50 protein-coding genes, 13 tRNA genes, 1 rRNA gene, 3 CRISPR repeat arrays and 1 riboswitch (1 of these 68 running past the window's edge) are annotated in these 57,671 nt (G+C 49.9%); of the genes, 51 read left to right on the forward strand and 13 right to left on the reverse strand.

What is annotated here, in order from left to right; all coding sequences use genetic code 11:
• The 20 genes from NST23_RS05285 to NST23_RS05380 form a co-directional block, all read left to right on the forward strand.
• Nucleotides 1-531 (forward strand): 23S ribosomal RNA (locus NST23_RS05285); it begins 2,397 nt to the left of the window's first position.
• A 53-nt stretch (nt 532-584) separates the two neighbouring features.
• Nucleotides 585-660: transfer RNA gene (locus NST23_RS05290), tRNA-Asn, on the forward strand.
• Between the two features lie 3 nt (nt 661-663).
• Nucleotides 664-756: transfer RNA gene (locus NST23_RS05295), tRNA-Ser, on the forward strand.
• A gap of 4 nt (nt 757-760) precedes the next feature.
• Nucleotides 761-834 (forward strand) — tRNA-Glu (locus tag NST23_RS05300).
• 50 nt (nt 835-884) lie between these two features.
• Nucleotides 885-960 (forward strand) — tRNA-Val (locus tag NST23_RS05305).
• A 77-nt stretch (nt 961-1,037) separates the two neighbouring features.
• Nucleotides 1,038-1,114 (forward strand) — tRNA-Met (locus NST23_RS05310).
• Between the two features lie 36 nt (nt 1,115-1,150).
• Nucleotides 1,151-1,227, forward strand: a tRNA-Asp gene (locus NST23_RS05315).
• Between the two features lie 36 nt (nt 1,228-1,263).
• Nucleotides 1,264-1,339: transfer RNA gene (locus tag NST23_RS05320), tRNA-Phe, on the forward strand.
• 5 nt (nt 1,340-1,344) lie between these two features.
• Nucleotides 1,345-1,418, forward strand: a tRNA-Trp gene (locus NST23_RS05325).
• 25 nt (nt 1,419-1,443) lie between these two features.
• A tRNA-His gene (locus NST23_RS05330) sits at nt 1,444-1,519 on the forward strand.
• A gap of 29 nt (nt 1,520-1,548) precedes the next feature.
• Nucleotides 1,549-1,623: transfer RNA gene (locus tag NST23_RS05335), tRNA-Gln, on the forward strand.
• A 7-nt stretch (nt 1,624-1,630) separates the two neighbouring features.
• Nucleotides 1,631-1,706: transfer RNA gene (locus NST23_RS05340), tRNA-Gly, on the forward strand.
• Nucleotides 1,707-1,727: 21 nt separating this feature from the next.
• A tRNA-Cys gene (locus NST23_RS05345) sits at nt 1,728-1,801 on the forward strand.
• Between the two features lie 8 nt (nt 1,802-1,809).
• Nucleotides 1,810-1,891: transfer RNA gene (locus NST23_RS05350), tRNA-Leu, on the forward strand.
• Between the two features lie 255 nt (nt 1,892-2,146).
• Nucleotides 2,147-2,974 carry a helix-turn-helix transcriptional regulator gene (locus NST23_RS05355; protein ID WP_217021830.1) on the forward strand — a complete coding sequence of 276 codons (828 nt, stop codon included), beginning with the start codon at nt 2,147-2,149 and terminating at the stop codon, nt 2,972-2,974.
• A 175-nt stretch (nt 2,975-3,149) separates the two neighbouring features.
• Entirely contained in the window at nt 3,150-4,895 is a 1,746-nt protein-coding gene (locus NST23_RS05360; protein WP_122962663.1) for an ABC transporter ATP-binding protein, read from the forward strand.
• A gap of 262 nt (nt 4,896-5,157) precedes the next feature.
• On the forward strand, nt 5,158-6,003 hold the full coding sequence (locus NST23_RS05365) for a helix-turn-helix domain-containing protein (protein WP_173598232.1): 846 nt from the start codon (nt 5,158-5,160) through the stop codon (nt 6,001-6,003).
• A gap of 70 nt (nt 6,004-6,073) precedes the next feature.
• Nucleotides 6,074-7,063 (forward strand): ABC transporter substrate-binding protein, encoded by a 990-nt coding sequence (locus NST23_RS05370; RefSeq protein ID WP_173598233.1) that lies wholly within the window; start codon nt 6,074-6,076, stop codon nt 7,061-7,063.
• Nucleotides 7,064-7,121: 58 nt separating this feature from the next.
• Complete coding sequence (locus tag NST23_RS05375; protein ID WP_122962666.1) at nt 7,122-8,171, forward strand: NAD(P)/FAD-dependent oxidoreductase; 1,050 nt, start codon at nt 7,122-7,124, stop codon at nt 8,169-8,171.
• Nucleotides 8,172-8,313: 142 nt separating this feature from the next.
• Nucleotides 8,314-9,645 carry a purine/pyrimidine permease gene (locus NST23_RS05380; RefSeq protein WP_173598234.1) on the forward strand — a complete coding sequence of 444 codons (1,332 nt, stop codon included), beginning with the start codon at nt 8,314-8,316 and terminating at the stop codon, nt 9,643-9,645.
• A gap of 15 nt (nt 9,646-9,660) precedes the next feature.
• Here the strand turns inward: NST23_RS05380 and NST23_RS05385 are convergent, their stop codons facing one another.
• Nucleotides 9,661-10,332, reverse strand: coding sequence for a B3/B4 domain-containing protein (locus NST23_RS05385; protein ID WP_280649351.1), 672 nt, complete (start codon nt 10,330-10,332; stop codon nt 9,661-9,663).
• Between the two features lie 157 nt (nt 10,333-10,489).
• On the opposite strand from NST23_RS05385, the gene rnhA reads away from it, so the two are divergent.
• From rnhA to NST23_RS05405, 4 genes are all read left to right on the forward strand, one after another.
• The gene (rnhA, locus tag NST23_RS05390; RefSeq protein WP_173600078.1) at nt 10,490-10,930 is read left to right on the forward strand and encodes a ribonuclease HI; all 441 of its coding nucleotides are present in this window, start codon (nt 10,490-10,492) and stop codon (nt 10,928-10,930) included.
• Nucleotides 10,927-12,123, forward strand: coding sequence for a tRNA epoxyqueuosine(34) reductase QueG (gene queG / locus NST23_RS05395; protein ID WP_173600077.1), 1,197 nt, complete (start codon nt 10,927-10,929; stop codon nt 12,121-12,123). Before rnhA ends, queG begins: the two co-directional genes overlap by 4 nt.
• Nucleotides 12,124-12,267: 144 nt before the next feature.
• Nucleotides 12,268-12,816, forward strand: coding sequence for a methylated-DNA--[protein]-cysteine S-methyltransferase (locus NST23_RS05400; RefSeq protein WP_173598237.1), 549 nt, complete (start codon nt 12,268-12,270; stop codon nt 12,814-12,816).
• 114 nt (nt 12,817-12,930) lie between these two features.
• On the forward strand, nt 12,931-13,905 hold the full coding sequence (locus tag NST23_RS05405; RefSeq protein ID WP_173600076.1) for an amidase domain-containing protein: 975 nt from the start codon (nt 12,931-12,933) through the stop codon (nt 13,903-13,905).
• A 7-nt stretch (nt 13,906-13,912) separates the two neighbouring features.
• Here NST23_RS05405 and NST23_RS05410 read toward each other — a convergent pair whose 3' ends face one another.
• Nucleotides 13,913-14,620 (reverse strand): ferric reductase-like transmembrane domain-containing protein, encoded by a 708-nt coding sequence (locus tag NST23_RS05410; protein WP_309538918.1) that lies wholly within the window; start codon nt 14,618-14,620, stop codon nt 13,913-13,915.
• A gap of 166 nt (nt 14,621-14,786) precedes the next feature.
• On the opposite strand from NST23_RS05410, the gene trmL reads away from it, so the two are divergent.
• The 3 genes from trmL to NST23_RS05425 all read left to right on the forward strand — a co-directional run bounded on the left by trmL (nt 14,787) and on the right by NST23_RS05425 (nt 16,769).
• Nucleotides 14,787-15,257: a tRNA (uridine(34)/cytosine(34)/5-carboxymethylaminomethyluridine(34)-2'-O)-methyltransferase TrmL gene (gene trmL / locus NST23_RS05415; protein WP_122962673.1), complete on the forward strand. Its 471-nt coding sequence runs from the start codon at nt 14,787-14,789 to the stop codon at nt 15,255-15,257.
• 71 nt (nt 15,258-15,328) lie between these two features.
• Complete coding sequence (locus tag NST23_RS05420) at nt 15,329-16,057, forward strand: HAD family hydrolase (protein WP_217021836.1); 729 nt, start codon at nt 15,329-15,331, stop codon at nt 16,055-16,057.
• A gap of 151 nt (nt 16,058-16,208) precedes the next feature.
• The gene (locus tag NST23_RS05425; protein ID WP_340963277.1) at nt 16,209-16,769 is read left to right on the forward strand and encodes a hypothetical protein; all 561 of its coding nucleotides are present in this window, start codon (nt 16,209-16,211) and stop codon (nt 16,767-16,769) included.
• Nucleotides 16,770-17,041: 272 nt separating this feature from the next.
• On the opposite strand, the gene NST23_RS05430 is transcribed toward NST23_RS05425, so the two are convergent.
• Entirely contained in the window at nt 17,042-17,245 is a 204-nt protein-coding gene (locus NST23_RS05430) for a hypothetical protein (protein WP_122962676.1), read from the reverse strand.
• Nucleotides 17,246-17,611: 366 nt separating this feature from the next.
• Between NST23_RS05430 and NST23_RS05435 the strand changes: the two genes are divergently transcribed.
• The 3 genes from NST23_RS05435 to NST23_RS05445 all read left to right on the forward strand — a co-directional run bounded on the left by NST23_RS05435 (nt 17,612) and on the right by NST23_RS05445 (nt 21,475).
• On the forward strand, nt 17,612-19,510 hold the full coding sequence (locus NST23_RS05435) for a PrkA family serine protein kinase (protein WP_063229640.1): 1,899 nt from the start codon (nt 17,612-17,614) through the stop codon (nt 19,508-19,510).
• Nucleotides 19,511-19,609: 99 nt separating this feature from the next.
• On the forward strand, nt 19,610-20,767 hold the full coding sequence (yhbH, locus tag NST23_RS05440) for a sporulation protein YhbH (protein WP_122962677.1): 1,158 nt from the start codon (nt 19,610-19,612) through the stop codon (nt 20,765-20,767).
• A 174-nt stretch (nt 20,768-20,941) separates the two neighbouring features.
• The gene (locus NST23_RS05445; RefSeq protein ID WP_340963280.1) at nt 20,942-21,475 is read left to right on the forward strand and encodes an NAD(P)H-dependent oxidoreductase; all 534 of its coding nucleotides are present in this window, start codon (nt 20,942-20,944) and stop codon (nt 21,473-21,475) included.
• 486 nt (nt 21,476-21,961) lie between these two features.
• Nucleotides 21,962-22,441: a CRISPR direct-repeat array (repeat unit 36 nt).
• Between the two features lie 243 nt (nt 22,442-22,684).
• Here the strand turns inward: NST23_RS05445 and NST23_RS05450 are convergent.
• Nucleotides 22,685-22,804, reverse strand: coding sequence for a putative holin-like toxin (locus NST23_RS05450; protein ID WP_229049831.1), 120 nt, complete (start codon nt 22,802-22,804; stop codon nt 22,685-22,687).
• A 562-nt stretch (nt 22,805-23,366) separates the two neighbouring features.
• A CRISPR array of direct repeats spans nt 23,367-23,986; the repeat unit is 36 nt; unit sequence GTTCGAAAGCTTAGTGGAAAGCTTCGAGGTTAGCAC.
• A 253-nt stretch (nt 23,987-24,239) separates the two neighbouring features.
• Between NST23_RS05450 and cas12b the strand changes: the two genes are divergently transcribed.
• The 3 genes from cas12b to cas2 are packed head-to-tail and all read left to right on the forward strand — an operon-like array spanning nt 24,240 to nt 29,554.
• Nucleotides 24,240-27,566, forward strand: a complete 3,327-nt coding sequence (cas12b, locus tag NST23_RS05455; RefSeq protein ID WP_340963283.1) for a type V CRISPR-associated protein Cas12b — start codon at nt 24,240-24,242, stop codon at nt 27,564-27,566.
• Nucleotides 27,567-27,611: 45 nt separating this feature from the next.
• On the forward strand, nt 27,612-29,258 hold the full coding sequence (cas4g/cas1g, locus tag NST23_RS05460) for a CRISPR-associated endonuclease Cas4g/Cas1g (RefSeq protein WP_340963286.1): 1,647 nt from the start codon (nt 27,612-27,614) through the stop codon (nt 29,256-29,258).
• Nucleotides 29,259-29,260: 2 nt separating this feature from the next.
• Nucleotides 29,261-29,554 carry a CRISPR-associated endonuclease Cas2 gene (gene cas2 / locus NST23_RS05465; protein ID WP_122962683.1) on the forward strand — a complete coding sequence of 98 codons (294 nt, stop codon included), beginning with the start codon at nt 29,261-29,263 and terminating at the stop codon, nt 29,552-29,554.
• Nucleotides 29,555-29,905: 351 nt separating this feature from the next.
• Nucleotides 29,906-30,600: a CRISPR direct-repeat array (repeat unit 37 nt; unit sequence AGTTCGAAAGCTTAGTGGAAAGCTTCGGGATTAGCAC).
• Nucleotides 30,601-30,758: 158 nt separating this feature from the next.
• Here cas2 and NST23_RS05470 read toward each other — a convergent pair.
• Both NST23_RS05470 and gvpC read right to left on the reverse strand, forming a co-directional pair.
• On the reverse strand, nt 30,759-32,720 hold the full coding sequence (locus tag NST23_RS05470; protein WP_340963288.1) for an AraC family transcriptional regulator: 1,962 nt from the start codon (nt 32,718-32,720) through the stop codon (nt 30,759-30,761).
• A gap of 247 nt (nt 32,721-32,967) precedes the next feature.
• The gene (gene gvpC / locus NST23_RS28405) at nt 32,968-33,060 is read right to left on the reverse strand and encodes a gas vesicle protein GvpC (protein WP_173598131.1); all 93 of its coding nucleotides are present in this window, start codon (nt 33,058-33,060) and stop codon (nt 32,968-32,970) included.
• Between the two features lie 92 nt (nt 33,061-33,152).
• On the opposite strand from gvpC, the gene NST23_RS05475 reads away from it, so the two are divergent.
• Nucleotides 33,153-33,842 carry a response regulator gene (locus tag NST23_RS05475; RefSeq protein ID WP_173600155.1) on the forward strand — a complete coding sequence of 230 codons (690 nt, stop codon included), beginning with the start codon at nt 33,153-33,155 and terminating at the stop codon, nt 33,840-33,842.
• A 190-nt stretch (nt 33,843-34,032) separates the two neighbouring features.
• Here NST23_RS05475 and NST23_RS05480 read toward each other — a convergent pair whose 3' ends face one another.
• From NST23_RS05480 to NST23_RS05500, 5 genes are all read right to left on the reverse strand, one after another.
• On the reverse strand, nt 34,033-35,229 hold the full coding sequence (locus tag NST23_RS05480; protein ID WP_445662486.1) for an MFS transporter: 1,197 nt from the start codon (nt 35,227-35,229) through the stop codon (nt 34,033-34,035).
• Nucleotides 35,230-35,290: 61 nt separating this feature from the next.
• Entirely contained in the window at nt 35,291-35,746 is a 456-nt protein-coding gene (locus NST23_RS05485) for a MarR family winged helix-turn-helix transcriptional regulator (RefSeq protein WP_122962687.1), read from the reverse strand.
• A gap of 245 nt (nt 35,747-35,991) precedes the next feature.
• Entirely contained in the window at nt 35,992-37,611 is a 1,620-nt protein-coding gene (locus tag NST23_RS05490) for a sensor domain-containing diguanylate cyclase (protein ID WP_122962688.1), read from the reverse strand.
• Nucleotides 37,612-37,845: 234 nt separating this feature from the next.
• Complete coding sequence (locus NST23_RS05495; RefSeq protein WP_122962689.1) at nt 37,846-39,309, reverse strand: methyl-accepting chemotaxis protein; 1,464 nt, start codon at nt 39,307-39,309, stop codon at nt 37,846-37,848.
• Nucleotide 39,310: 1 nt separating this feature from the next.
• The gene (locus NST23_RS05500; RefSeq protein ID WP_254223218.1) at nt 39,311-39,787 is read right to left on the reverse strand and encodes a GNAT family N-acetyltransferase; all 477 of its coding nucleotides are present in this window, start codon (nt 39,785-39,787) and stop codon (nt 39,311-39,313) included.
• A gap of 312 nt (nt 39,788-40,099) precedes the next feature.
• Nucleotides 40,100-40,183, reverse strand: a riboswitch (cyclic di-GMP riboswitch).
• 194 nt (nt 40,184-40,377) lie between these two features.
• Here NST23_RS05500 and NST23_RS05505 point away from each other — a divergent pair.
• From NST23_RS05505 to NST23_RS05555, 11 genes are all read left to right on the forward strand, one after another.
• Nucleotides 40,378-40,560 carry a hypothetical protein gene (locus NST23_RS05505; protein ID WP_122962691.1) on the forward strand — a complete coding sequence of 61 codons (183 nt, stop codon included), beginning with the start codon at nt 40,378-40,380 and terminating at the stop codon, nt 40,558-40,560.
• A 105-nt stretch (nt 40,561-40,665) separates the two neighbouring features.
• Nucleotides 40,666-41,484, forward strand: a complete 819-nt coding sequence (locus tag NST23_RS05510) for a TrmB family transcriptional regulator (RefSeq protein WP_122962692.1) — start codon at nt 40,666-40,668, stop codon at nt 41,482-41,484.
• A gap of 81 nt (nt 41,485-41,565) precedes the next feature.
• Nucleotides 41,566-42,240, forward strand: a complete 675-nt coding sequence (locus tag NST23_RS05515) for an AzlC family ABC transporter permease (protein ID WP_173600158.1) — start codon at nt 41,566-41,568, stop codon at nt 42,238-42,240.
• Entirely contained in the window at nt 42,231-42,566 is a 336-nt protein-coding gene (locus NST23_RS05520) for an AzlD domain-containing protein (RefSeq protein WP_122962693.1), read from the forward strand. Before NST23_RS05515 ends, NST23_RS05520 begins: the two co-directional genes overlap by 10 nt.
• 54 nt (nt 42,567-42,620) lie before the next feature.
• Complete coding sequence (locus NST23_RS05525; protein WP_122962694.1) at nt 42,621-43,328, forward strand: DNA alkylation repair protein; 708 nt, start codon at nt 42,621-42,623, stop codon at nt 43,326-43,328.
• A 213-nt stretch (nt 43,329-43,541) separates the two neighbouring features.
• Entirely contained in the window at nt 43,542-44,318 is a 777-nt protein-coding gene (locus NST23_RS05530) for an amino acid ABC transporter substrate-binding protein (protein WP_122962695.1), read from the forward strand.
• A 99-nt stretch (nt 44,319-44,417) separates the two neighbouring features.
• A complete protein-coding gene (locus NST23_RS05535) occupies nt 44,418-45,077 on the forward strand; it encodes an amino acid ABC transporter permease (protein ID WP_122962696.1) in 660 nt (219 codons plus the stop codon).
• A gap of 14 nt (nt 45,078-45,091) precedes the next feature.
• Nucleotides 45,092-45,838: an amino acid ABC transporter ATP-binding protein gene (locus tag NST23_RS05540; RefSeq protein ID WP_274874936.1), complete on the forward strand. Its 747-nt coding sequence runs from the start codon at nt 45,092-45,094 to the stop codon at nt 45,836-45,838.
• A 243-nt stretch (nt 45,839-46,081) separates the two neighbouring features.
• Nucleotides 46,082-46,687, forward strand: coding sequence for a hypothetical protein (locus NST23_RS05545; RefSeq protein ID WP_340963293.1), 606 nt, complete (start codon nt 46,082-46,084; stop codon nt 46,685-46,687).
• Nucleotides 46,688-46,706: 19 nt separating this feature from the next.
• A complete protein-coding gene (locus NST23_RS05550) occupies nt 46,707-47,312 on the forward strand; it encodes a hypothetical protein (protein WP_280649318.1) in 606 nt (201 codons plus the stop codon).
• A 117-nt stretch (nt 47,313-47,429) separates the two neighbouring features.
• Nucleotides 47,430-48,188, forward strand: coding sequence for a hypothetical protein (locus NST23_RS05555; RefSeq protein WP_122962700.1), 759 nt, complete (start codon nt 47,430-47,432; stop codon nt 48,186-48,188).
• Nucleotides 48,189-48,419: 231 nt separating this feature from the next.
• Here NST23_RS05555 and NST23_RS05560 read toward each other — a convergent pair whose 3' ends face one another.
• The gene (locus tag NST23_RS05560; protein ID WP_063229664.1) at nt 48,420-48,686 is read right to left on the reverse strand and encodes a KTSC domain-containing protein; all 267 of its coding nucleotides are present in this window, start codon (nt 48,684-48,686) and stop codon (nt 48,420-48,422) included.
• Between the two features lie 491 nt (nt 48,687-49,177).
• Here NST23_RS05560 and NST23_RS05565 point away from each other — a divergent pair, with 491 nt between their 5' ends.
• The 3 genes from NST23_RS05565 (at nt 49,178) to NST23_RS05575 (ending at nt 52,745) form a co-directional block, all read left to right on the forward strand.
• Nucleotides 49,178-49,504, forward strand: a complete 327-nt coding sequence (locus NST23_RS05565) for a PadR family transcriptional regulator (RefSeq protein ID WP_122962701.1) — start codon at nt 49,178-49,180, stop codon at nt 49,502-49,504.
• A gap of 4 nt (nt 49,505-49,508) precedes the next feature.
• The gene (locus NST23_RS05570) at nt 49,509-50,264 is read left to right on the forward strand and encodes a VanZ family protein (protein ID WP_122962702.1); all 756 of its coding nucleotides are present in this window, start codon (nt 49,509-49,511) and stop codon (nt 50,262-50,264) included.
• Nucleotides 50,265-50,387: 123 nt separating this feature from the next.
• Nucleotides 50,388-52,745, forward strand: coding sequence for a glycoside hydrolase (locus NST23_RS05575; RefSeq protein ID WP_340963295.1), 2,358 nt, complete (start codon nt 50,388-50,390; stop codon nt 52,743-52,745).
• Nucleotides 52,746-52,832: 87 nt separating this feature from the next.
• Here NST23_RS05575 and NST23_RS05580 read toward each other — a convergent pair whose 3' ends face one another.
• Complete coding sequence (locus tag NST23_RS05580) at nt 52,833-53,759, reverse strand: LysR family transcriptional regulator (RefSeq protein ID WP_122962704.1); 927 nt, start codon at nt 53,757-53,759, stop codon at nt 52,833-52,835.
• A gap of 227 nt (nt 53,760-53,986) precedes the next feature.
• On the opposite strand from NST23_RS05580, the gene NST23_RS05585 reads away from it, so the two are divergent.
• From NST23_RS05585 to NST23_RS05595, 3 genes are all read left to right on the forward strand, one after another.
• The gene (locus NST23_RS05585) at nt 53,987-54,730 is read left to right on the forward strand and encodes an SDR family NAD(P)-dependent oxidoreductase (RefSeq protein ID WP_122962705.1); all 744 of its coding nucleotides are present in this window, start codon (nt 53,987-53,989) and stop codon (nt 54,728-54,730) included.
• Nucleotides 54,731-54,889: 159 nt separating this feature from the next.
• A complete protein-coding gene (locus NST23_RS05590; RefSeq protein WP_173598122.1) occupies nt 54,890-55,183 on the forward strand; it encodes a spore germination protein in 294 nt (97 codons plus the stop codon).
• Between the two features lie 319 nt (nt 55,184-55,502).
• Entirely contained in the window at nt 55,503-57,617 is a 2,115-nt protein-coding gene (locus NST23_RS05595; RefSeq protein ID WP_371736969.1) for an EAL domain-containing protein, read from the forward strand.
• Nucleotides 57,618-57,671: the final 54 nt, after the last annotated feature.

The raw sequence follows: 57,671 nt of genomic DNA on the forward strand, positions 1-57,671 counted from the left end.
AGGGACGAAAGTCGGGCTTAGTGATCCGGTGGTTCCGCATGGAAGGGCCATCGCTCAACGGATAAAAGCTACCCTGGGGATAACAGGCTTATCTCCCCCAAGAGTCCACATCGACGGGGAGGTTTGGCACCTCGATGTCGGCTCATCGCATCCTGGGGCTGAAGTAGGTCCCAAGGGTTGGGCTGTTCGCCCATTAAAGCGGTACGCGAGCTGGGTTCAGAACGTCGTGAGACAGTTCGGTCCCTATCTGTCGCGGGCGTAGGAAGTTTGAGGAGAGCTGTCCTTAGTACGAGAGGACCGGGATGGACGCACCGCTGGTGCACCAGTTGTCACGCCAGTGGCACAGCTGGGTAGCTATGTGCGGACGGGATAAGCGCTGAAAGCATCTAAGCGTGAAGCCCCCTCCAAGATGAGACTTCCCACAGCGCAAGCTGGTAAGACCCCTCATAGACGATGAGGTTGATAGGTTCGGTGTGGAAGCGCGGTAACGCGTGGAGCTGACGAATACTAATCGGTCGAGGACTTATCCACACACTCTTAGCAATCATGCGTATTCAGTTTTGAAGGAATAAATCCTTCAACGTTCCTCGGTAGCTCAGTTGGTAGAGCAATCGGCTGTTAACCGATCGGTCGGCGGTTCGAGTCCGTCCCGAGGAGCCATATGGATGGATGTCCGAGCGGCCGAAGGAGCACGATTGGAAATCGTGTAGGCGGGGTTGACCCGTCTCGTGGGTTCAAATCCCACTCCATCCGCCATCTTGGCCCGTTGGTGAAGCGGTTTAACACAGCAGCCTTTCACGCTGTCATACAGGGGTTCGAATCCCCTACGGGTCACCTATGAATCCCAACTATTTGTTGGGTCCCTGACAAAAGTCGGGGAGTATGGAGGCTTAGCTCAGCTGGGAGAGCATCTGCCTTACAAGCAGAGGGTCGGCGGTTCGATCCCGTCAGCCTCCACCATTTAATATTTAGAAGAATAGTCAGCAAAAAAGCGCTGCACGATGCGGCAACGCTGACAATTGCTTCTATAAAATCGTCGCGGGATGGAGCAGCTCGGTAGCTCGTCGGGCTCATAACCCGAAGGTCGCAGGTTCAAATCCTGCTCCCGCAACCAAATTTTCCTTAACGGGAATTGGCTGCAACCAAATATGGAGCTGTGGTGAAGTTGGAGTTCACGCCGGTCTGTCACACCGGAGGTCGCGGGTTCGAGTCCCGTCAGCTCCGCCATTTCTTGACAAAAAGAATGGCGTATGCAATAATTATGGCTCGGTAGCTCAGTCGGTAGAGCAGAGGACTGAAAATCCTCGTGTCGGCGGTTCGATTCCGTCCCGAGCCACCATGTGTAGGGGCATAGTTTAACGGTAGAACGAAGGTCTCCAAAACCTTTGGTGTGGGTTCGATTCCTACTGCCCCTGCCATTTTTAAAAAGCAATAGTGAATATGGCGGTCGTGGCGAAGGGGTTAACGCACCGGATTGTGGCTCCGGCACTCGTGGGTTCAAGTCCCATCGATCGCCCCATATGATTTTCAAAGTTGGGGATTACTTATTGGGGTATAGCCAAGCGGTAAGGCAACGGACTTTGACTCCGTCATTCCTAGGTTCAAATCCTAGTACCCCAGCCATTTATATGCGGACGTAGCTCAATTGGTAGAGCGTCGCCTTGCCAAGGCGAAGGTCGCGGGTTCGAGACCCGTCGTCCGCTCCATTTTTCATCAACTCTATACGTGGAGGCATAGCCAAGGGGTAAGGCACGGGTCTGCAAAACCCTTATCCCCGGTTCAAATCCGGGTGCCTCCTCCAACTTAATTGCCGGTGTGGCGGAATGGCAGACGCGCGCGACTCAAAATCGTGAGGGAAACCGTGGGGGTTCAAGTCCCTTCACCGGCACCATCTATGTAATCAAGCTCTAAGGAAGCACTTCCTTAGGGTTTTTTGTTATGGATAAGCTTGATTCAGAAAAAGAGATCAACTAACGGAGGAGGCTACACTTTGCATATCCTCAATAATTGAAAATGATTATCATTATCTATTATAATATACGAGAACTGAAATTTTCACAAGGGGTAAATTTAAAAATGTGCTAGGCAGGATGCTACTGAATAAAGGCGGGCCTCCTCAGCCTCATTTATAGCAGGTGGGTTGGAAATGGATAAAAGAGAAGTTGGACGGTTAATCGATTACTATGCAAAAGAGTCGATGACGATCATGAGTGTGTCACTGGAAGAGCGCCAGCCGGGTATGAAGTATTTTGGCGGGCGGACAGGCTTGCACTCCGGTTTTATTTTTCCGCTATCTGGGAACGCAAAGATGTGGTTTGACGGTATGGAATACGACATGGAGCCAGGAATGGTCGTGCATGCCGGCCCGAATATGCGATTGGATCGCAAGGTGATCGGAGACAAGAAGTGGTCATATATTCTCGTGCTTTATCAGGTTGATCATCAGAAAACAGCAGACCAGTACAACTTTGCTGAGAAGCATTACATGCTGCGCCTCGTTGAGCAGAGTGTGCCATTGCAGGAAAAGCTCAGACATTTGGAACGATTTTGGAGCAGCCCGGGAGACTTGTACAAGCTGCGTGTCAAAGAGCTGTGGTACGGAATCCTCAACGAGTTGTTTGCGCTTGTCCAGCACAGTGAAAAAGACGAAGGACGCCTGCTTTTGGAACGGTTGCTTGATTACATTCATGATCATTACATGGAGAATCTGAGTATCAATCGGCTTGCTGAGCTGCACCAGATCAATGTCAACAGACTGGCTTATTTGTTTCAAAAGCATTTGAAAATCAGTCCAGGCGAGTATTTGAACAGGTACAGACTCAACCAGGCGAAAAATTTACTGAATATATTTCAAAATCAGATGAGCATCAAGGAAGTTGCACAAAGGACGGGTTTTGCTGATCCACTGTATTTCAGCAAGCGCTTCAAAAAATATACGGGGCTATCTCCGAGCGAGTTTCAGCGCGATTCATGAATATTCCATGCGCATTCATGAATGTGCCATTTTCTTTCAGTGGACTCGTTGCTATACTATGTGTGCGATTGATTATCATTATTAGCTTACAGTGACTTATCCCATCTGCCACTCGCATTGGCTTGCACAAGTGATAATCAAATAGCATGGAAATACCAAGGAGGGGGTACAGCTTTTGATTCGACGATTTTTCTCCTATTATCGACCATACAAATGGTTGTTCATGCTTGATTTTGGCTGCGCCATTATCGCCGGGCTTCTGGAGCTGGCGTTCCCGGTAGCCGTGAATGCCTTCATTGATGACCTGTTGCCAGGCGGCAAATGGGGACTGATTGTGTGGGCATCGCTCGGATTGCTTGCCCTGTACGTAGTGAATACCCTGTTGATGTACATCGTCAACTATTGGGGGCATATGCTGGGGATTAACATTGAGACGGATATGCGGCGAAAGTTGTTTGCACACATCCAGAAGCTCTCGTTCCGTTTCTTTGACAATTCGAAGACAGGGCACCTGATCGGACGCTTGACCAACGATATGAATATGATTGGCGAGATGGCGCACCACGGACCGGAAGATTTGTTTATCGCGATCATGACTCTTGTCGGTTCATTTGCGTTGATGCTGTCTATCAACTGGAAGCTTGCTGTGCTGACCTTTGTCGTCGTGCCAGTTATTATTTGGGTCGTCGTTCATTTCAACAAAAAGATGACGCAGGCAATTCATCAGCTTTTCCGTGACGTTGGAGACTTTAACGCCCGTATCGAGGACAGTGTAGGCGGCATTCGGGTCGTCAAGGCATTTTCCAACGAGGCGCATGAAGAAAAGCAGTTTGCCGTCAACAACGGACGTTTCCGCCTGACCAAGCTAAGCTCGTACAAACTGATTGCCAAAAACGGATCGATCAGCTATATGATGATGCGTTTTGTCACTTTGTTCGTCATGGTCTGCGGAACGTGGTTTGTCATTCAGCAAGAGCTTTCCTATGGAGAGTTTGTCGGATTTTTGCTGCTGACCAACGTGTTTTTCCGCCCGATCGAGAAAATCAATGCGATCGTGGAAAATTATCCGCAAGGCTTTGCCGGGTTCAAGCGCTATACGGAGCTATTGGATACAGAACCGGATGTAGCGGACGCCGCAGATGCAGTGGAAATGCAGCCATTCCAGCATGAAATCCGCTTTGATCGCGTTTCTTTTGGCTACGATGGCGAAAAAAGAGTGCTCAACGGCGTAAATCTGGTGATTCACAAAGGGGAAACCGTCGCATTCGTCGGCCCGTCTGGCGCGGGGAAAACGACTCTTTGCAGCTTAGTGCCGCGTTTTTACGAAGTCGAGGAAGGCTCCATTTCTGTCGATGGCATCGATATTCGTCAGGTGACACAAGAATCGTTGCGCAGACAAATCGGGATTGTGCAGCAGGATGTGTTCCTGTTTACAGGTACGATTCGCGAAAACATTTTGTACGGCAAGCTTGATGCGAGCGAAGAGGAAGTGTGGGAAGCAGCGCGCCGAGCGCGACTGGACGAATTTATTCGCGCTCAGGAGCAAGGAATGGACACTGTCATTGGCGAGCGGGGCGTGAAGCTGTCTGGGGGGCAAAAGCAGCGGCTGGCGATTGCCCGCATGTTCTTGAAAAACCCGCCGATTCTGATTTTGGACGAGGCCACTTCCGCACTGGATACGGAGACAGAGCTGGCGATTCAGCAATCGCTGTCCGAGCTGTCCAAAGGCCGCACGACACTGGTAATCGCCCACAGGCTGGCAACTATTAAAGATGCCGATCGGATTGTCGTGGTGACAGAGCAAGGCATCGTCGAGCAGGGACATCATCGGGATCTGGTCGACGCAGGCGGTGTATACAGCCGCTTGTACCAGGCACAGTTTGGGGTATTGAAAGACTTGGAAGTCGCGAGCCAACAGTAAAAGAGCAGCCGTGTCGTCTGAAACCGTGCTCGATGCGATTGTCTGTCAATGGGCAAGATCGAAGCGATGAAGCGGACACTTTTTACGGAATGGAAAAGAATGAAGTTGAAACCGATAATAAGATTGATTATCAATTTCAATAAAAGTATGATTAATTAGTGTGTCTTTAGCAGGATGAATGCGATTGCTTGTCCCAAAAAAGCGGAGTAGACGCGCACATTGAGCAGTAGCACTTGATTGCAAAAGGTGTGTGAAAGGAAAGATGGACATCAACAAGCTTGCCGAGCATTTTGCGCGTACCTCATTTCGAGTGGAGCAAGTATGTCGTTATGTGCGCGGGCCAGGGAAGAGCTGTGATGATTATACGGAGCCTTTTCCGGGATTTGTTTTTCCGCTGCGGGGCAAAGCCAATTTTGATTTCAGCGGCAAAGTGTACACGCTGACTCCGGGGAACGTGCTTCACGGTGGCGCGCGAATGCCGCTGAATCGAAGCGTCCTCGGCGATACGAAATGGGAATATTTACTCGTTTTATACCGGATCGTTGCACCGGAGCCGTCTGGCTTTTGCCTGCCGAACATGCATTTTCAGCTACACCCGGGGCAAAGCCCCCGCCTCCTGGAATTGCTGGAGCTATTGTGGCGCTCATCGAGAGAACCGGGCGGAATCCAGGCTTTTCAGACAGAAACGCTCTTCCGCTGCGTTCTGGAGGAACTGTTTGTCTGTGTCCGCAACCAAAGCAATGACGGAGAACAAGCGCTGTTTGAGCAAGTATCGAAGTACATACACGAACACTATATGGATGGGCTGAGCGTACGTGCTTTGGCTGAACTGAATGATATTAATGAAAACCGTTTGTTTTATGTGTTCAAAAAATACACGGGGTTGGGACCCGGCAAATATTTGATGGCCTACCGTCTCAATCGGGCGAAGGAGAGCCTGCTTGCGAATGACGCACCGATCGGCGAGGTGGCGAAAAGCGTGGGCTATGCCGATGCCTTGTACTTCAGCCGGATCTTCAAAAAGCAGGTGGGCCTCTCTCCAGCCGAATTTCGCGGAAGGTTCAGGAATAATCCATATGGATTTCAGGATGGCTCCATTCCTATCTAAAATGCGTTTTGCTACACTGACCGTAGTTTGATCGGTCAAGCAAAACTCACGTTATATCGGAGGAGACAGAATGAAAATACTCACAAGATTATTCGTATCGCTTGTCCTTTTGGCAGGTATTTTAGCGGGGTGCGCTGGAACGCCAGAGCCTGGCAATAATCAAGCAGGAGCAGGAACACCACCGGCAAAGGCGGATGAAGCCAAGCAAGAAACGGGCCAATGGCCGAGAACATACGTAGACGCACTTGGCCGCGAAATCGTGTTGGAAAAGAAACCAGAGAAAGTCGCGCTCTTATTCTTCCGTAACTTCGAGCATATGTTTTTGCTGGAGGAAACTCCTGTAGCCGCTACAGATTTGAATGTTCTGGATGATTGGGAGTCACTCGCTCCCTACAGATCGAGCAAAATCACAGATATCGGTTCCATGACGAGTCCGAACCTGGAAAAGCTGCTCGAAGTCGGGCCAGACCTGATTATTATGGTGTCCGGCCGCTATGGCAGCTATGGCGATAAATTGGAGAAGATCGCTCCGGTTATTACGGTAGACAGCAATGAAAACAACTGGCAGAAAGCTTTGCGGGAATACGGCAAAATCTTCGGCAAAGAGCAAAAGGCAGAAACAGAAATTACCCGGATCGAGACATTGATCGCGGATTCCAAAGAGCAATTGAAGAAATTCAGCGACAAGACGTTTGGTGTCATCATGCTGGGAGAAAAGCAATTTTGGGGCTTTACGACGCAATTTATTTTCAACAAGGAAACCGGCCTTGGCTTGCAGCCGCCAAGCAAATACGTCGACATGTCGTCCAAAGGGGAGCAGATTTCCCTGGAAGGATTGGCGGCGATGAACCCTGACTATATGTTCGTGTCTGATATCGGAGGCTCTTCGAAAAAATTGCAAGGCTATCTGAAAAATTTGGAAGGCGACTCCGCATGGAACTCGCTGAATGCAATCAAAAACGGACATATGTACGCGTTAGACAGTTCGATCGCAGCAGGCGGGCCGCTGGGAATCGAGTTGGGAGTCAAGACCATTGTGAAAAATATGCTGGCACAATAGAAAACGCTACTGCCTCTTTTGGCAGCGCAAGAAGTGCCAAAAAGGAGAGAAACGAACTATGAATCAAGCAGAATTGTTTGACGTTACGATTATCGGCGGAGGGCCAGCAGGACTTTTCGCTTCCTTTTACAGCGGCTTGCGGGAAATGAAAACAAAGGTCATTGAATATCAGCCAAGACTGGGCGGAAAAGTCCACGTCTATCCGGAAAAAATGATTTGGGATGTCGGCGGCCTGACGCCTACGCTGGGCGAAAAGCTGATCGAGCAGTTGATTCAGCAAGGCTTAACTTTCGATCCAACCGTCGTGTTGGGGCAAAAGGTGGAGCGGATTGCCCGGGATGAGAACGGCGTGTTCATCCTGCACACTTCGGCTGGGGAGCAGCATTATAGCAAAACCGTCATTTTGGCGATCGGCGGGGGAATTTTGGAGCCGCAACGGATCGACTTGGAAGGTGCGGAGAAATTCGAAGTATCCAACCTGAGCTATACCGTCAAATCATTGCGCCGCTTCAAGGACAAAACCGTGATCATTTCCGGGGGCGGCAACTCCGCAGTCGACTGGGCGAACGAGCTGGAGCCAATCGCTAAAAAAGTGTACCTGACCTATCGCAAAGAAGCGCTGTCCGGCCATGAGGCACAAGTGACGCAGTTGTTGAACAGCTCGGCAACATGCTTTTTCAACACGACGATTACCAAGCTGATCGCGTGCTCCAACCAGGAAAAAGTCGAGCGGGTGGAATTGACTAACCACTTGACCGGAGAAGTAGAGGAGCTGGCGATTGACGAAGTGATTATCAATCACGGCTATGAGCGCGACAGATCGCTTTTGCAAAACAGTCACGTGAATCTGGAAATGGCGAATGAATACTTCCTTGCCGGAACGACAACAGGCGCTACTTCCGAGCCGGGGATTTTTGCGGCGGGAGATGTGATTTCCTACGACGGAAAAGTGCATTTGATTGCCGGAGCTTTCCACGACGCAGCAAATGCGGTCAACCAGGCGAAGCTGTACATTCAGCCGGAAGCACATGAAAGCGGAATGGTTTCGTCTCACAATGAAATTTTCCAGAGCCGCAATCGCGAACTGATCAAGCAAATGATGAAATAGAGTGTCAAAACAGGGGCAGGAAATTCTCTCGGAGAGTTTCCTGCCCTTTGCATGTTTGCCAGGAAAGCAGATGATGATATTCTTAACAGTGGGCTTTTGGCATAAGCTCAGGAGCGTCGGTAAGAAAACGAGGTGAAAGGTTTTGAAGTACGGATTGTATGACAGGCCGCCCGCAGGCACGAGCATTTTGTCTGCGTTGCAGTGGATGATTGTCGCTGTCTCCAGCAGTGTTGCCGTTCCATTGATGATCGGAGACGTTTACGGCCTGAGGGCAGATGAGATTGGCAACCTGATGCAGCAGACGATGTTTTTCGTCGGTTTGGCTTCGCTGTTGCAAGTGTGGATTGGACACCGTTATCCGATGCTGGAAGGGCCGGCAGGATTGTGGTGGGGAATCTTTATCATTTTGGCTCAGTTGGGAACAAGCGTAGGACTGGCGCCGCGTGAAATCGGGCAGTCGTTTCAACTGGGGATGTGTCTGGCTGGTTTATTGTTTGTCGCATTCGGGGTGATGGGCTGGATCGGCAAACTGCAAAGATGGTTTACTCCGCTCGTATCGGGAACTTATATGATTTTGCTTGCTATTTCTTTATGCAGCAACATTTTAACCGGGATGCTGGGCATCGGCTTTCAGCATTCAAAAGAAGTGCAGCCTGGCGTAGCGCTTGTCTCTATCGGCATCGTCGCTTTGGTTGTGTGGGTGATGAGGACGAAACGCTTTTCCAGCTTTGCCGTCCTGTTCGGGATGGTAGGAGGCTGGGTGCTTTACGCGGCAATGGGCTGGACGGACCCTGTACGCCCGGCTGACCAGCTAATTTCCTGGCCGACATTCTTCTTCTGGGGAGCGCCGCGCTGGGATTGGGGCGTTGTGCTGACCAGCATGCTGACGGGATTTGTCCTTTTGACGAACCTGGTAACGAGTATGGTCGTTATGGGAAAAGCGACGGAGACGGTGCCGACTGATTCGCAGTACAATCGCGGCGGGATTTTTACGGGCGTGTCTCATCTGCTTTCCGGGGTGAGCGGTGTCGTCGGGATGATTCCTCTGTCGCTTGCTGCTGCGGTGATTCAAACGACCAAGATGGCGGCCCGCCTGCCTTTTATGCTGGCTATGATCGGGATGATGCTGATCGGTTTGCTCCCGGCTGTCGCTCATTTTCTGGCGGCATTGCCGACCCCGGTCGCTTATGCGGCGATGTTCATCTCGTATACGCAGCTTCTCGGATTCGGATTGAAAGATTACGCAACGGTGAAAATGGATGAGCGAACGATCACAGTCGGCGGAAGCTCGCTTTTGATCGGGATTGGCGTGATGTTCGTTCCGGCAACGGCCTGGCAAAAGCTGCCCGCTCTGGTCAGCTTCCTGTTCGGGAACGGTCTGCTGCTCGGTGTTATCGTTTGCTTGCTGCTGGAGCACGTTGTGTTCCGCAAGCAAAAGGGCAATCAGACAGAAAAAGACGGCCACGCTGCATGACGGGCCGTCTTTTTGCTAAGAAGCGACGATCGCGGTGTGAGTCAGCTCGCCGCCGTTGATTTCGGTAAACATGCGACCGACTGATCCGAGTATCTCGGCTTTTTTCTCGGCAGCAACTTGCTCGTGGAAGAAGATGACTTGCAGCAAGTTCCGGCTATGCTCGGTCACGCAAGTGCGTTTGGAATCGACAATCGGACTGCCGAAGGCTCCTTGTTCGTCCGCAAGCAGCAGCTTGCCTTCCATATGTACTTCGCGGCCGTTCAATCCTTCGTACACATCTGTTTCTTGTCCCAGACGGCAAGTTACATCGCCCGTAAGATGATCGATGTCATAAATGCCAAAGGGAAGTGCATGCAAGACGGAGAAGAAGTTATTGACGTCTACGGCACTGTTGATCCAGAAAAACGGATTGCCTTGCAACAGACGGCGAAGCAGCGCCTCGGATGACGGGCGATAGCGCGACGGGTCTATTCCCGCTTTTTTAAAAGCGCTGCGCCATTCCCGTACTCCTTCGATATCGGCAAGGCGGGACAGCTCATGTTCGAGCCGCAAGCTTTCTACAAAATAGTTGATACGACTTTGCAACATTTTGGGTGAATCGCTGACAGAAGCGCCACTGTATTGCAAAACGCCGAGGGAAAAGGCGGGAATGCGCTCGGTCACGGAAGCATCTAGCTGCACTTTCATCGTGAATCACTCCTTTTATAAAAAAATTCGCACGCGATCCGCTTTTTTTGTCAATGCTTGGAACGAAGAACAATTCTAAAGTAGTATAGCAAAATATTTTTGTGGAAGCGACTAAGCTTCGATACAATAGAAACAACAGAGGAGGTTTCCAAAGACGATGACGATGCGTGAAGTTGAGATTTATACAGACGGCGCCTGCTCTGGCAATCCCGGTCCTGGCGGCTGGGGAGCTGTGCTGATGTACGGGCAGCATATCAAGGAGATGTCAGGTGCCGAACCACATACAACGAATAACCGCATGGAGCTGCTTGCGCCGATCAAGGCGTTGGGCACGCTGAAAGAGCCTTGCAAGGTGACCTTGTACAGCGATAGCGCCTATTTGGTCAATTGTTTCCTGCAGGGATGGTACAAGGGCTGGCTGAAAAACGGCTGGAAAAACAGCAAGGGCCAGCAGGTCGAAAATCAGGATTTATGGAAAGAACTGCTTCGTCTGATGGATATCCATCAAGTAGAGTATGTGAAAGTAAAAGGACACGCCGACAACAAGTGGAACAACCGCTGTGACGAGTTGGCGACGGGAGCGATCAAACAACTGTGATTGACGAGCAAGACGTGCGCTACTGGCAACAGACGAAGCAGTCCATCATTGATTATGCCAAGGAAATCGGCATCGACAAGATTGGTTTTGCCAGCGCTGACCCTTTTTTGACACTCAAGGAACGACTGATGGAGCATAGGGAAAAAGGCTACGAATCCGGCTTTGAAGAGCCGGACCTGGAAAAGCGCACCCATCCTGACTTGCTGCTGGATGGGGCGCGATCCTTGATTTCGATCGCGCTGGCGTATCCGTCCAAGCTGGAGAATCCGCCCAAGTCCGAGCCAGGTGCTTATCGCGGAATACTGTGCCGGGCCGCTTGGGGCACGGATTACCACCACGTGCTGCGCGACAAGCTGGACAAGCTTGCCAAGTTCATAGCGGAGCTGGAGCCGGGGGCTAAAATCGAGTCGATGGTGGATACGGGCGCGCTGTCTGATCGCGCGGTCGCAGAACGGGCTGGCGTCGGCTTTGTCGGGAAAAACTGCGCGGTGATTACGCCCGAGTTTGGCTCGTGGGTTTATTTGGGCGAGTTGTTGACGAATTTGCCGTTGCCGACGGATCAACCGATCGAGGAAGGCTGCGGCGACTGCAATATATGTGTCGACGCCTGTCCGACCGGAGCGCTTGTGCAGGGTGGACAGCTCAATGCGCAGCGGTGCATCGCATTTTTGACTCAGGTAAAAAACTTCATTCCGGACGAATTTCGCGGAAAGATCGGGAACCGCTTGTACGGCTGTGATACGTGCCAGACAGTCTGCCCGAAAAATCGCCGGATCAACAGCAACCATCATCCGGAATTTCAGCCTGATCCCGAGACAGCCAAGCCGCTCCTGATTCCGCTTTTGGAGATGAGCAACAAGGAGTTCAAGGAAAAATTCGGCCTGTCGTCATCTTCATGGCGCGGCAAAAAGCCGATCCAGCGCAATGCGATTTTGGCATTGGCGCATTTCAAGGATCGCACGGCTGTTCCTCATCTGTCGCGCCTGCTGGCCAACGATCCGCGTCCGGTCATTCGCGGTACGGCAGCCTGGGCGCTGGGGAAAATCGGGGGAGCCGAAGCGGAAGCCGCACTCTTGCGGGCGCAGGAGCTGGAGCAAGATGCAGAGGTGCAGGATGAGATTGCAAAAGGAATGAGCCTGCTGGCGAAGCAAGAAAAGCAGGAGAAGCAAGATCGGCAGCAGGAAGCGAAATAAAGCGAGTTGCCGAGCTTCACCGTAAAGCAATTTGCCAAGCTTGCTTGTCACGCTGATTTTCTATCCGATCTGGTTGCATCCGAGCAGCCAAAAAGATGCTTGTTTGCATGGGAAGGCACAGGAAAGAAAGGGAGAGGATGTACGATGGCAAAAGAATTGGGCTATACCACGATGGAATCGCCGATTGGGCCGCTACTGCTCGCTTCGACTGAGGAAGGCTTGTGCTATATCGACTTTGCGAATGAAGAGGAAGGATTGCCACGTCTCGTCAGCTGGTGCAAAAAGACGTTTATCGGAATCACTCCGACGAAGAACGAAGCGAGCAACGAGCAAGCCAGGCTGCAACTGGAGCAGTATTTTGCTGGCGAGCGTACATCATTTGAGCTTCCTATCGTTCTGTACGGCACGCCTTTTCAAAAAACGGTGTGGAATGAGCTTGTGAACATCCCGTACGGGGAGACGCGCTCCTACAAGGATATTGCCGTCGCCATCGGTGCCGCCAAAGCGGTGCGGGCGATCGGGGGAGCGAACAACCGTAACCCGATCCCTGTCATTGTTCCTTGCCATCGGGTTGTCGGGGCGAATGGCGCGCTGGTCGGATACGGAGGCGGGTTATCCATCAAAGAATATTTGCTGTCGCATGAAGAAGGCCCGCTTTTCGCCCATTCGACTTCCAATCCAGCTGTCCGCTAGTACGGATGGCTTTTCTTTTCTTCTGAATGCCGTGTCCTTGACATATTCTGTTCGTGAGATGCCAGACGAAGCAGAATGCGGAGGGCAAAAGCGCGGGAAGAGGGGGAGCGGCAGATGGAATGGCGAACGTTTGTTAAGGAATACTTCGATGCGGTTCACCATGCCTGGTTGGACGGTCAGCTTGAGCGGCTGCGGCCTTTTTATATGGGAAAAGAGCATTTGCAAGCGGAAGAATGCGGCTGGGTGAACCGCGCATATGAGCAAATGCACAAGCGGGGGGCGAAGTTGTTGCAGGTAAAAGGCCGTGTAGCCCCGACCTGTTGGCTGGAGACGGCAGGTGCTGTGGACATAACCGTTTTCTGGACGGGAAAGCGCTGGTATCTGCTCCAAGGTCGCCTGCATGAAGAAGCGAGCAATCGGCTGCTTCAGCTTCGCCTGGACAAAGCAACAGGACAGTGGGAGATTGTCGGTACGAGGGAGCGGAGAGGCGATCCAAAGAGCGAGCGGGCAGAAGAGATCATGCTGCGCCGATCCGAATCTGCATCTGCCTACGAAGACGCTATGGCACAACCGCTGCTCGTCGTGCACGGGGCGGGAGGCTACCAGCCGGAAAAGGCAGTCGCGTACGCCGAGCGGTACTGGAATACGACGAATCCCGCTTACCCTCGCTTTACAGACGACTGCACGAATTTTATTTCGCAATGCCTGTATGCCGGGGGCATTCCCATGCTAATGTCCAAGGAAAAAGGCAAGGGCTGGTGGATTCGCACCGGAAAAAGCGCCGACTGGAGCTACAGCTGGACGGTGGCTCACAGCTTGTATTTGCTGCTGAAATCAGGAGGCCCGCCGATGCGTGCCGTCGCCAAGCCATCGGCTGCCGACCTCGTTCCGGGCGATATCATTTGCTACGATTTCAACGGAGATGGGCGCTTTCAGCACAATACGATTGTCGTCGCCAAGGACGCCAATCAAATGCCGCTGGTCAACGCCCACACGACAGACAGCCGAATGCGTTACTGGGCTTATGAAGACTCGACCGCCTATACGCCGCAGATGCGTTATGCCTTTTTTCACATCAGGGGCGTGTAAACAAGCTTTAGCGTCGGCGTTTGCGCACAGTTTGCATAAAAGAAACGCTGCGGGCGAGCCAGATGATGGCGGCGAAGACGAGCAAGTCGGAGAAGCTATGCGGCTCTCCTTTGATGGATTGCACATAGATCAGGCTGTGGAACAACACGAGAAGAAACAGCCATGGATTGGACAGATGCAACCTTTTCCATGAGGAGCCGCCCAACCATTTTTCTGCGCGATTGGACGATGTACACATGAGGGCCAGCAACAGGCCAAAAGCGATCGCCCCCAAATAGTTGGCGACACCGGAAAAGCTCCAGTTTGGCAGGGGCCACATGCCAGGATCGGGAGGTGTCAGCAGAAACAAGCCAAGCCATCCGCTTGCCTTGTCAGCCGGATTGCCCGTGACGATGAATAAATTTGGCTCGCCATCAAATAAGATGAGAACGAGGGCTACGTGCAAAAGTCCGGTCAGCCCAGCCCAGATGCCGACATCTCTGCGAATGGACAAGCAAGCCGTTGTCAGGCGTCCAGGCAGCCACGATTTGATCGGGCCAATCAGCAAGCTAAGACCAATGAACACAAACGAGAGATAACCAGCGATCATGCTGCACGTCTCCATGGCGGGGAAAGCGGCGAAATTCGGCCACATCCAAGCCGAAGCGATCCCGACAAAGCAAAGGGTTGCTCCGTGCGTGGCGAGGCGAAGCTGCACACGATTGGTCTTGTTCATTTTCAAGCGACACTCCTTTTGCATGTAATGGATGGGTTCCAGGTTAGATGCAGGAGCCTCGCTGTTCGTTACAGGTGTCGGCCAAGTGGTCATGACGCTGACACTTTATGTATAATAGAAGAGGTTTGGATTACCCAGTTCGTCATATACAAGGAGTTTTGCCGATATGCCGTTACATATTGTTTTGCATGAGCCGCTCATTCCTGCCAACACGGGAAATATTGCCCGCTCTTGTGCAGCGACGGGCGCTCATTTGCATTTGATTCATCCGCTTGGTTTTTCGACGGAGGACCGTTACTTGAAGCGGGCCGGCCTCGACTACTGGCACGCGGTGAACATTCATCACCACGAAAGCTTTGAGCATTTTGCCGCCGCGCAGGGAGAGGGAGCCGGTACGTTTTACTTTGTGGAGACGTGGGGCGAGAAGCTGTATACGGACGTTACTTTTCGCGATGGCGACTACATTATTTTGGGCAAGGAAACGACCGGGTTGCCGGAAGAGCTGACACAAAAATACCGGGAGCAAACGATTCGCATCCCGATGAGCGGAGCTACGCGTTCCGTCAACTTGTCCAACTGTGCGGCGATTGTTTTGTTTGAAGGCTTGCGGCAGATCGGTTTTCCGGGGCTTAGCTAGAGTCAGTTCATGGCAAAGCAGCTTTTCGCTCGTTGCCAAGGGCAGGTCTATGAAAAAGGGAGAGAACGCAAATGACTACGAATACGATCCTGTTTGATCTGGACGGTACGCTTCTGGAAATGCAGACCGAGCCGTTTGTCAAAAGCTATTTGGTGGAAGTGGGCAGGCACATTGGCGACAAGTACGATACCGAGAAGATGCTCAAGCTGATTTGGGACGCGACGAAGGCGATGATTGTAAACCAGGATGCGGACAAGACGAACGAGCAAGTATTTATCGAGTATTTTACGGCGAACAGCGAGTGGGAGCGCGAGGAAGTTTGGCCGCTGTTCGATTCCTTTTACCGCGATGTATTCCCGACACTGTCCCATCTGACTTATCCATCGCCGTGGGCCAAAAAAATTGTGGAGACAGCGAAAGCACAAGGTTACCGCGTCGCTGTCGCCACTAACCCGGTTTTTCCACGCGAAGCGATTTTCCATCGACTCGCCTGGATCGGAATGAGCGCAGACGATTTCGAGCTGGTGACGGTTTATGAAGAGTCTCATTTTACGAAGCCAAATCCAGGCTACTTCGCGGAGATTTGTCAAAAGCTCGGGGTACAGCCGACCGAGTGCATCATGATCGGCAACCATATGCAAGAAGACATGGTCGCGTCGACATTGGGCATGAAGACGTACCTGGTCACCAACTGGATGGAAGATCGCGGCGAACCGCAGTATCCGGTCGATCAGCGGGGGTCTTTGGAGGAGTTGTACCAGGCATTAACCGAGCGCACCGGAGTTTTTGCCCAAGCATAAAGACGCTGATGTCACGGTCAGCGATACGAAAAGCAGGCTGTCAGTCGCAAAAGCGGGACAAGCCTGCTTTTTCACATACTTTTCCCAAACACGTGCGGTAGGCTAGTCTATGTACCGATCATGCTTTGCCCATCAAAAGGAGGAAGTAAACGTGAAAAAATTCGTCTCGTCGATTGCTATGGCAGCATTGTTGTTCAGCGGAGTTTCAGTCGTGAGTGCGCAGGATAAACCAGCAGATACAACCGTTACGTACAGCAAGGAAGAAAAAGCGCAGCATCGCCTGGAAAAATGGCAAGCGTTGGCGACCAAGCTAGGCATTGCGGTGGAAGGAAAAACGGTTGAAGAACTGAAAACGGCTGTCGAGGCTGCGAAAGCGGCGAAAAAAGCTGAAAATCAGGAAAAGTGGGCAGAAAAGGCTGCCAAGTGGAGTGTGGAGACGGCAGGAAAAACTACCAAAGAAGTAAAAGCTGCTGTCCAAGAAGCAAAAGTAGCGAAGCAAGCAGAAAAAGCGGCGAAAAAAGCAGCCAAAGAAGCGAAAAAACAGGAGCAGCTCGCCAAGCTGACCGAAAAAGCAGCGAAGTGGGGCGTCGATCCTGCGGATAAGACGGCAAAACAAATCAAGGAAGAGATTGCTGCGAAAAAGGCTGCGAAAAAGGCAGAAAAAGCAGCGGAGAAGGCACAAAAGAAAGCGGACAAAAAGCCGCAGGCATAGGATGCGAAATACAATGAAAAAAGCAGGCTGCCTGTAATCGGCAACCTGCTTTTTTTCGCCTGGGAGCAACGTGCTGAAAACAGCAAATGGCTCGTTAGCTTGTCCTTACAGATTCCAGGTTTTGTCCTCGTTGTAGCCCGCTGTCAAGATGAAGAGCAGAAAAGCTGCGAAGACCAACGCTACGATAAACGTACCCATGTTGGACAGCTCCTTTCGTAAACAAACTACTCCCATTATAGCGTAGCCTGCCCACTTTGCAAACGGATTAACGATCAGGTAAGAGACAGCTTCCGGCGCTCGCTCGCAAGCTTCAGGAAAGCGCCCAAAGCAATCGGAACGCTGAGGATTTCACCTGTGTCCAGTTGCATCCCGTACACCCATTGGTACATCACGACAGCGAGGATGATCAATGTTGCGATTCCAGTCAAGTACAGTCCTTTTGTAATTTGAACAGCATGATCTTTTTGTGTGTGCATGTGTGTGGCCTCCATGGTTGTTCTATCAATAAAGTTTTTGTGTATGATTTCGGATCGATGAGTTTATTGTACAAAACAGACTAGCTTACAAACTATTGATTTAGCTTACAAAGCAATCAATCGTACCTTACATTTCCGTAATATTCCATGCGGTCAAAATGAATTTGCCTTCGTGCAAAATTTTTGTGGCAAGATTGCCGAAACTTGTGCTCATGTCTCGCATACACATATGAAAAGGCTTGATGAGCCTGTTGGCAACTGAAGAAAACGGGTTCCGCGCGAATGCGTGACCGCAGGCAGACATATACATGAGAGTACATTGTCGTTATGGAAGAGAGAGGGGCTTATGAGGGAGGAGTGTCGAACATGGACATTTTAAAACGGATCGCTGAGCACCGGGCCCGAGAAGAAAACCTGATGTGGAGAGGGACTTTCGCCGAGTATTTGCAGTTGGTACGCAAAAATCCGCAAATTGCCCAGACGGCTCATTCACGCGTCTACAACATGATTAAAAGTGCTGGTGTCGAAGAAAATGAGGATGGCACACGTTCGTACCAATTTTTCAGCCGGGAAATTTTCGGCCTGGATCGCTCCATTGAGCGGCTGGTCGAGGAATATTTCCATTCGGCGGCGCGTCGTCTGGATGTACGCAAGCGCATCTTGCTCTTGATGGGCCCTGTCAGCGGCGGTAAATCCACACTCGTTACGATGCTCAAGCGGGGGCTGGAGGAGTATTCCCGAACAGAGGCAGGCGCCATTTACGCGCTTGACGGCTGCCCGATGCAGGAAGAGCCGTTGCATCTGGTCCCGCATGAGCTGCGCCCGGAAGTAGAGGAAGAACTGGGCATCAAAATCGAAGGCGAGCTTACGCCGTACAACCGCATGAGGCTGGAAAGCGAATACGGCGGACGCATCGAAGACTTCCCGGTTTGCCGCATTCTTTTCTCGGAAGCGAATCGCGTCGGGATTGGTACATTCAGCCCCTCCGATCCCAAATCGCAGGATATTGCCGATTTGACAGGCAGCATCGACTTTTCCACGATCACCAAATACGGCTCCGAGTCCGATCCTCGCGCCTATCGCTTTGACGGGGAGCTGAACAAGGCCAACCGCGGTCTGATGGAGTTCCAGGAAATGCTCAAATGCGACGAGAAATTCCTTTGGCATTTGCTGTCGCTGACGCAGGAAGGAAACTTCAAGGCTGGACGATTTGCCTTGATATCTGCGGATGAGCTGATCGTGGCCCACACGAATGAATCCGAGTACAAAGCGTTTATTGCCAACAAGAAAAACGAAGCTTTGCAATCGAGGATTATCGTCATGCCGATGCCGTATAACTTGCGGGTCAGCGACGAAGAAAAAATTTATTCGAAATTAATTAAGCAATCGGATCTCGGACATGTGCATATTGCGCCGCATGCGCTGCGGTCAGCTGCTATTTTCTCTATTCTTACTCGTTTGAAGGAATCGAAAAAGCAAGGAGCCGATTTGCTGAAAAAAATGCGCCTGTACGATGGCGAATCGGTGGAGGGCTTCAAGGGTGCCGACCTGGAGGAGCTGCGAAACGAGCACGCGGACGAAGGCATGGCTGGCATCGACCCGCGCTATGTCATCAACCGCATCTCCAGTGCGCTGATTCGCCGCGATACGGAGTGCATCAATGCGCTGGATATTCTCCGCGCCCTGAAGGAAGGCTTTGACCAGCATCCGTCGATTACGAAGGAGCAGCGGGAGCGCTATATGAACTTCATCTCCAGCGCCCGCAAGGAATACGACGAGCTGGCGAAAAAAGAAGTGCAAAAAGCGTTTGTCTACAGCTACGAGGAGTCTGCGAAAACGCTCATGGACAATTACCTCGACAACGTCGAAGCGTATTGCAATATGAACAAAATTCGTGACCCCGTCACTGGTGAGGAGATGGACCCAGATGAGCGCCTGATGCGTTCGATCGAGGAGCAGATCGGCATCTCGGAAAATGCCAAGCGGGCATTCCGTGAAGAAATCCTCATTCGCATCTCGGCCTACGCGCGAAAAGGGAAGCGTTTTGACTACAGCACGCACGACCGTCTGCGCGAAGCGATCGAGAAGAAGCTGTTCGCCGATCTCAAAGACGTCGTCAAGATCACGACGTCGAACAAAACGCCGGATGAGCATCAATTGAAAAAGATCAACGAGGTGACAAAGCGCCTCATCGAAGAGCACAGCTATTGCCCGGTTTGCGCCAACGAGCTGCTCCGTTACGTGGGAAGCTTGCTGAACAGGTAATTGCTTGAAAGCCCGAACAGCCTGCCAAAGCACACTCACGCTTTTTATCCAGCACGTCATATTCGGCGCAGACTGCGCCAGTTGCTAGGAGGAGACGGCATGGAAGATGCACCATCGTTCATTGTCTCCCGGGAAGACTGGTCGCTGCACCGCAAAGGGTACCAGGACCAAAATCGACACCAGGAAAAAGTGAAAGAAGCGATCAAAAAAAACCTGCCCGATCTCGTAAGCGAAGAAAACATCATCATGTCAAACGGTCGGGAAGTTATCAAGATCCCTATTCGCTCCCTGGATGAATACCGATTGCGATTCAACTTCCAAAAGGGAAAGCATGGCGGTCAAGGCAAAGGAAACAGCAAGGTTGGAGATGTCGTTGCCAAAGACGGCGATCAGGCGCAAGGTCCGGGAAAAGGCCAAGGGGCTGGGGATCAGCCGGGAGTGGATTACTACGAAGCTGAAATCAGCGTCGAGGAATTGCAGGAAATGCTTTTCGCCGAGCTTGAGCTGCCGAATTTGCAGCGCAAAGACGAGGACCAGATTGTCATTGAGGAGACGCGTTTCAACGATGTCCGGAAAAAAGGGTTGATGGGCAACATCGACAAAAAGCGGACCCTGATCGCAGCGATCCGCCGCAACGCCCTCGCCGGCTACAGCGATCTGGAGCTGGGCATCAACGAGGACGACCTGCGCTTCAAAACGTGGGAAGAGATCATCAAGCCGCACTCGAACGCCGTCATCATTGCCATGATGGATACTTCGGGCAGTATGGGCGTCTTCGAAAAGTACATTGCGCGCAGCTTCTTCTTCTGGATGGTACGGTTTTTGCGCACGAAGTACGAAAAAGTGGAGATCGTCTTCATCGCGCACCATACCGATGCAAAAGAAGTGACTGAGGATACTTTTTTCTCAAAAGGAGAGAGCGGGGGAACGATTTGTTCCTCCGCCTACAAAAAAGCGCTGGAGATCATCGACAGCCGCTATCCGTCTTCGCAGTATAACATTTACCCGTTCCACTTTTCCGATGGCGACAACCTGACGTCCGACAACGAGCGTTGCGTGAAGCTGGTGAAAGAGCTTATGGACAGATGCAACATGTTCGGATATGGCGAGGTTAATCAGTATAATAGGCATTCCACACTCATGTCAGCGTATCGCCACATCAAGGAGCCGAAGTTCTTGCATTGTGTAATTCGGGAAAAGGGTGAGGTTTACAAGGCGCTCAGGACGTTTTTTGGGAAGAAGGAAGCGATGACTTGAAGGTAGGCTAGAAGAGATGATGGAAAGCCGACAGTATCCTGTGAGGGGATGCGGTCGGCTTTTTGCGTGAAATGGTTGATTACATTCTGTGCTTACAGTTTGTTGGTTTGCAACTAAAGTAAAGTTTGTTATTTTATATATCTATTAAAAGTATAATAAAAAGGAGCATGCTCTGTGAAAACATTAGTCATTGTAGCCCATCCTCATCTGGATCAATCGAAAGTGAACAAAGCCTGGGTGGAAAGACTGAAGCAGGAAGCGAGCATCACGGTTCACGATTTGTATGCGGCTTACCCTGCTTTCGAGATCGATGTGCAAAAAGAACAACAGCTCATGATGGAGCATGACCGGGTTGTCTTTCAGTTCCCGTTCTACTGGTACAGCACGCCAGCCATTTTGAAGCAATGGCAGGATGCTGTTTTGACTTATGGCTGGGCTTATGGCGCAGAAGGAAACAAGCTGCACAACAAAGAGTTCTTGCTGGCAATTTCTGCGGGCGGGCCGGAGCAAGCCTACGCACGTGATGGCTATAACTTTTTCACAATCGAAGAGCTGACGACACCACTGCATGCGATGGCAAACTTGACGGGAATGAAGTATCTGGCTTCGTTCCGGTTCCATGGCGCGGGTCAAGCATCGGAGGAACAGATCAAGCATAGCGCGGGGGAGTATGTAAAGCATATTTTGAATCCTGCTTTGGCGAAGTAAGGACACGCTAACGGTGTACAATACCTCTTAGTGGAAAAGGGGATGCGGCGGCTTGGCGGAAGGATGCAGGGAAGATGGGGGCAAATTTTTGACCGCGCTTCTCCCCGATGTGAGAAAACGGCTGATGCTAGGAGTTTAGCAGTGCGGTAGTAGTTGAACTGTATTTGGAAAATATGTAAAATGAATGTATCGGTCGCATGCTAAAGGCGACAGGCCGATTTCCGTGCGTGTGCAATGTAGACCCTCCACAAGTCTACTCCCACGGATAATCTCGACTTTCCACTAAGCTTTCGAAAACAACGATGCGAGCATCCTCTCAGCCCAAAAAGCTCCGGGGATGCTCGCATACGTTGGGAGAGTAAGCGCCAAGCCAGTTTGGACGACTGGAGTCTCCGTGAAATCAGGCAGAATACAACCGAGAAAATGGGCTGCTCGAAAGAGAGTGTGAGAACGCTTGCGGTTGTAGGGATTGGGAAGACAGGGGGTGTTCGAAAGCTTAGTGGAGAGCTTCGGGGTTAGCACGGGGTAGCGGAAGCCATATGGTTCAGCGATTTCCAGTTCGAAAGCTTAGTGGAAAGCTTCGGGGTTAGCACTGTAAAAATCGAATTTCAGGTTCAGAGTACACTTCTACGTTCGAAAGCTTAGTGGAAAGCTTCGGGGTTAGCACAAGGCTGCTGGCGCGTGCAAAATTTCCGTTGTTTGTTCGAAAGCTTAGTGGAAAGCTTCGGGGTTAGCACGCAGGTTACCGTAGGAGTTAAGGATGTTGTCAATATTTTGTTCGAAAGCTTAGTGGAAAGCTTCGGGGTTAGCACCAGGGCTCAATGCTTGCTTTTGACTCATGGACTCACTGTTCGAAAGCTTAGTGGAAAGCTTTGGGATTAGCACCCTGCTGCCGAATGCCGTGTGAGTGGATGTACAGCAGTTGAGCAGTTCGAAAGCTTAGTGGAGAGCTTTTGGGATAGCACGTGAACCAGGAGATTATAAAGACATGTGGGGTCGCTTATTTATTTACGCCGACATGTCAAACGTGTTATGATGGAAGCAAGATCGGTTACACTTTCAACATGAAGTGTTTAATGTTTAACCAAAAGTGGACAAAATAAAAACCGACAGGGTGTTCCCGCACTCTGCCGGTAGTACAATAGACGTTCCCTCAAGGGGACGGCTCAGCTTAATAGTCGATCAGAATGACCGCCTTGGACGCCAATCTCAAGGGCGGTCATTTCTTTTGGTCAGGGCAACAACGATTGTTACAACGAGACTCAACAGCCCAACGATAAAGCCGCCGAACTGGAGCATAAGTGTAAGCATTTCGTGAGTAATTGCCACGTTCCCACCTCCCCTCGCTTCCGACATGGGAGATGAGCCGACCACCCTTGAGAGCCGTGTCTAATGTACTTGCCCATATTTTACTATGAGATTTCGGGTAAAGCCATTTTTATCTTGCAGGATCTTCTACGATCTTCCATGATCTTGTAAAATCACGATCCAATCTGTTTCAGACGATTATTTTTCTAACAAACTCCAGGGGTTCATATGGGGGGCGTGACATCATCATAGTTGATCTGTATTTGGAAAATATATAAAATAAACGTATCGGTCGCATGCTAAAGGCAACAGGCCGATTTCCGTGCGTGTGCAAATGTAGACCCTCCACAAGTCTACTCCCACGGATAATCTCGACTTTCCACTAAGCTTTCGAAAACAACGATGCGAGCATCCTCTCAGCCCAAAAAGCTCCGGGGATGCTCGCATACGTTGGGAGAGTAGGCGCAAAGCCAGTTTGGACGACTGGAGTCTCCGTGAAATCAGGCAGAATACAACCGAGAAAATGGGCTGCTCGAAAGAGAGTGCGGGAACGCTTGCGGTTGTAGGGATTGGTAAGACAGGAGTTCGAAAGCTTAGTGGAAAGCTTCGAGGTTAGCACTGTGACAACGCTTTGAAAGTTGTCATCAAACCATAGATATGTTCGAAAGCTTAGTGGAAAGCTTCGAGGTTAGCACGCTCCATTCCTGATATTGCTCTAATGCCGCTTTACGCAGTTCGAAAGCTTAGTGGAAAGCTTCGAGGTTAGCACTGTGTGAGGGTGGAGACTATATGCGCCAGTCTTGGAAGTTCGAAAGCTTAGTGGAAAGCTTCGAGGTTAGCACCTGGGTGAAAGCCCATTCTAATGAAGTCCCGAGCCAAGTGTTCGAAAGCTTAGTGGAAAGCTTCGAGGTTAGCACTTGGGTAAGGAGGTGAGAAAGTGAATATCACAACAAAGTTCGAAAGCTTAGTGGAAAGCTTCGAGGTTAGCACGGTCACTCCAAGTACCAGACCACCGCAGACCTGTGTTCGAAAGCTTAGTGGAAAGCTTCGAGGTTAGCACTTGGCAATGACGTTACACTCATTCGATATGTTGGGCGTTCGAAAGCTTAGTGGAAAGCTTCGAGATTAGCACAGCTTTCGGACTGACCACTCGTCGCCATCGACCATGTTTGAAAGCTCAGTAGAAAGCTTCAAGATTAGCACCACGGGGATGGATGAAGCCAGCACCAAACGGCCAGTCCATTCGAAAACTTTGAAACAAGCACGTGCATATCTAAATACATCTTGCGGCTCTTCGAATCCCCAGTAGAAAACTTCACGGTTCATCAGAACACAAGCCAATTCATCTAGAAACAGTGGAATTGGCTTTTTCCTATTACCCCAAAATATGAAAATGATTTACAATAAATAAAAATCATGCCCAACTCTTTTCAAAATCAAACCGGGAGGCACAGCCATGGCAATCCGTAGTATCAAGCTGAAGCTAAAGACGCATACAGGCCCTGAAGCCCAAAACCTCCGAAAAGGAATATGGCGAACGCATCGGCTGTTAAATGAAGGCGTCGCTTATTATATGAAAATGCTCTTGCTCTTTCGTCAGGAGAGCACTGGCGGACAGACAAAAAAAGAACTGCAAGAAGAGCTGGTTCGTCACATACGCGAACAGCAACAACAAAATCGTGCAGATAAAAATACGCAAGCGCTCCCATTGGACAAGGCGCTCGAAGCTCTGCGGCAACTATATGAACTGCTTGTTCCCTCCTCGATTGGGCAAAGTGGCGACGCCCAGATCATTAGCCGAAAATTCCTCAGCCCGCTAGTTGATCCGAACAGCGAAGGCGGCAAAGGTACCTCAAAGGCAGGCGCAAAGCCGACCTGGCAGAAGAAAAAAGAAGCCAACGACCCGACTTGGGAGCAGGATTATGAAAAGTGGAAAAAAAGACGCGAAGAAGATCCGACCGCTTCCGTAATTACCACCTTGGAAGAATACGGAATCAGGCCGATTTTTCCACTGTATACGAACACCGTAGCAGACATCGCATGGCTACCGCTTCAGTCCAATCAGTTTGTGCGCACCTGGGACAGGGACATGCTGCAACAGGCGATTGAAAGACTGCTCAGTTGGGAGAGCTGGAACAAGCGCGTTCAGGAGGAATATTCCAAGCTGCAAGAAAAAATGACCCAATTGAACGAGCAGTTGGAAGGTGGCCAGGAATGGATCAGCTTGCTGGAGCAATACGAAGAACAACGGGAGCAAGAGCTAATAGAAAACATGACCGCTGCTAACGACAAGTATCGGATTACCAAACGGCAAATGAAAGGCTGGAACGAACTGTACGAGCAATGGTCGACAGTTCTCCCCAATGCCAGTCACGAGCAATACAGAGAGGCGCTCAAACGTGTGCAGCAGCGGCTGAGGGGGCGATTTGGCGATGCCCATTTCTTTCAGTACCTGATGAAAGAGGAGCACCACCTGATCTGGAAAGGGAATCCGCAGCGCATCCATTATTTTGTTGCACGCAATGAGCTGAAGAAGCGTTTGGAAGAAGCCAAGCAAAACGCTACTATGACACTGCCCGATGCCAGGAAGCATCCACTGTGGGTGCGATTCGACGCTCGCGGAGGAAATTTGCAAGATTATTATTTGACGGCGGAAGCAGACAACCCCAGAAGCAGGCGTTTTGTGACGTTTAGTCAACTGATCTGGCCAAACGAATCCGGATGGATGGAAAAGCAGGACGTCGAGGTCGAGCTGGCTTTGTCCAGGCAGTTTTACCAACAGGTGACGTTGCAGAAAAACGACAAAGGCAAGCAAGAAATCGAGTTTAAGGATAAGGGTTCAGGATCGACGTTTAGCGGACATTTGGGGGGAGCAAAGCTACAGCTGGAAAGAGGCGATTTAGAAAAGGAAGAAAAAGACTTCGAGGGTGGGGAGATTGGCAGTGTCTATCTCAACATTGTCATCGATTTCGAACCTTTGCAAGAAGTGAAAAATGGCCGTTTGCAGTCGCCATATGGACAAGTGTTGCAACTCGTTCGCCGTCCCAATGAGTTTCCAAAGGTCACTACTTACAAGTCAGAGGAGCTTGTTGAATGGATGAAGGCTTCGCAGAACCACTCGTCCGGGGTGGAATCGCTGGAATCCGGGTTCCGTGTGATGAGTATAGACCTTGGGCTGCGAACTGCTGCGGCAACTTCCATTTTTTCTGTAGAAGAGAGCAACGATGCAAATGCGGCTGGTTTTTCCTATTGGATTGAAGGAACCCCGCTCGTTGCTGTCCATAAGCGGAGCTATATGTTGAAACTGCCTGGTGAGCAGGTAGAAAAACAGGTGAGGGAAAAACGGGACGAGAGGCAGGATCAGCAGAGACGAGTGAGGTTTCAGATCAGAATATTGTCCCAAGTCATACGCATGGCGAAGAAACAGAACAGAGAACGAGCGGATGAGCTTGATCATTTGAGTCAAGCGCTTGAGAAGCAAAAGTCGCTGCTCGATCAAACAGACCGGACTTTTTGGAACGGAATCGTCTGCGACCTGACAGATGCTTTACGTGAGAAGGAAGGCGGCTGGGAGCAAGCGGTGGTACAAATACACCGCAAAGCAGAGGAGCATGTAGGAAAAGTCGTTCAGGCATGGCGCAAACGCTTTGATGCTGACGAGCGAAAAGGCATCGCAGGTCTGAGCATGTGGAGCATAGAAGAATTGGACAGTCTGCGCAAGCTGTTGATTTCTTGGAGCCGCAGGACGAGAAATCCGCAGGAAATCAACCGCTTTGAACAAGGACATACCAGCCACCAGCGCCTGTTGACGCATATCCAAAATGTAAAAGAGGATCGGTTGAAGCAGTTAAGTCACGCCATCGTCATGACTGCTTTGGGATATGTATACGACGAAAAGAAATTGGAGTGGTTCGCCAAGTATCCGGCTTGTCAGGTCATCCTGTTTGAAAACCTGAGTCAGTACCGTTCTCACATGGATCGTTCGACAAAAGAAAATTCCACCTTGATGAAATGGGCACATCGCAGCATTCCCAAATACGTTCATATGCAGGCGGAGCCATACGGGATTCAGATTGGCGATGTCCGGGCGGAATATTCCTCTCGTTTTCACGCCAAGACAGGAACGCCGGGCATTCGGTGCAAAATGGTGAGTGGCCATGATTTACAGGGCAGACGCTTTGAGAACTTACAGAAAAGATTAATCAGCGAGCAGTTTTTGACGGAAGAGCAAGTGAAACAGTTAAGACCTGGCGACATTGTTCCGGATGACAGTGGAGAATGGTTCGTGACCTTGACAAACGGAAGCGGAGACAAAGAGGTAGTATTACTCCAGGCAGATATCAATGCGGCGCAGAATCTGCAAAAGCGTTTTTGGCAGCGATACAATGAGCTGTTCAAGGTAAGCTGCCGTGTCCTTATCCGAGGTGAGGAAGAGTATCTCATTCCTAAGACCAAATCGGTGCAGGCGAAGCTGGGAAAAGGTCTTTTTGTGAAAAAAACGGATACAGTCATGAAAGACGTATACGTTTGGGATAGCCAGGCCAAGCTGAAAGGTAAAACAACCTTTACAGAAGAGTCTGAGTCGCCCGAACAACTGGAAGATTTCCAGGAAATCATCGAGGAAGCGGAAGAGGCGAAAGGCACATACCGTACATTGTTCCGCGATCCTAGCGGAGTCTTTTTCCCTGAATTTGTCTGGAGTACCCAGAAAGATTTTTGGAGTGAGGTAAAAAGGCGTCTGTACGGGAAATTGCGGGAGAGGTTTTTGATGAAGACTCGGTAAAGGTGTTCAAGGAGAGTGTGTGGCTTGTCCTGGATACCTGTACGCATGTTAAATGAAATTCAGTATTGCGAGCGACTGTACCATATCATGCATGTGCAAGGGCTGTTTGAAGAAAGTGCAGACACGATCGAAGGAGCTGCACAGCACAGGCGTGCGGAGACAAATTTGCGCAAAAACAAAATGGCTCCCGAAGAGTTGTGGGGAGAAGCACCATATAGTCTGAATCTCGGTGACCCGGTGCTTGGCATTACCGGAAAGCTGGATGCGGTTTGTGTTGAACAAGGCAACCAGTGGATTCCTGTGGAAGGCAAGCACTCGTCGGCACCGGATGGCGGGCATACGTTCTCTGTAGGTGAATATGAATTGGATGGCTCTGCCTGGCCCAATGACCAGATTCAATTATGTGCCCAAGGCTTGTTGCTGCGCTCAAATGGCTATGAATCGGACTATGGCTATTTGTACTATCGTGGGAACAAAAAGAAAGTGCAGATTGAATTTTCCCAGGACTTGATCAGCGTTACCCGACGTTTTATTGAAAAGGCGCAAGAACTTAAAGATGCAGACATGCCGCCGCCCTTGCAAGATTCGAAAAAATGCTTCCGCTGCTCGCTAAACTACGTTTGCATGCCTGATGAGACGAATTACTTGACAGGGGTCAGTGCAAATATCAGAAAAATTGTTCCCAGTCGTCCAGACGGTGGAATGTTGTATGTTGCAGAGCCAGGGGCTACGTTGGGAAGGTCGGGCGAGTGTCTGACGATTACGTTAAAAGGGGAAAAGCTTGACGAAATCCCGATCAAGGATTTGGTGCACGTGAGCTTGATGGGAAACGTCCAGTGTTCCACGCAACTTCTACACACCTTAATGAATTGTGGCATCCATGTCAGTTATTTGACGACACATGGTACATTAGCTGGAATTACTTCTCCGCCGCTCACCAAAAATATTCGGACGAGGGTCAAACAGTTCGGTGCTTTTCAAGAGCCGCCAGTTGCACTTGCGCTTACCAGGCGAGTGATCTACGCCAAGATTTCCAATCAACGAACCATGTTAAGGCGAAACGGCAGTCCGGAAAAATCAGTTTTAAAAGAATTGAAAGAGCTGCGGGAGCGGGTGCTTGGCGCCGAATCGCTTGACATGGCGAGAGGAATTGAAGGACGAGCGGCGCAGTTGTATATGCAGTCTTTTCCCACGATGCTTGCGGAGCCAATGGTTGATGGCATCGCCATGATGAATGGACGCAATCGGCGTCCGCCGAAAGACCCGGTTAACGCTCTTTTGTCGCTAGGCTATACATTGCTCTCAAGAGATGTCTATACGGCTTGTGTCAATGTAGGACTCGATCCGCTGTTTGGTTTTTTCCATGCAATGGAAGCGGGGAGGCCAGCTTTGGCGCTTGATCTGATGGAACCGTATCGGGCATTGATCGCTGATAGCGTAGCGATTCGCGCCTTGAATACAAAAGAACTCACTCCGGATGATTTTTACTGGGGAAAAGATAGCTGTTACTTGAAAAAGGGCGGTCGGCAGAAATATTTTTCCGCTTACGAAAGACGGTTAAATGAAGCAATGACACATCCACAGTTCGGTTACAAGTTAAGCTATCGGAGGATGCTTGAGCTGGAAGCAAGATTTTTGGCCAGATACCTTGATGGCGAGTTGGCTGAATATACGCCGCTCATGACGAGGTAAAAATGAGACATTTTGTACTGGTGAGCTACGATATTTCGGATCAGAAGCGATGGCGAAAGGTTTTCAAGTTGATGAAAGGACAGGGGGAACATGTGCAATATTCCGTGTTCTTATGTCAGTTGACAGAGATTCAGCAAGTCAAATTGAAGGTCAGTCTGGCTGAGCTGATTCATCATGCAGAAGATCAGGTCATGTTTGTAAAAATCGGCCCGGTGACCAAGGACCAATTGGATAAGCGAATTGCCACGGTCGGAAGAGAGTTCCTCCCGCGAGACTTAACTAAATTTATCTACTAGGAAAGTGGATGTGTGTTGTTGAGGCAAGGCGAAAACAGTACAATGATGATAGTCGACGGTTAGAGGCCGTATGTCGATTTGCTTTAATTTCGTGCGTGTGCATTGTCGTCCTCCATTACAGGGCGGCTACCACGAATAGTCACGAAGTTCCACTGAGTATGTGCGCTTGATTTTCGAGCATCCCCGCAGCTCAAAAATCACTGGAGATGCTCGAAATCCTTGTGAGAGTAGGCTTTTTTGAACGATTGTGCATTGGAAATGAGTGCATAGACGGGGAAAGGGATACTGAAATTCCTGGCGCTCGAAAAAGCCCTGCTCAAGCCTTGTTGTTGTAGGTTTCGGCAAGGAAGGAGTTCGAAAGCTTAGTGGAAAGCTTCGGGATTAGCACTGATGATTGAGCGGTACATTGAGTCTCAACTTACTGTGTGGTTCGAAAGCTTAGTGGAAAGCTTCGGGATTAGCACTCGATCACAAAACGCTGGATGCCACGCGCTATACGGCGGTTCGAAAGCTTAGTGGAAAGCTTCGGGATTAGCACTCCGGAATCCATTTCTTTTGGCTTGACGGGACTTGTAGTTCGAAAGCTTAGTGGAAAGCTTCGGGATTAGCACGCTAATAGCAGAGCTACTTTTGAGGTAGGTGCCTTTGAGTTCGAAAGCTTAGTGGAAAGCTTCGGGATTAGCACCCATTAAGAGCTGAATCGCATTCTCACAACCAACAGTTCGAAAGCTTAGTGGAAAGCTTCGGGATTAGCACTCGACGTTATTACAAAACATTGATCCGAACAACGAAGTTCGAAAGCTTAGTGGAAAGCTTCGGGATTAGCACACACGACAGCCGGTAACCATGACCTACCAAGCTACAGTTCGAAAGCTTAGTGGAAAGCTTCGGGATTAGCACGATCGGAACCTTGCCCAAAAAGGCTATTGCTGGCTTAGGTTCGAAAGCTTAGTGGAAAGCTTCGGGATTAGCACGGATGTCCTGGTATATGGCATAGCAATGACTATGAAGTTCGAAAGCCTAGTGGAAAGCTTCAAAATCAGCACAATATCACCGTTCCATTGACGTTATACTCGTTTTTGCCTGTCGAAAACTCAGTAAAAAATTCAATCCCCGCATAACAAACAATGCCCCTACTCAACGTTAGGGGCATCTTTCTGTTCTTCAAGCCTACGGCAAAACTCCGAAGTCTCCAGCACCACCACTATCCCCGCTTAACACTAGCCTTTTCCCTCTCCTCCATCATATCGGCAATATCCTCTAGTTGCCCCATCACAGAAATCGGATCAGAGAAATAGAAGCGGTAACCGTCAATTTCGTACAGATGGTTTTGTTTGACGGCATCCAAGGTGTTCCAGATTGGATCATTCGCGTAATCAAATGACTCGGCTTTGGCATCGACAGCCATGAAAATATAATCGCTGGCGTATTTTCCAATGACTTCGCTGGAAATTTGCAGCCAGCCTACTTTCGGGTCGATGTCGCGTTTTACATTTTCGTTCATTGGCAGACCCAACTCGCCATGGATTGTTCGTCCGGTAAAGGCGTTGCCGTAAAGGATAAGCGTTTTGACAGCGCCGCCGTCAAAAACAGTAACGGTCTTGTCTTTTCCTACAATGTGGTCAATACGTTTCTTGGTTGATTCGACTTGTTTGTCCAAGTCTTGCACCAATGAGTCCGCTTTGGCTTCTTTGTTCAGCATAATGCCCAACTGCTTCAGCTCGTCGCGGAGATCGGAGGCTTTGGGGAACATGATCGTCGGTGCAATTTTGGAATAAGCTTCATACTTCTTGGCATCCCCCGTTATGATGAGATCCGGTTTCAGCTCCGGGATTGCCTCCAGACTGTCGCCGACATCTACTATGCCTGCAATTTGATCCGCCAAATACGGGTTTTTCATAAAGATGCCGTTTGACCCGACAGGTTTAATATCTAGCGCGAGCAAATATCCCATGTAGAAATCCGTTACGACCCGCTCCGGATGGGCTGGGATTTCCACATCGCCCATCGATGTGGAGACGATGCGGGTTGCAGGCTTGGTATCGTTCTCTGCTGTTGCAGCGGGTTGTGAAGCTGCCGTTGCGCTGCCGCCTTTGTTGCCAGTTGCCGACTCGGTCGGATTGCTGCCGCATGCGCCGAGCAGCAGACCAAATGCTAACAATAAGCTGGCGGGCACCATCATTTTGTTTATAAACATGTGACTTGACCCTCCGTCGTTATTTTGATAATAATTATCATTATCAAAATAACATGTCCCATCTGGAGCAACAATGTGATTTCTTCCTGCTGCGGATGTAAGATTTTCATTTGCAGCAAGCTGTTTTCGCAGCAGGCTGGGAGGCAAACCGAAATGTTTTTTGAAAGCATGGCTGAAATAGTACACATCCTGATAACCGACTGCCGTAGCAACCGTCTTTAGCGATATAGCGGTTTCTGCCAGCAGTTTGCGAGCTTTTTCCATCCGCAAGCGGATCAGGCAATCAATCGGGCCGCGGTTCAATACTTGCTTGAAGCGATTGGACAAATGCCCCTGGCTGCAATTCAACGCGGAAGCCAACGATTCGAGCGTCAATGGCTCGGCGTAATGGTCCAGCATGTATTCGAGAGCTTCTGTCACCAGTTCGACCGGGCTCGTCGTCCGGGGCGCAGGCGATTGTGAGTGGTATTGCTTCACGACCTGATAAATCCATTGATAAAATTGCGCTTTTAGTTGAAACTGTGCCATCGCATGCTGTTGGCGCGACAAGTCATGCATCTGTTCCAAGATGTCATACAACAGAGTCGGCTGGGCAGGAGTGAAGGAATAGGGCATGTGGAATGAATGCTTACGAGAATGTACAGGCGCTTCGAATTTGGCAGGAGCAGCACGGCTAACACTAGCTTCGTACAGCACCAGGCTGAAGTCCAGGCCATCTTTGCCAGCGTTCAGTTCAACCCAGCTTTTGGCGGCTGCATGAAACACCTGCATGCCATGTGCGGAGTAAATCTGGTTGTCGAAAAGCATCAGGGCGCTTCCTATGCTTGTGCAGAGAAAGCCGTTTGAGGGAAAAGAGAATGAAAAGGCTTTGGCGCCTGCCGCCAGTGTATGCCTTTGGATCGAAACCATTTGAATATCGGCATGTTGCCATAGTTGAATATGTTCATCCTGGTGCAAATCAAGAGGCAAGGGTTGTCACCTCATTTATAAACGGATTTATTGCGTGCCCATTATACAATTAGTTGGTTTCGCGGCGCAAAGAGAAATTGGGACGCGTCCTTTGAAAAGGGTGAGGAAAGCTAGTAGAGGTCGGCACATCGGATCAGAGCAGGCGCAAGAGCGATAAAAGAAAGCGGAGCACACGAAATCTCCCTTTTTCGGTTTGTCCCTGCATGCAGCGGCATCAACCGGGACAGGTGCATCAGCAAGGGATTATTCAGGCAAATTCGCGAAAAGCATGGAGCTGTTGTTGGCTTTTATGTGAAACTGCTGTTCGCTCTTTGTGAACTTTTTGCCATGGAATTGTCATCGCTTCTTAACGAAATATGACCCGATTGGGGCATTTCGGAGCAGTCTCGACAGGAGTAGGATTAAGAAAAAGCGGAGTGTGGTGAAACTAACATGACAGAGATGATTACGGTATTGATTGCAGACCACAACCGGGAGGCAAGAGAGCAGTTGCGGCGACTGCTTCAGTTGGATAGCGGGTTTCAGGTCGTGGCTGAAACCGATACGGCTGCGGAAGCGGCAGTGCTGGCCAACAAGTTTGCGCCAAAAGCAGTGCTGATTGATTTGAATTTGCAGGATCAGGATGAATGGCAGGCGATTGCGCGAATCAAGGAACAAAATCCTGGCAGCAAAGTTATCGTCCAGTCCGATTCGACGGATGTGCAATGCTTTTTTGAAGCGTTGAAATACGGTGCCCAAGGGTACTTGCTGAAGACGTTGCATCCCGCATCGCGGCACGAATATTTGCGCTCTGTGCTGATAGATGATGCGCCGATGCCGCGTGAGCTGGGTTATCATATTTTGCAGGAATTTATGGCAGACAAGCCGTGCCACTTCAACCGCCCTGGCTTGAATCCGACGGAGATGGCGCTGCTCGGCTGCCTGTGCAAAGGGTATAAAAACAGTGAGATTGCGGAAGAGTTGCTGCTTTCCGAGAACGAGGTCAGGAAGCAGTTCAAGGAGCTTTTGTTCAAGCTGCGGTTGAAAAATCGGACGCAGCTTGTTCGGTATGCTTACGAAAGAGGACTCTTTACGCCAAGCCTCCGACCGGGGAGACGAAAAAAGCAGGGGGCGAAGGAGTAGCGCCTGTAGCAGCGAGTGGGAGATCAGTTCTCAGCGAAAAGAAAAAACACCGCTGGAAACGAGCGGTGCCGTGTCTAGAAACAAGCAGTTCCATGTCCAGTAGTAACAAAGCGACAGCATGTTAAAACCAAGCCGTGCAATAACCGAGATAGCCCGACATCCGCTCGCTTCCGCAGCTGCGCAAGTGTTTTTACCCGTGCGCTGGCGCTCGCAGCTTGTTTTTCCAATAAACAAACAGCGCAAAGGCAGCGCAGAGCACGACAGCGGCGAACATGTACGGGAAGTTGATGTTCCAGTCGAACAAAATGCCACCGACTGCGGGACCAACAATAATTCCGAGGCTTGTATAGGTGGAGTTCATCCCGGCGACAAAGCCCTGGTCCTCGTCGGCCATCTTCGAAAGCAGCGTGGTTACAGCAGGGCGCAGCAAGTCGCAGGCAAAAAACACGATGCTGCTGACGACCATGATTCCCCAATAGCTGTTGATGAAGACCGTCGCAAAAATAAACAGCGCGGCTGTCACGAGCGTCGTTTGAATCATGTTTTTCTCGCCAAACTTGTCCACCAGCTTCTCAAAGAAAGCGATCTGGGCAACTACGCCGAAAACGGAGCCGACGGTAATGATGACGGCGATATCTTTGGCAGTGAAGCCGAATTTGGCATCAACAAACAGGCTGAACATCATCTCGTATGCGGCAAGGCCGAAAGAGAGCACAAACACAATCAACAGGGGCACAAAATAGATCGAGCGGAACGATTTTTTGATCTCACCGATGAAGCTGACGCTCACTTTTTGCGCTTTATTTTTTGCCATTTGTTCTTTCGTCAGCGACTCTTCCAGGACAAACAGCGAGATAACGGCGGCGATGCCGGCAAATCCGGCTGCGAAAAAGAATGGAGCGCGTATCCCCAGCTCTGCGATGAATCCGCCCAGTCCGGGACCGATGATGAAACCGCCGCTGATGGCGGCAGCCTGATAGCCCAGCACGCGAGCGCGGTCTTCCAGCGAAGTGCGATCGGCAATGTAAGAGATGACAGCTGGCATAATGAAAGCGTCGCTGATTCCGCCTAAAATTCGCGACAAAAACAAAATCCAGACCTGGTTGCCCAATCCGAACATAAGCTCCGAGAATGCGAACAAGAACAGGCCGAAGACAATCATTTTCTTTCTGCCAAACGTATCGACCCAGACGCCCGTAATCGGCGAGGCGAGAAGCTGGGCGAAGGCAAAGGCGGAAATCAGGTAGCCCACGACTTCTCCGCTCAGGTTCAACTCATGGGCAAAGGACGGCATGACCGGAACGACCAGGCCAATTCCGACGTACGCAATAAATAAATTAAACAAGACTAAACCTAAAGACCAGTTTGGGTTGTTGTTCCTTTTCATGGTTTTCCCCACTAACTCTCCAATGAATTTACAATCCGCTCACAGCCGCGGCTGCTTGCTTTTACCGGCTTTCTGTATCTGCTGATTCTTTTATGGCCCGGTTGACCTTTTTGATCGTTTCCAGCATTTGTTCGAGCACGCTCATGTCGATTTGGGAAAAGTATTGTTTCACAAACGCTTCGTCTGCTTCATCCATCAACTCCGCGTATTTTTGCCCCGCTTCTCCCAGCAGGATAAACGACTCCCGGCGATCTTCCGGATTGCTTTCCCGCCTGATAAACGTCCTGGATTCCAGATGAGACAACACTTGGCTGACTGCGCTTTTCGTAATGGAGAAAAAGGCGGCGATCTCGTTGACAGTCACCCGTTCATTGCGAATGATGTACTGCAACAAGTTTTCCTGCTGAAGCGTCAACTGAAACTCATCCAGCTTTTTCGCGACTTTATTGTAGTACATGTAATATTCGTAAAAGGCATCGTTCAACTCATGGACGATTTTTCGATATTCGGCAAGCATGGATTTCCTCCTCGTGAACAATAGTATTTGCGCGAAGTCCGAACAAAATGAGCCGGGAGAAGGCAGAAGACAAGATCAGAAAGCTCTTGCAAAGTAATTTAGTTTAGTTAACTTAACTATAGTAACTATATATCCCGATGCTTATATTGTCAACGGGCGCATAAAAAAATCGCCTGAACGTCGAGGCGTCCAAGGCGATCTCTGCTATTCGCGAGTGACAGACAGGGGTTCACTCACGCAAGTTTTTACGAATCAAGCCTGTTTTTTGGTTGCGCGGTTTGGGCTACTACCACCCGATTTCTGCCGGACTGCTTTGCCTGATACAACGCTTGGTCAGCAAGCTCAATCAAAGCGGGAACGGAGTGAAGCTGACGTGTGCTGCTGACGATCCCGATGGAAACAGTGATCGTCTGGCCAGTTGGTGTGACACTGTTTTCCATGCTGCATCTGATTTTCTCGGCGATGGAAAAGGCATCTTCGCTGGAGGCGCCGCCGAGCAGGGCAATAAATTCCTCTCCGCCAAACCGCCCGCAAACATCGCTTTTGCGGACAGAGGTTGTCATGATCTGGGCAAACAGCTTCAACACTTCGTCTCCCACAGGATGGCCGAAGGTGTCGTTTACATGCTTGAAGCGATCAATATCCAACAGCAGGATGGAAAAGCTTTTGTTCTCCCGCAACCATTGTTGCAGCAAATTTTCGACGGAACGGCGGTTGGCAAGTCCCGTAAGCGCGTCAGTCGTTGCTTCATGCGTGAGACGGTCTGTTTTCCGCTTGATTTTTTTGGCGGCATTGCGAAAAGCTTTGGTCAACAAATCAGCTTCCCGGTTCCAGTGATGCCGATTTTGGGGAAGCTCTACTTTTTCCGAGCCCATCTTGCTCATCAGGTCGGCAAGCTGAACAAAAGGTCTGGCAAGCGTGTGGGCCAGCTTGATGACAATCAGGAGCAAAAGCAGGGAAGGGGGCAGCAAATAAACCAGCATGAGTCTCACCTGACTATGCAGCTCGTTGTAGACAAACTCGATGGGAGAGGTGACCATGACGCCCCAGCCGTTTTCGGCAACGGGGGCATAGCCGGCCAGCAACTGCCCGCCCTGTATGCTCGCCATTTGTTCATGACCGCTTCGCCCAGCCATCAGCTTCCTTACGACAGGATTGGATTTGAGATCTTTTCCGATCAACTGTTCATCCGGATGGAACAGCAACTGCCCGTTGGAGCCGACGATGGAAAAAGAAGATCCGGTCGTATCCGTTGCCGCGCTGCCGAAGATCATGTTCATGATGTTGTGCTCCTGGAGGTAGATGGTTCCGCCGATGAAGCCGCGATATTTGCCCTCTTTGTCGTAGATCGGCTCGCTCATGAACAAAATATGGCGGTTGCTTCTCGCAGATATGTAGGGCAAGGAAATGTAGGGCTTTTTCAGTTCCAGGGCATAGTTGCCTTCCTTGGTGATAATGTGTTGGCCGACTGTGCCGATGGACGCCGGAGAAACGGTGCGGATAATCCCGTTTTCATCCACGACAGTTAGCGAATTGAAATAGTTGCTGCTTTTGCGAAGGATATCCAGATGTTCGTCGGCTTCTTTTTGCGTCTGCGAGGGGTGGTCGATTACGACTGAGGCGGAATAACGCAAGCTGCTTCGCATGGAGATGAACAAGGAATTGATCATTTGACTCATTTTGCTTGCGCTTGAATAGTTCAAAGTAAGCGTGGTATCGATCAGTGACTTCTTCTTGGACTGATAAGATGCGACGAGCAAAATTGTCACCGTCAACACGATGGACAAGGAAACCAGACCCGTCAGAAGGGCAGTCAGACCAATCTTTTTCCCCGGGCTCAGCTTGAAACGATGTATAACAGGCATATGGCTATGGCCTCTCTTTGCGTTGGATCGATCCATGATGGAAGGAAAGCAAACGGAAAAAATTCATGTGTATTATAAGCGATACCAGGAGGACATGCTATGCAGAAAAAATAATTTGATGGAAAAAAGTTGAGGTTCGTTCACAGTTGTAACAATTAGGTAACATTATTGCCATAAATGCAAAAAACTGCCCTCAAAAGAGGACAGTTTCAGTGGAATTTTTGCCAATGGTTTTTACGTGTTCAAGCCGCGAATTTGTTGCTCGATCTTTTCGAAGCCGCCAGATACTTTGACGATCTCTTCTTTTTGGTCAGAGACGAGCACGAGAACTTCTTCGAGGCTTTCCTTGTTCTTGTCGGTAATGTCTGCGTTGACTTCGACTTTTGCATTGACTTCCTGGATCATGCTGTGCACGTGGACGATGAACTCTTGCAGATTTTTGGTTTTTTCCGCGAAGTTGTGCATGTAGTTGTCCACGTTTGTAAACATTTCTTGGACCTCCATAATGCCTTCGCTGTTCTTTTCAAAAGACACCTGGGACTCGGAGATCATGTCGGAAACGAGCTTCATTTTTTCGCGAATCGTCATCAACAAGGTCGAGATCGATTCGGAGGATACTTTGGAAGACTCGGCCAGCTTGCGCACTTCATCCGCTACGACGGCAAAGCCACGGCCATGCTCACCGGCTCTGGACGCCTCGATGGTGGCATTGAGTGCGAGCAGGTTGGTCTGTGCCGAAATATCGGAGATCGTTTGGATGATTTTTTCAATCGATTCCGTTTCTTTGTTCAGCTCTTGAATCAGTCGGTTCGTATCCTGGATGTCCTTGATGAAGCGTTCAAAGTCGCTGCCGATGTTATTGATGCGCTTGCCGCTTTCATTGGTCGCTTCTTTCGTCGATTCTACGTAATCGTGCATCTCTGTAACAGAACGGGTCATGTCTTCTACCTGGAGATTGGTCGTGCCCATCTCGCGGCGCAGCTCGTTTGTGTTGTCGGTTTGCACAGAGAAGGAGCGCATGATTTCCTGAAGGGAAGCGACGGTTTCAACTGCCCGGACATTCACGCCATCCGTCACCTTGTTCAGATTCTCCTGGTATTCCTGCACAGAGCTGAGCGATTCGTTGATCTGATCCAAAATGCGTTGCAGCGATTCTTTGGAAGCGATCGCCTGCTGCTTCTGTTCTTCGCTCTCCTGTTGCAGTCTGTTGTTGAATATCGCGTGCATCATGCTTGTTGCCGATACGAAGCAGAAGGTAAGCAGGTAGTACATCAAATGAACCGGATTGGAGGTATAAAAAATCGCCTCGCCATTTGTCAGGAAGTAGTACGTGACGATCCCGAGCGCTGCCACGATCGTCAAAATGTTGATCAGCCTGTCCTGATAAATCCCCATGACGGCTACGAAGAACATGATGGTCATAATATTGACCAGCCAAGGATCAAGCCCGGTAATTATGAACATGAAGATGCCGATTACCGCGAAGTTGAAAAACTTCATGAATGGAGCCATTTTGTCGCGCCACGCCGGACGATTGGACAAATACGCGAACGGCGCCAGCACTCCGTACAAAATACCGAGCACAGTCAAGACGAAGGAAATCGGCACTCCCATGATGAGATTCACGATTTGCACCACGGTAATGATGCTTGCAAAAACAATGACGACCCAATTATTTCTTCTTTGTAAAAGTTCCATGTCAGCTAACCTCAACTTTTATTTGTTTGCAAAGCGTTTGATACCAGGAAAATGCGGGATGGTCCTTGCTCGTATAGGCTTCCTGCAGGTGAAAAATGGTCGGGATGGCGTTCGCCCCTTTGTAATAGACCATATCCTTCACTTGTGTCGCTTTGACGTTGTATTTTGTATTAATCAACTGAAAAAAAGCCGGGTCTGCTAAACCGACTGCATGCGTATAACCGTGTTTTTCAGCATAATCGATCATGAGGGCAACGCCCCAACGTCCCAGTTTTCCACGGTATTTCGGCAAGACAGCGAAACTGTCTACTTCCACCACTTTCATATCGGCGCTCAACACGTCCTGAAACAAATTGCGGAGAAAAGCAGAAGATTTTTCATGTGGCGTAAATTCAAAAGTACCGCCTGCTTCGTCATCTTCTGACAATAGCAAATAAGCATCGGAACCATTTTTGACGTATTCCATTTCAAAGCCCATGGAGGTCCAAACGCTCTCCTTGATTTGGTGAAAACTCGCCAAAGACTCTACTGAATCAACCAGTTTGTACATAATACTCCACTCCATTTTTATCTCTCTTTTGTTTTTTCATGTACAAGTTTACTGTTGATAGATGGACTGGCGCCTCCTTTCTATGAGATTGCACACAAAACGGCCATGACCGTTTTGTTGACCGCAAGCGGCCACATCCAATTTCTTGAAAAACGTCGAGACGTTTTTCACACAAAAAAGGCCATTCCACACACGGGAACAGCCTTCAGTCACCATCATCGCACAATTACGCACATGATGTATGGCAACCCGGCTGTCATGGTCGAAGACTTTAGACCCGTGGTTTTGCGTCGCCACCTTTCGATGACTTTGCCTTTGTCATTCAGTTTGCGAAAAATGTATAGTCATGTCGAATCATGCAAAATATAATCCAAAAGAAACAGTCTTGTCAAGTTTTGGTAGGGTAAAAATAACCAATTCTTTATAAAAATAGTCAGAATTAAGGTAACGGTAAGAGTAGCGTAACAAAATTTTACCATCCATCCGATAAAGATAGAGAGAAGAGGAGGGATGAGAGGATGGCAGAGACGAAAACAATCGAATTTCACTTTTCAGGGGGAGAAGTGATCCGCATTGAGACGACAGAACCGGAAGAGATCATCCAGATGGTCGCCAACCAGAAAGATGGATGGCTCCAGTACGACGATATCGTCATCAATGTGCGAAACGTTTCTTATATTAAAGTGAAAGAAATCGCTTAACAGCATGTGTGAAAAAAGCTCTCGAATGCCGAGGGCTTTTTTTGTTGCATGTTTGGCGGGAGAGGCATTATAGTGAGTATAAGACTAACGACTAAAGAGGACGATATGGACGACATTTACAAAGAGTTGCAAAAGCTCGGTTTTTCCCAATACGAGTGCAAGGCTTACATTGGCTTGTTGAAGCATTCCCCGATTACCGGATACGAAATCAGCAAGCGCTCCGGCGTACCGCGCTCGATGATTTACGAGGTCATAGGCAAGCTGCTGGAAAAAGGGGCGGTCTATACGGTGCCTTCAGAGCCTGTGACTTACGCGCCGCTTGCGGCCAGAGAGTTGATTCGCAGATTGCGTGGACAGTTCGAGCAGTCCTTCGACTATTTGGAAAAAAGCTTGTCCGCTTTGGAGTCTGAGCAAGAAGTCGATGTGATTCGCCGGATCAGCGGCGACGAACTGGTGCTGACGGAGATGCGGCAAATGATCAAGCAGGCGACAGGAGAAGTATGGCTGTCGATCTGGGAGCCGCAGGTGCCGGCTATCCAGGAAAGTGTAGATGCGTGCACAGAGGCAGGCATTTCTGTTTTTACCGTGCTGTTTGGGCAAGCACAGACGCGGGTGGGAACGACGTATCACCATGACTACATGGCGCCAGATGTCGCAGAAGAGCGCATGGGCGGGCATCTCACGATCGTGGCGCGAGATTTGGAGGAAGTCCTGATCGCCAATTTTGCGCCAAATACGGCTGCCTGGGCCGTCAAAACGAAGGACCCGGCTCTCGTTTTGGTGGCTGTCGAGTACATTCGCCACGACATTATGTTTGCAGAAGTGACAAAGGTGCTGGGACCGGAAAAAGTCGAGACGCTTTGGCGAAACAAACCGGATCTTTACCAGGTGGTTACGGGAAAAAGCTTTCTTAACCAGCAGTGAAAAAGAGAGAGAGGGAGAACAGTGGGGCGAGAGCAACTGCACGTAGAAACGTTGTCGAACGCAAGAGATCAGGGAAGCTTCATGCAGGGGGTCAAAGATTGCATTCCGACCTTGCTCGGTTATTTGAGCATCGGATTTGCGGCAGGTGTCCTGGAAAAGACGGCTGGGCTGAGCATCATGGAAATTGCTTTGATGAGCATTTTGCTGTACGCAGGCTCTGCACAGTTCATCGCGGCAGGCATGATCGCGGCGGGCAGCTCGGCTACAGGAATTATCATTACGATTTTGTTTGTGAATTTGCGCCATATTTTGCTGAGTGCGGCTCTCTCTCCTTATTTTCGCCATCTGTCAGCGTTCAAGAACATGCTGGTAGGCTCGCTGTTGACGGACGAAACTTTCGGGGTTGCCATTAACGAAGCGGCGAAGAAAAAACAGATCGACGAAAAATGGATGCACGGTTTGAATGTGACGGCTTATTTGAACTGGATCGTCGCCAACCTGGCAGGCGCCTATTTTGGGCAATGGATTGCCAATCCGGAAGGGCTGGGGCTTGATTTCGCCTTGCCAGCCATGTTCATCGGGCTTTTGGTTCTGGCGATGATGAGCCGCTTGCAGATCAGGCGGGACGTTCTCGTGGCTGTGTGCGCCGTCGTGATCGCAGTCGGGGTATCAGTCGTGTATCCGGGCAACCTTGGCGTCATCGTTGCCACGCTTTGCGCATCGACAATCGGGATGGTGATCGAACGATGGAAGTGAGATGGGACGTCTTTCTCATTATTGCTGGCTGTGCTTTGGTCACGTTTTTGCCGCGGGTACTGCCGTTGATGGTGCTGTCTCGCATGCAGCTTCCCGAATGGGGTGTCCGCTGGCTGCATTATGTGCCGATTTCCGTCATGGCCGCGCTGGTCGGACAGGAGCTGTTTTTGCACGAAGGCAAGCTGGCTCCGCTGTTGACCAATGTCGAGCTGATGGCAGCAATCCCGACTTTTCTCGTGGCGATCTGGACGCGCAGCTTGCTGGGAACGGTGGTCGTGGGGATGGCTTCGATCATGGTCCTGCGCTACCTTTTTTCTATTCTATAAGGGCAAAAGCAATGCAGAAGTGGTTATGCTAGAGAAAAAGGGAGGGCGAAAGACATGACTGTGGAAGAAGTCTTGCAAAAGCTTGAAGCGCTGGGGAGCGAGCAGACAAAAAAGACTTTTTTGCGCCATGGCGCCAGAGAGCCGTTCTTCGGCGTACGCATTGGCGATATGAAAAAGCTGGTGAAAGAGGTCAAGCGCGATCAAAAGCTGGTGCAGGCTCTGTACGAGACGGGCAATCATGATGCGATGTATTTGGCAGGGCTGGCCATCAATCCAAAAACGGTGACGAAGGAGCAACTGCAAGGCTGGGTCAGACAGGCGTACTGGTATATGCTCGCGGAGTATACGGTAGCGGGAGTGGCGGCAGAAAGCCCTTTCGCACTGGAATTGGCCCGCGAGTGGATAGAAGCGGAAGAAGAAATGATCGCCGCATGCGGCTGGAGCACGTACGCGAACTACTTGTCAATCGCTCCTGACGAGCAGTTGGACTTGCCGGAGATCAGGGCATTGCTTGCGCGAGTCCAACAGACCGTGCACGAGGAGCGAAACCGGGTGCGGTACACGATGAATCATTTTGTCATCGCGGCAGGCGCCTATGTTCCTGCTCTGCATGCCGAAGCGGTGGAAGTTGCCGAGGCTATCGGGAAAGTACACGTCGACGTCGGCAATACGGCGTGCAAGGTGCCGCTTGCGACTGCGTATATCGAAAAAATCGTAGCGCGCGGAGCCATCGGCAAGAAGCGCAAGACGTGCATCTGCTAATTCGCATCCCGTGATTGAGCGGGAGAATCCGCATACAAACAAGCGCACGCTGGGAGAAATCCCGGCGTTATTTATTTGGAATCTTTTTCATATTCGCTTTTCTTTGCTAAAGTATCGACTCTTTTCTGATGATGTGCTATCATGATACCTTGTTAACGTATTACCACTTTATCAGAGTAAAATATAGAGATAGTCGGACTAGGGGGAATCATCATGAAAAAATTTGCTTTGCTATCCTTGCTGGTAGGAGCCGTATTTTCATTGGTAGTCGGCTGCGGCAGTCAAAAAACAGGCGCTGACGCGAACAAGCTGATCATCGGGATTGACGACAAGTTCGCGCCAATGGGTTTTCGCGATGAAAAAAATGAGCTGGTCGGTTTCGATATCGATTACGCCCGGGCTGCTGGCGAAAAAATGGGCAAGCAGGTGGAGTTTCAGCCAATCGACTGGGGTTCCAAAGAATCCGAATTGAACAGCGGCCGCATCGATTTGATCTGGAACGGATATACCATTACGGATGAGCGAAAAGAAAAAGTGCTGTTCACCAAGCCGTATTTGCAGAACGCACAAGTCGTCGTAACGCTGGCGAACTCGGACATGAAAAAGCTGGCGGATCTGAACGGCAAAGTGGTAGGGCTGCAAAAGATGTCGTCGGCAGCTGACGCGCTGAATGCAAGCGAATGGAAAGATCAAATCAAAACGATCACCGAGTTTCCTGACAACGTGCTGGCTCTCAGTGACTTGAAAATCGGCCGCATCGATGCCGTCGTGATTGACCAGGTGGTAGCGGACTATTACATGACCAAGGATCAAGGAACCTTCAAGTTCCTGGAGGAATCGCTGTCTCCCGAAGAGTACGGCGTCGGAGTCAAAAAAGGCAACGAAGCACTGCTGAACGAGCTGCAAAAGGCGCTTGACGCCATGAATCAGGATGGATCTGCCGCGAAAATCTCGGAAAAATGGTTTGGTGAGAATCGCGTCTTGAAATAGGAAAGAAACGTGGCTTCGCCAGGCAGATGGGCGAAGCCACGCTTTTGTCGCGATGAACAAGAGCAAACGCCTACCTTTTTCAAAATAGGAGCATGCACTATGAGTCTAGAATATATCGTTTCGATTACAAAGCCGATGCTGGAAGGGGCGCAAATGACGATCCTGCTGTTTTTGATCGCGATTGTGCTGTCTATTCCGCTCGGTTTTCTCCTGACGTTGTTGGCCAAAAGCAACGTCAGACCGCTGGCTTGGCTGGCACACACGTACATTTACGTCATGCGCGGGACGCCTTTGCTGTTGCAGTTGTTGTTCATCTGCTTTGGGCTGCCGCTTTTGCCCGGGATTGGCGAATATTTGGTAATGGATCGCTTTGTCGCTGCCTGCTTGGGTTTTGTCCTGAATTACGCGGCTTACTTTGCGGAAATTTTCCGCGGTGGGCTGTTGTCCATCGATCGCGGACAGTATGAAGCGGCGCAAGTTCTCGGCTTCAGCAAATGGCAGACGACAGTCAAGATCATTTTGCCGCAAATGTTTCGCGTGGCGCTTCCGGCTGTCTCCAACGAGTCGATTACGCTGGTAAAAGATACGGCTCTGCTCTACGCTGTCGCTGTACCTGAGCTGCTGCATTTTGCCCAAACCGCCGTAAACAGGGATTTTACGATCGTTCCCTTTTTCATCGCAGGCATCATCTATTTGTTGATGACGCTCCTGTTGACGCTGTTTTTTAAATGGCTGGAGAGAAGATTCAAATTCGAATAAAGGACTGGCGTGAAATGGCAATCATTCAAGTAACCAATCTGAAAAAATCGTTTGGCGAGCTGGCCGTCTTGAAGGATGTCTCGTTTGAGATCAACAAGAATGATGTTGTCGCCGTGATCGGCCCGTCCGGTTCTGGAAAAAGCACGATGCTGCGCAGTCTGGTCTATCTGGAGCAAGTGAACGGCGGGAGCATCCGTGTGACGGACGACTTTTTGGTGCAGGACGGCGTCTATAGCCCCCAGCAGCAAATCAAGCGCATCACGGCGAAAATGGGGATGGTCTTCCAGCATTTCAATCTGTTTCCGCATCTGACTGTGCAAGAAAACTTGGAGATCGCCCCGAAGGTGGTCAAGGGAGAGGCAGACAGCGCCATTCGCGCACGCAGCGCGGAGCTGCTGGAGAAGGTCGGACTGGCGGACAAGGCGAAGGTGTACCCCGCCAAGCTGTCAGGCGGACAAAAGCAGCGTGTCGCCATCGCCAGGGCGCTGATGATGAATCCGGATATTTTGCTGTTCGACGAACCGACGTCAGCGCTCGATCCCGAGCTGACTGGCGAGGTACTTCAAGTCATCAAGCAGCTCGCTTCCGAGCATATGACGATGATGGTCGTCACGCACGAGATGGGGTTTGCCAGAGAAGTGGCGAATCGGATCATGTTTATGGACAACGGGGAAGTCGTAGAGTCGGGAACGCCGGAAGAGCTGTTCACGAATGCGCAATACGAGCGCACACGCGCCTTTTTGCAGCGTGCGCTAAAATAATAGCCTATGAAGATGATGACGCATAAAGCCCTCTGGAATGTCCGGAGGGCTTTTTACAGTCCAGTTATCGCGCTTCTACATAACCTGGTAGCGCAAATAACGATGACTGATGAAGGCATGAAAATGATCAGTGAACGAATCAGCACTACAATTCGCTTAGATGTAACCCTTTTTTGTAGCAGATATTTTATATGCAAAATTTTCCTTATATGATTTAATTATCCTTGTAAAGGAGGGTGTATTATGAATAAAAGGAAAAATACAACTGCGTTGATGATTGCATTATCTATATCGCTGTGTTCTGTTGTCTCTGCATCGGGTACGCTCACTGGAGCAAAAGCATTCTACTCTGGCGGGGGATTTAAGAATTTGTCAGTTACTCAAAATTTAAGATATATGATAGCCCCTAGCGCTAAAAGTTTGTTTTCAGAGGAGATCGATTGGGCGATTTCCGAATATTCCTCTATAGACAATGTTAATTTTGGCTTTGAAAAGGTGTCCTGGATCAGTGACCGTCCAGACTTGATGATTTTTAATTCAGATGACAATCCTCATCTAGGAGATTTGCCTGGGATTATGTTACCTTGCAACTACAATAGTAACGGTGCTTGCAAAGACACAAGCTATAACAGTCGGTGGGACGCATCGGTGGTGCTTTTATCTTATGATAATATGAAAGACCAAGATTTTAGCCCTACCAATCGAAAAAAGACAGTAATACATGAATTTGGGCACGTATATGCATTGGAGCATCAGCCTGCTAATACAGACTCAATAATGGTAGGCGGAAAAGGGACTCTTACTAGCCCTACAGATTTGGATGTCAGCAATCTACAATGGAAATATTAAGGGGTGTAAATCGAATATCATGAAAAAATGGATAATGACGGGATCGGTTGCTCTAGCCGCTGGGTTAGTACTATGGACATCGAATTTTTTAACTGTCGATGCGAGAAAAAGCGAAAAAATCATTTCTTATCATGGGCAAGTTATGCCGTTCAGTAATTTGAGTGAGCTGGAAGAAGATGCACCGATAATCGTTCACGCCACGTTTACTGGAGAGCGAGAAACGATACCTTCTAACTTAGTCGAAGGCAAAGTATTTCGTTCAGATTCCGTTGTAGAAATTAAAAAGGTATTCGAAGGAGATCTCCAGAAAAACGACAATATTATCGTATACGAACCTGCTATCGTGGATGAAAACGGCGCCTATTTTACTATTAATGGGTATAGTCTTATGGTCGAAAACGAAACATACACCTTGTTTTTAAAACCGGTAAAAAATAAAAAAGGCTATGCAATTGCTGGTTTGTATCAAGGTAAATATAATAACAGAATCCATGAGAATGGAAAAAACATACGAAAAAACTTTGAATATAATGATTTGAGCGAAGTTGATTATTTTGGAGATCAGATTGAACATTATAACCAGTTAAAAGAACAGGTAGTCAAAAAATACAAGTTAGTTGAGTAATAACATTAGATCCGATTGGAGAACATCCATTCGGATTTTTAATACATCGCGGAAATACGTAACAAATTGGTAATGGATGCGTCTTGGAATTTAGATCAAGGTAATGGAGGGCGTGCAATGAATCTTGCGTTAATCCCCCTGACGATAATGCTTTTGTTGAATGACACGACACATCTTCCCAGTAATCTCATGTCCACGCAAAAACCCATGATCAATAGCGATCAGCCGACTACGCAAAAATGCAAGATCATAGTCGATGAATATGATGCCCTTTTAATGTGGAACGACCTAAAGTATCTCCGCAATTACGAATCTGATACAAAAGGTTTGGAACGCGGCAAGAAAGTAGGCGAAGTTTCTTTCAAGGTAAACGGAAATGTTTGCTTGGGCTATCGCATAAAAAATGGGGACGCAACCTGGGCCGAAATTGGAACACCGATTTATCAAGTCAAAGGATACTCAGAAAAGTTCCGGCTGTTTGTGGGGAATGAACTCTATGAGGCAAAAGAAAATCCAGATGCGAAAAAAATAGGGGATCTTTTCGATATCTCAGGGAAAGTGAAGAAAGTCACCTTGGAATACATTGACAAAAACGATAAGGTGTATTCAGTTGATTTATCAGATGAGGATACTTCCCAATTTGCCGCCGAATTTTTATCACTGGATCATGTCCCATTCAAAAAAATTTACAAGCGTCTGCCACCCAAGCCCCAAGAATACACGGTAATCATCTATCTCCATGATGGCTCCAGTTTTCGCATTTTGTACTGGCCTAAAGAAAATGCGTTTACACGTGGTTACGGAAATGACAAGATTAAAAAAATCATTGTGGATTATGTCGATCAATTAGCGAAAAAAGCACAAAGTCATAAATGAACAGTCCAGATATTGCGCTCCGTTAAAGAACGGTGAGTTGCAAGCAGCACTCTGGACATCCTCTCTCTGCGTTGTTCTTTCGGAACTATCATCTGGTTGTAGAGCACAGAGAAATTTTGCAAATGAATCTGTAGGCTATGCAAACCGCTGTACAAAATAGTCTATAGATGACGCGCGCAAAGCCCTCTGGAATGTATCCGGAGGGCTTTTTACAGTCCAGTTATCGCGCTTCTACATAACCTGGTAGTGCAAATAACGATGACTGATGAAGGCATGAAAATGATCAGTGAACGAATCAGCATTCAGGAAGGCATTATAGGCATACGGGGAGACCTTGCAGTAGACAAATTCGCGGCCATCGTGAAACTGGATGTAGAGGTGATTGGCTTCCAGATCGTAGCGGGCTGCTTTGATCAAGTCAGAATCCAGCTGCTTGTACTTGGGCTCTTCTTCGGTCTTTGTTTGTCGGGAAAACATTTGGCGAAAAAATGATTTCACTGCGGTGCAAACTCCTTTTGCTTTTGCTTCTCTTGCTTCTCATATTGCATCTATGGCTTCTATTCCTTAGAGGCTTTTATTTTACTCAAAAACTTGTATTCGGCATATAGAAATAGCACACCGATAATAAAATGAGCCAAGAGAACCGTGTTAAGAGCGATGTTTGGAAGGGTAGCAAGCATGTTAATTCCTCCAGTTTGAGAGAATGAAGTCACAAAATGAACGTTGATCTGCAAGCAGTGCTCAGGACATCTTCCCTCCGCCCTGTTCTTTGGACCTATCATCTGGTTGTAGAGCAAGGAGGAATTTTCTGAATAAATCTGTCGACCTATGAAAAGTGTTGTCGAAAATAGTCTATATTACCTATTTTATTTTTGTCAATAATTACATAGAATCAAAAATATTTTGTTTGGATTTGCCTTTTTTAAGTACCTTGTATTGCGATGTATATTGTGCTACTCTCTATTCATGCTCGCGAAGGAGTTGTTACTGTGAACAAGGAGTTGTTAAAAGGGAGCATCGATCTGTTGCTGCTCTCGCTGATTGCCCAGAAGGATCAGTATGGCTACGAGTTGGCCAAAAAAATCCGGGAGAAAAGTGACGAGATGTACGAGATTGGCGAAGGGACGCTTTATCCGGCCTTGAAGCGGCTGGAGACGCAAAAAGCGGTGGAGTCGTACTGGGGAGAATCCAAGGAAGGCGGCCGCCGCAAGTATTACCGGATCACCCGGGAAGGGCAGAAGCTGCTTGCTGCCAAAATGAAAGATTGGCAGAGTCTGACGAGACTGGTTGCACTCTGCAACGAGGGAAGTGAGTAAAAACGTGAAACTGGAAGAATACGTCGACCAGGTCGTTCGGGATTTGCCGTGCTCGCGCAAAGAAAAGCAAGATATGAAAGACGAGCTGTTGGACCATCTGACGAGCATGCAGCAGGAGCTGATCGAAGAGGCGGGACATACGGAGCGGGACGCTGCTTCCTTGACGATCCAGCGCTTCGGGCCTGTGGACATCCTGAAAAGGCAGCTTGCGATGTCTATGCCGCTCATCGACAAGTACGTGAGGAAGTGGGTTCTTGGCTTGTTTGGACTGTATGTGGCGGTGAGCTGCTATTTGCTGCTGCTCTCCCCGGACAGATGGCACCGCAGGGCGTTTACACTGGACTGGAAAGCGCGGATGCTGCAATACGGTGCGGCTGAATATACGCATATTTTTCAGAACACGCTGCCAATGCGGACGCTTTTTGATTATGTGCTCCACTTTGAACATTACAGCGTGTATACGATCGCTTACAATCTGCTGGGGAACATCGCGCTGTTTGTGCCGCTCGGATTGCTGTTGCCGCTGTTGTTTTTATCGTTCCAAAGCATTCATCGCGTGTTTTTTACCGCTTTGTTTGCCAGCTTGGGCGTCGAGTTTTTGCAGTCTTTGTTTGCTTTGGGCAGCTTTGATGTGGACGATCTGCTGCTGAATGTGCTTGGCGGGCTGTGCGGCTACGGATTGTTTCGCGCAGGCGCGGCTTTTGTGTACAAACAACGGGGCAAAGCAGGGACGGACAAGCCGTTTTCCACATTTTCCTGATGAAAAAGCAGGTGCGTCAGCGCAGGAAATAGCAGGAGGAAAGGTCGTTCTTTTTCTCCACGCTTCCTGCGGTCATAAACATCGTAATACGATGTATGTAGTCATTCGATAATGGAGGGAACCATGAAAAGACATATTCCGCGACTAATCGTTCTCGCCTTGCTGCTGCAAATGGCAAGCGGGTGTGAGAGTACCGCGCAAGTTCAGCAAACGTCCGAGCAGACAGGCGCTGCAACAGCGGGGCAACCCGGAGGACAAAAACAGCTTGCCAAACAGCCGGAGCAAGCGCTGCCGTTTTCTTTTGAGGTGAAGCCGGAGACGTTTGAGCTTTTTGTCGAAAGCGGCGGTAGTCGGGAGCGGGCGTCAGAGCCTTTGCCAGCGCGCCGGGTCGAGAATTTGCACAAGAGTGAACAGGAAGTGAGCTGGAACTACCCGGACGACAAGCTGCAAGTCAAGATCGCGAAAGAGGCAGACCATCTGCAAATTTCCTTGACTTCGACGGGAGCGGAGAGCTTTTCCTGGCCGCAAGTAAAGGCTCAGAGCTATATGCTGCCGCTCGGGGAAGGCAAATGGATTCCGGCGGCAGACAAAGCCTGGCAGTCGTTTTTGCGGGAGGAGAGCCTGTCGTTTAGCGAGTCGTTTTCCATGCGCTTTTTCGCCTTGAACCAGGAAAAGTTCGCCATCTTTTACATGGTGGACAACATGTTCAACAACACGCTCGATTTTGCCGCCGACCCGGCTATCTCGATGCAGTTCACGCATGAGTTTCCTTCGATAAATCCTGACAAGTCGTACAGCTTCCGCCTGTACGTGACCGACAATGACCCGGTGCAGATTGCCGGACTGTACAAGCAAATCATCCAAAATCAGGGCGAGTTCACGACTCTCGCACAAAAGGCGGCCGCCAATCCGAACGTGGAAAAGCTGTACGGAGCACCGCATTTCTACATATGGAACAAAACGTTTTTGGCGGAGGACGACGTCAAGTGGGCGATGCTCGCTAAAAAGCTGGGCAAAGACTTCACGAACTGGCTCGTCAAGCTTCTGGTCGCCAACAAGGAGGACGGGCAGGAGAGCATTGCGCAACTGAAAGAGATCATGAAGCAAGATTACGTCGCTGCCTATCAAAGGAAGGCGATTTTGAACGGCTTCAACTACGCGCTGCGCTCCCGCGACTTTTACAATCCGCAGCTGTTTGCAGGTATCGCGGACAGCAAGGCAAAAGCGCTGATCGCAAAAGGCGTGGAGCAACTCGATGAAGTCGAGTTGTACGAACTGAACAAGCGATTGCTGAAAAGCGTCTTGCAGGATGCCGTTCCCGCTGTGGAGCAATGGGGGGATACCGATTCCCTCAAGCTGTTGCAAAAAATGCAACAGGCAGGCATTGCGCGCGCCTGGATCGGTCTGCCAGACTGGACGGCTGCCTACATGAAGCCTGCGTTCATCGGGCAAGCGAACGATGCCGGCTATTTGATCGCGACCTACGATTCCTACCATTCGATTCATAAAGAAGAGAATCCGGATTGGAACACAGCGATTTTCGCGGACAAAAGCTTGTATGAGAAGGCGACGATTGCGAAGAAAAACGGGGAGAAAAAAGGCGGGTTTTTGCAGCGGGGCAGATTGTTGAATCCGACTTTGTCGTTGCCCAGCGTGAAGCAGAGAATGAGTGAGATCATGGGGACTGGCGTGCGGTTTAACTCGTGGTTTATCGACGTGGACGCCGCCGGGGAGTTCCACGACGATTATTCCAAGGAGCATACGACTACACAGCAGCAGGATATGCAGGCGAAGCTTGCGCGGATGAACTACATCCGCGACGAATGGGACATGGTGATCGGATCGGAGACGGGCAATGACTTTGCCAGCGGCAGCATCGCTTACGCCCACGGGATTGAGACTCCGGTCATTCGCTGGTCAGACCCGGATATGCGCCAAAACAAGACCAGTCCGTACTATGTAGGCGGCTACTGGTCGCCAGCGGGCGAAATTCCCGAGCGCTATGCCAAACAGGTTCCGCTCAAGGACGAATACCGGCATGTCTACCTTGATCCTGCGTACTCGCTGCCTTTGTTCAAACTCGTGTACAACGAGTCGGTCATTACCAGCCATCATTGGGAATGGGGCAGCTTGAAAATCAAAGGCGAGGTCGGCACACGCATGCTTGGCGAGCTTTTGTACAACGTGCCGCCGCTCTACCATCTGGACAACCGCGTCTGGGAGTCCAACAAAGAGACGATCATGCGGCATTTGCAAGTCTGGACGCCGTTCCATCAAAAAGCCGTGCAACGCCCGATGACTGATTTTGCCGTATTGACCAAGGACAGGTTGGTGCAAAAGGCCGTCTACGGACAAGACTTGCAAGTCATCGTCAACTATTCCAGCAAGGATTTTACGTATGAGAACAAGCTGGTCAAGGCGAAATCTGCGCTGATCATCGATGGTTCCATTACCCGGACTTTTCAGGCGGGAGTGGAATAGGAAGACGAGATGAAAGCAGGCGAAAAGGCTGTCCGTCCGTGTACGGCGGCCTTTTTGGCGCTGGACGGCACAGGTTGTCGTCTGTCTTCAGGACAGCGGCCCGAATTTTTTCTTTTTCAAATCCGCCAGAAGACGGTCCGTGAAGCCTTTTGCCAGGCGGGAAAAATGCCATTCCGAGGATCGGACCCAGCTTAGGTGAACGGGTTGCTGCTCGGGAATGTCGAGATCGAGAGTGCGCATGTCCAGCGTTTGCAAATGCGGGTCGTGCATGAAGGAATAGTCCAGTCCGATCGTGACGGCGAGATTTTCCCGCACGGCATTGCGGATGGCATCCGTGTTGTTTGTCGTGAACAAAATATCGACAGGGCCGTATTTGGCGGCAAAGTCTGCGACAAACCATTTGACGTAGTCGTCGTTGTAGAGCACGAAAGCATGCCGCCGCAGCTCTTCGGGGCTGACAGACTCCTGGAAGGCGAGCGGCGAGCTTTTGCTGATGCCCACGACCATTTTGCCTTCCAGCACAGGCTCGAAGCTCAGCCTTTGCCCGGCGCTTTTTTTCAGCAAACCTTCGTACATAATAATCAGGCCGATATCGAGCTTGTCCTGCCCGATGTCCTCCAAAATTTCCTGCGAACCTTTTTCGGCGATCTCGATGCGGATTTGCGGGTAGTCCTTTTTAAAGCTGGACACGGCGTTCACCAACAAGTCCATCGGGCCGGGAATGGTCGCCAATCTCAGTTCGCCGCTGAGCGTATTGGCACTGCTTTGCGCTTCCTCCTGAATTTCCTCGATCTTGCTCAGCACCTCGAAAGCTTTTTTGATAATGACTCGACCTTCGGATGTAGGAACAGCTCCGAGACGGGAACGAGTGAACAGGGCGATGCCCAGCTCCGCTTCCAGACTGGAGAGGGATTGGCTGATGGCGGACAGCGTGACATGCTTGTTTTGCGCTGCTTTGGTCAAAGAGCCTGCCTTGGCGATTTCCACGATGTATTCAAGCTGTTCCAGATGCATGGGATTCCTCCATCCTTTAGCTATACTTAATCTGCACTAAGTATGTTTGCATATGATTGAATATAAAGCAGGTCTATAATAGAAGCAAGGCAAGCCAATATGGTGCTTTTCCTCGCTTCTGACGAGTCTGCCCACGTAACCGGGGCGGGATTCGTCAGCGATGGCGAAGGAACAGCGCGTTCATCTCCTGTGCGTTAGCATCCATTTGAAAACGGAGGGAAACAATCATGAAACTGGCAAATAAAGTGGCAATCGTGACAGGCGGAGCAAGCGGGATCGGGGAAACGACGGTGCGTCTGTTCGCGCAGGAAGGGGCAAAGGTCGTCATTGCCGACTTTTCCCCGCGTGGCGACGAGCTGGCGAAAGAGTTGAATGAAGCTGGCTTCGAAGCGTTGTTTGTGAAGACAGATGTGACGAAAGAAGCGGAAGTGAAGCACATGGTGGACGCTACCGTGGAGCGGTTCGGCCAGGTAGACATTTTGTTCGCCAACGCCGGGATCGCCAAGGACGCTCCTGCGCATCTGCTCAGCACCGACGATTGGCAAAGAACGATCGACATCAATCTGACGGGTGTGTTTCTGTGCGATAAATACGTCATCGAGCAAATGCTGGCGCAAGGAACGGGCGGAGCGATTGTCAACTGCGGCTCGATCCACAGCCATGCCGGAAAAGCGGGAGTTACTGCCTACTCTTCGGCAAAAGGCGGCGTGAAGCTGCTCAGCCAGACGTTGGGCATTACGTATGCGAAACAAGGCATCCGCGTGAATGCCGTGTGCCCAGGCTATATCGATACGCCGCTTATTGCCGGACGCAATGAAGCAATGAACGAGCATCTCGTTTCCTTGCATCCGATGGGACGGCTCGGCAAGCCGGAGGAAGTCGCGAAGGCAGTCTTGTTCCTCGCCAGTGACGATGCATCTTTTGTGACAGGGACAAGCCTTTTGGTAGACGGCGGATACACCGCGCAATAAAAGCAGAGCGAATAAAAGGGGAAAATTCGAGTCTTCCGTGTGGCAGTTGTCATGCGGGAGACTTTTTTTGTGGAACCTATCAACCATCGTCCAATCAGGCGAGTTTTGCCGAACATACTGTATAAGTAGTCCAAAAGCACAAGGGCAGGAGGGAGAGGAGTGCCGACATATGTGGGAAATGTACAGATTACCAACAATTCGGGTACTGTCAATTTTGGCGATACGGCGAACAACTCTCCTAAAAGCGTCAGCAAATCCTTTTCCGGTTCAGGCGGCGGAAACAGCGGGAATGTTGTGAATGTCATCAACAAGCAGAGCGAGACGAATACATGGGGCGTGGGGGAGAGTCGGGGGAGTTTGCGGCTCAAGAGACGGAATAGACGGACGAGACAGGCGGGACGGGTTAGACCGACAAGACGGGCCAGGCGGGCGAAACGGCGGAAACGGAGCTAACGTTTTTGCAAGTTGCCTGCGGCTTTAAACCGGACAAGCTGCAAAACGTCAGTCTGGTTACGGAAGTTTGCAAAACTGTCGCTTCTGACGCATGCGTGGATGTTGATCTTTAAGCAATACATGGTAAAATGAAGCAAACTTGTCGCCAACATATTCAGATCCTTTGAAAGAGGGTCATTTTTTTTGAGAATCTAGGAATTTGTCAGTGCGAAAGTTACTCCTTTTGTTTTTGCTTTGACGGCAAACAAAATTTGGTAAAATTATCGGCGTCGTGCACGGTGCATGAGCGCAAGCAGGTGATAGGATGAGAAGCAAATTGATGGAAGCCTTGACCCCACAAGAATGGGAAGAATTGCTACAGGAAAAGGACGGGGAATTGAAAGTGGTCTTGCGAGAGCTTGCTGACGTAAAGTATGCACTAGATCAGTCGACGATCCTGGCGATCACAGACCATCGCGGGATTATTCTCCGGGCAAACGAGCAATTTTGCCGGATATCCAAATACAGTCGCAGTGAGCTGATCGGGCAAGATCATCGCCTGCTCAACTCCGGGCACCATCCCAAGTCATTTTTCAAGCAAATGTGGAAGTGCATTGGCTCGGGGCAAGTGTGGCGGGGAGAAATATGCAATCGGGCGAAAGACGGCAGTCTGTATTGGGTTGATACTACCATTGTGCCTTTTGTGGATACAAAGGGGAAAATCTATCAATACGTTTCCATTCGCAACGACATCACGGCGCGCAAACATATGGAAGAGGAAGTCAGAAAAAGCGAGGAATTGTACCGACTCATCGCTGAAAATACATCCGACATCATCAGTATCGTCAATGCCGAAGGAGATTTTTTGTACTTGTCTCCGGCTCACAAGGCCGTTTTTGACCACGATGTTCCGGACGAGCGTTTTCACAATCTGTTCGAGTGGATTGTCGAGGATGACCGGGATATTATGGCTTTTGCGATTCAACATACGTATTCCACGCGAAAAGAGTACACGGTGGAATGCCGCATTCAGACGAGCAGAAAAGAAACGATCTGGACCGAAAGCAAGATCAATCCGATTGTGGACGAGCTGGGCAATGTGAGCAAGCTGCTGTTTGTCACTCGCGATATTACAGACCGCAAACAGTCGGAGGAACTGATTCATCATCTGGCCTATCACGATGCCTTGACCGATCTCCCGAACAGGCGCATGTACACCCAGCACCTGAGCAGGGAAATCATGCAAGCCAAACGTTTTCAGTCCAATCTGGCCGTCTTGTTCCTCGATCTGGACCGCTTCAAGGACGTCAACGATTCGTTCGGTCACGATGTAGGGGATTTGTTGCTGGTGGAAGCAGCCAATCGCCTGAAGGCGTGTCTGCGGCCCACCGATGTGGTCGCGAGGCTGGGCGGAGATGAATTTACCGTATTGCTCAGCCAATTGGCGGATCGCGAAGAAGCCGCCGCGCTGGCCAATCAGATCATGGAAGCTTTGCAACGACCGTTTATCCTTCAAGACCACTCGTTCAACGTGTCGTGCAGCATCGGCATTGCGCTGTACCCGCAGGATGGAGATAACGCCGACGATTTGCTCAAACGGGCGGACACCGCACTGTACACCGTCAAATCGCGCGGGAAAAACGGATACGACTTTTTCGATCCGACGATGGAAGCCAAGTCGCTGGAGCGCATCCTGATGGAAAACGAGCTGCGCAAAGCGATCGAGCAAGAGCAGTTCCAAATTTACTACCAACCGAAAATAGACATCGCGACAGATACGCTGACGGGGATGGAAGCGCTCGTGCGCTGGGTTCATCCGGAGCTTGGGGTCATACCGCCGAATCGGTTTATCCCGATTGCCGAAGAGACGGGGATGATTATTGCTCTCGGAGAATGGATTTTGCGGCAAGCATGTCGCCAAAACAAAATTTGGCACGATCAAGGCTACTTGCTGAAAGTGTCGGTGAATTTGTCGGCGAGGCAAATTTATCAAAAAGACCTTGTCGAGATGATCAAGCAGATTTTAGCGGAGACAGAGCTGGCTGCGGAGTGGCTGGAGCTGGAAATTACAGAAAGCATCTTTGTGAAGATGGAGGAAGCTACGGCCGTTTTGCAGCAAATTCGCGATATCGGCATCCACATTTCCATCGATGACTTCGGGACAGGCTACAGCTCGTTTAGCTATATTAAAAGCTTGCCGGTGGACACGATCAAAATTGATGCCTCGTTCATCCGCGATATTCACCATAACCAGGAAAGCCAAGCGATCGTAAAAGCCATCGTGACCATAGCGCAAAGCTTGAACATGAACGTAATTGCCGAAGGCATCGAACTGAACGACCAGGCGGCCGCCCTGCAGCAAAACGGCTGTGATCACGGCCAAGGCTACTTGTTCAGCCGACCGTTGGCAACCGATGATTTCGAGCGTTATTTGCGCAAAGATCAAGTGTCGTGATGGTAGTTTGAAGAATACGAGATGAAGCAAAAGCAAGGGAAGTCCGACGATTTA

It is taken from the genome of Brevibacillus sp. FSL K6-0770 (assembly GCF_038000275.1).
GTDB classification, from domain to species: domain Bacteria; phylum Bacillota; class Bacilli; order Brevibacillales; family Brevibacillaceae; genus Brevibacillus; species Brevibacillus parabrevis.

Coding starts and splice junctions, on each gene's coding strand:
- NST23_RS05355 (WP_217021830.1), top strand. CDS start 2,147: ATGGATAAAAGAGAAGTTGGACGGTTAATCGATTACTATGCAAAAGAG.
- NST23_RS05365 (WP_173598232.1), top strand. CDS start 5,158: ATGGACATCAACAAGCTTGCCGAGCATTTTGCGCGTACCTCATTTCGA.
- NST23_RS05370 (WP_173598233.1), top strand. CDS start 6,074: ATGAAAATACTCACAAGATTATTCGTATCGCTTGTCCTTTTGGCAGGT.
- NST23_RS05375 (WP_122962666.1), top strand. CDS start 7,122: ATGAATCAAGCAGAATTGTTTGACGTTACGATTATCGGCGGAGGGCCA.
- NST23_RS05385 (WP_280649351.1), bottom strand. CDS start 10,332: ATGAAAGTGCAGCTAGATGCTTCCGTGACCGAGCGCATTCCCGCCTTT.
- rnhA (WP_173600078.1), top strand. CDS start 10,490: ATGACGATGCGTGAAGTTGAGATTTATACAGACGGCGCCTGCTCTGGC.
- NST23_RS05400 (WP_173598237.1), top strand. CDS start 12,268: ATGGCAAAAGAATTGGGCTATACCACGATGGAATCGCCGATTGGGCCG.
- NST23_RS05405 (WP_173600076.1), top strand. CDS start 12,931: ATGGAATGGCGAACGTTTGTTAAGGAATACTTCGATGCGGTTCACCAT.
- NST23_RS05410 (WP_309538918.1), bottom strand. CDS start 14,620: ATGAACAAGACCAATCGTGTGCAGCTTCGCCTCGCCACGCACGGAGCA.
- trmL (WP_122962673.1), top strand. CDS start 14,787: ATGCCGTTACATATTGTTTTGCATGAGCCGCTCATTCCTGCCAACACG.
- NST23_RS05420 (WP_217021836.1), top strand. CDS start 15,329: ATGACTACGAATACGATCCTGTTTGATCTGGACGGTACGCTTCTGGAA.
- NST23_RS05430 (WP_122962676.1), bottom strand. CDS start 17,245: ATGCACACACAAAAAGATCATGCTGTTCAAATTACAAAAGGACTGTAC.
- NST23_RS05435 (WP_063229640.1), top strand. CDS start 17,612: ATGGACATTTTAAAACGGATCGCTGAGCACCGGGCCCGAGAAGAAAAC.
- yhbH (WP_122962677.1), top strand. CDS start 19,610: ATGGAAGATGCACCATCGTTCATTGTCTCCCGGGAAGACTGGTCGCTG.
- cas12b (WP_340963283.1), top strand. CDS start 24,240: ATGGCAATCCGTAGTATCAAGCTGAAGCTAAAGACGCATACAGGCCCT.
- cas4g/cas1g (WP_340963286.1), top strand. CDS start 27,612: ATGTTAAATGAAATTCAGTATTGCGAGCGACTGTACCATATCATGCAT.
- cas2 (WP_122962683.1), top strand. CDS start 29,261: ATGAGACATTTTGTACTGGTGAGCTACGATATTTCGGATCAGAAGCGA.
- gvpC (WP_173598131.1), bottom strand. CDS start 33,060: ATGACAATTCCATGGCAAAAAGTTCACAAAGAGCGAACAGCAGTTTCA.
- NST23_RS05475 (WP_173600155.1), top strand. CDS start 33,153: ATGACAGAGATGATTACGGTATTGATTGCAGACCACAACCGGGAGGCA.
- NST23_RS05480 (WP_445662486.1), bottom strand. CDS start 35,229: ATGAAAAGGAACAACAACCCAAACTGGTCTTTAGGTTTAGTCTTGTTT.
- NST23_RS05485 (WP_122962687.1), bottom strand. CDS start 35,746: ATGCTTGCCGAATATCGAAAAATCGTCCATGAGTTGAACGATGCCTTT.
- NST23_RS05490 (WP_122962688.1), bottom strand. CDS start 37,611: ATGCCTGTTATACATCGTTTCAAGCTGAGCCCGGGGAAAAAGATTGGT.
- NST23_RS05495 (WP_122962689.1), bottom strand. CDS start 39,309: ATGGAACTTTTACAAAGAAGAAATAATTGGGTCGTCATTGTTTTTGCA.
- NST23_RS05500 (WP_254223218.1), bottom strand. CDS start 39,787: ATGGGCTTTGAAATGGAATACGTCAAAAATGGTTCCGATGCTTATTTG.
- NST23_RS05505 (WP_122962691.1), top strand. CDS start 40,378: ATGGCAGAGACGAAAACAATCGAATTTCACTTTTCAGGGGGAGAAGTG.
- NST23_RS05510 (WP_122962692.1), top strand. CDS start 40,666: ATGGACGACATTTACAAAGAGTTGCAAAAGCTCGGTTTTTCCCAATAC.
- NST23_RS05515 (WP_173600158.1), top strand. CDS start 41,566: ATGCAGGGGGTCAAAGATTGCATTCCGACCTTGCTCGGTTATTTGAGC.
- NST23_RS05520 (WP_122962693.1), top strand. CDS start 42,231: ATGGAAGTGAGATGGGACGTCTTTCTCATTATTGCTGGCTGTGCTTTG.
- NST23_RS05525 (WP_122962694.1), top strand. CDS start 42,621: ATGACTGTGGAAGAAGTCTTGCAAAAGCTTGAAGCGCTGGGGAGCGAG.
- NST23_RS05530 (WP_122962695.1), top strand. CDS start 43,542: ATGAAAAAATTTGCTTTGCTATCCTTGCTGGTAGGAGCCGTATTTTCA.
- NST23_RS05535 (WP_122962696.1), top strand. CDS start 44,418: ATGAGTCTAGAATATATCGTTTCGATTACAAAGCCGATGCTGGAAGGG.
- NST23_RS05540 (WP_274874936.1), top strand. CDS start 45,092: ATGGCAATCATTCAAGTAACCAATCTGAAAAAATCGTTTGGCGAGCTG.
- NST23_RS05545 (WP_340963293.1), top strand. CDS start 46,082: ATGAATAAAAGGAAAAATACAACTGCGTTGATGATTGCATTATCTATA.
- NST23_RS05550 (WP_280649318.1), top strand. CDS start 46,707: ATGAAAAAATGGATAATGACGGGATCGGTTGCTCTAGCCGCTGGGTTA.
- NST23_RS05555 (WP_122962700.1), top strand. CDS start 47,430: ATGAATCTTGCGTTAATCCCCCTGACGATAATGCTTTTGTTGAATGAC.
- NST23_RS05575 (WP_340963295.1), top strand. CDS start 50,388: ATGAAAAGACATATTCCGCGACTAATCGTTCTCGCCTTGCTGCTGCAA.
- NST23_RS05580 (WP_122962704.1), bottom strand. CDS start 53,759: ATGCATCTGGAACAGCTTGAATACATCGTGGAAATCGCCAAGGCAGGC.
- NST23_RS05585 (WP_122962705.1), top strand. CDS start 53,987: ATGAAACTGGCAAATAAAGTGGCAATCGTGACAGGCGGAGCAAGCGGG.
- NST23_RS05595 (WP_371736969.1), top strand. CDS start 55,503: ATGGAAGCCTTGACCCCACAAGAATGGGAAGAATTGCTACAGGAAAAG.